Origin of the sequence: Allobosea massiliensis (genome assembly GCF_042655245.1) — a bacterium.
GTDB lineage: Bacteria > Pseudomonadota > Alphaproteobacteria > Rhizobiales > Beijerinckiaceae > Allobosea > Allobosea massiliensis.
On sequence record NZ_JBHSLU010000123.1, the window covers coordinates 1 to 52,834 of the forward strand.

59 protein-coding genes (1 of these 59 cut by a window edge) are annotated in these 52,834 nt (G+C 68.1%); 28 read left to right on the forward strand and 31 right to left on the reverse strand.

Going from position 1 to position 52,834, the window contains the following annotated elements; translation table 11 throughout:
* Window positions 1–658: 658 nt before the first annotated feature.
* Window positions 659–2,368, forward strand: a complete 1,710-nt coding sequence (locus ACFPN9_RS26440) for an AMP-binding protein (RefSeq protein ID WP_066721766.1) — start codon at window positions 659–661, stop codon at window positions 2,366–2,368.
* A 123-nt stretch (window positions 2,369–2,491) separates the two neighbouring features.
* Entirely contained in the window at window positions 2,492–3,604 is a 1,113-nt protein-coding gene (locus ACFPN9_RS26445) for a sulfite oxidase (RefSeq protein ID WP_066721768.1), read from the forward strand.
* Between the two features lie 4 nt (window positions 3,605–3,608).
* Here the strand turns inward: ACFPN9_RS26445 and mtaB are convergent, their stop codons facing one another.
* Window positions 3,609–4,880: a tRNA (N(6)-L-threonylcarbamoyladenosine(37)-C(2))-methylthiotransferase MtaB gene (gene mtaB / locus ACFPN9_RS26450; RefSeq protein WP_066721770.1), complete on the reverse strand. Its 1,272-nt coding sequence runs from the start codon at window positions 4,878–4,880 to the stop codon at window positions 3,609–3,611.
* Window positions 4,880–5,764, reverse strand: a complete 885-nt coding sequence (dapF, locus tag ACFPN9_RS26455) for a diaminopimelate epimerase (protein WP_066721777.1) — start codon at window positions 5,762–5,764, stop codon at window positions 4,880–4,882. The genes mtaB and dapF overlap by 1 nt, the downstream gene beginning before the upstream one ends.
* Window positions 5,765–5,917: 153 nt before the next feature.
* Between dapF and ACFPN9_RS26460 the strand changes: the two genes are divergently transcribed.
* On the forward strand, window positions 5,918–6,829 hold the full coding sequence (locus tag ACFPN9_RS26460; RefSeq protein ID WP_066721779.1) for a GyrI-like domain-containing protein: 912 nt from the start codon (window positions 5,918–5,920) through the stop codon (window positions 6,827–6,829).
* Between the two features lie 28 nt (window positions 6,830–6,857).
* Here the strand turns inward: ACFPN9_RS26460 and ACFPN9_RS26465 are convergent, their stop codons facing one another.
* The 5 genes from ACFPN9_RS26465 to ACFPN9_RS26485 all read right to left on the reverse strand — a co-directional run bounded on the left by ACFPN9_RS26465 (window position 6,858) and on the right by ACFPN9_RS26485 (window position 10,119).
* Window positions 6,858–7,916, reverse strand: a complete 1,059-nt coding sequence (locus ACFPN9_RS26465) for an MBL fold metallo-hydrolase (RefSeq protein WP_066721780.1) — start codon at window positions 7,914–7,916, stop codon at window positions 6,858–6,860.
* A gap of 46 nt (window positions 7,917–7,962) precedes the next feature.
* Complete coding sequence (locus tag ACFPN9_RS26470; protein ID WP_066721781.1) at window positions 7,963–8,592, reverse strand: class I SAM-dependent methyltransferase; 630 nt, start codon at window positions 8,590–8,592, stop codon at window positions 7,963–7,965.
* Window positions 8,593–8,606: 14 nt separating this feature from the next.
* Complete coding sequence (locus ACFPN9_RS26475; RefSeq protein WP_066721783.1) at window positions 8,607–9,233, reverse strand: LysE family translocator; 627 nt, start codon at window positions 9,231–9,233, stop codon at window positions 8,607–8,609.
* 84 nt (window positions 9,234–9,317) lie between these two features.
* A complete protein-coding gene (locus ACFPN9_RS26480) occupies window positions 9,318–9,539 on the reverse strand; it encodes an AbrB/MazE/SpoVT family DNA-binding domain-containing protein (protein WP_245282391.1) in 222 nt (73 codons plus the stop codon).
* 16 nt (window positions 9,540–9,555) lie between these two features.
* On the reverse strand, window positions 9,556–10,119 hold the full coding sequence (locus tag ACFPN9_RS26485) for a CAP domain-containing protein (RefSeq protein WP_197426645.1): 564 nt from the start codon (window positions 10,117–10,119) through the stop codon (window positions 9,556–9,558).
* Between the two features lie 288 nt (window positions 10,120–10,407).
* Here ACFPN9_RS26485 and ffh point away from each other — a divergent pair, with 288 nt between their 5' ends.
* From ffh to trmD, 6 genes are all read left to right on the forward strand, one after another.
* The gene (gene ffh, locus ACFPN9_RS26490; RefSeq protein WP_066721793.1) at window positions 10,408–12,000 is read left to right on the forward strand and encodes a signal recognition particle protein; all 1,593 of its coding nucleotides are present in this window, start codon (window positions 10,408–10,410) and stop codon (window positions 11,998–12,000) included.
* On the forward strand, window positions 11,997–12,260 hold the full coding sequence (locus ACFPN9_RS26495; RefSeq protein WP_066721795.1) for a hypothetical protein: 264 nt from the start codon (window positions 11,997–11,999) through the stop codon (window positions 12,258–12,260). Before ffh ends, ACFPN9_RS26495 begins: the two co-directional genes overlap by 4 nt.
* 48 nt (window positions 12,261–12,308) lie before the next feature.
* Window positions 12,309–12,668 carry a 30S ribosomal protein S16 gene (gene rpsP, locus ACFPN9_RS26500; RefSeq protein ID WP_066721797.1) on the forward strand — a complete coding sequence of 120 codons (360 nt, stop codon included), beginning with the start codon at window positions 12,309–12,311 and terminating at the stop codon, window positions 12,666–12,668.
* A gap of 147 nt (window positions 12,669–12,815) precedes the next feature.
* Complete coding sequence (gene rimM, locus ACFPN9_RS26505) at window positions 12,816–13,343, forward strand: ribosome maturation factor RimM (RefSeq protein ID WP_066721799.1); 528 nt, start codon at window positions 12,816–12,818, stop codon at window positions 13,341–13,343.
* Window positions 13,333–14,034, forward strand: coding sequence for an HAD family hydrolase (locus ACFPN9_RS26510; RefSeq protein WP_066721801.1), 702 nt, complete (start codon window positions 13,333–13,335; stop codon window positions 14,032–14,034). The genes rimM and ACFPN9_RS26510 overlap by 11 nt, the downstream gene beginning before the upstream one ends.
* Window positions 14,035–14,154: 120 nt before the next feature.
* Window positions 14,155–14,892, forward strand: a complete 738-nt coding sequence (trmD, locus tag ACFPN9_RS26515) for a tRNA (guanosine(37)-N1)-methyltransferase TrmD (RefSeq protein ID WP_066721802.1) — start codon at window positions 14,155–14,157, stop codon at window positions 14,890–14,892.
* Between the two features lie 117 nt (window positions 14,893–15,009).
* On the opposite strand, the gene ACFPN9_RS26520 is transcribed toward trmD, so the two are convergent.
* Both ACFPN9_RS26520 and ACFPN9_RS26525 read right to left on the reverse strand, forming a co-directional pair.
* Entirely contained in the window at window positions 15,010–15,420 is a 411-nt protein-coding gene (locus tag ACFPN9_RS26520) for a rhodanese-like domain-containing protein (protein ID WP_068077848.1), read from the reverse strand.
* A 105-nt stretch (window positions 15,421–15,525) separates the two neighbouring features.
* Window positions 15,526–16,728: a pyridoxal phosphate-dependent aminotransferase gene (locus ACFPN9_RS26525; protein ID WP_066721804.1), complete on the reverse strand. Its 1,203-nt coding sequence runs from the start codon at window positions 16,726–16,728 to the stop codon at window positions 15,526–15,528.
* A gap of 228 nt (window positions 16,729–16,956) precedes the next feature.
* Here ACFPN9_RS26525 and ACFPN9_RS26530 point away from each other — a divergent pair, with 228 nt between their 5' ends.
* Window positions 16,957–17,769, forward strand: coding sequence for a transglutaminase-like domain-containing protein (locus tag ACFPN9_RS26530; protein WP_066721805.1), 813 nt, complete (start codon window positions 16,957–16,959; stop codon window positions 17,767–17,769).
* Between the two features lie 51 nt (window positions 17,770–17,820).
* Here ACFPN9_RS26530 and ACFPN9_RS26535 read toward each other — a convergent pair whose 3' ends face one another.
* The 4 genes from ACFPN9_RS26535 to ACFPN9_RS26550 form a co-directional block, all read right to left on the reverse strand.
* Window positions 17,821–18,051 (reverse strand): hypothetical protein, encoded by a 231-nt coding sequence (locus tag ACFPN9_RS26535; protein WP_066721806.1) that lies wholly within the window; start codon window positions 18,049–18,051, stop codon window positions 17,821–17,823.
* Window positions 18,048–18,179, reverse strand: coding sequence for a hypothetical protein (locus tag ACFPN9_RS26540; protein ID WP_280939902.1), 132 nt, complete (start codon window positions 18,177–18,179; stop codon window positions 18,048–18,050). Before ACFPN9_RS26540 ends, ACFPN9_RS26535 begins: the two co-directional genes overlap by 4 nt.
* A 462-nt stretch (window positions 18,180–18,641) precedes the next feature.
* Window positions 18,642–18,875 carry a hypothetical protein gene (locus ACFPN9_RS26545; protein ID WP_066721807.1) on the reverse strand — a complete coding sequence of 78 codons (234 nt, stop codon included), beginning with the start codon at window positions 18,873–18,875 and terminating at the stop codon, window positions 18,642–18,644.
* An 11-nt stretch (window positions 18,876–18,886) separates the two neighbouring features.
* Window positions 18,887–19,096 carry a hypothetical protein gene (locus ACFPN9_RS26550; RefSeq protein WP_066721809.1) on the reverse strand — a complete coding sequence of 70 codons (210 nt, stop codon included), beginning with the start codon at window positions 19,094–19,096 and terminating at the stop codon, window positions 18,887–18,889.
* 135 nt (window positions 19,097–19,231) lie between these two features.
* On the opposite strand from ACFPN9_RS26550, the gene ACFPN9_RS26555 reads away from it, so the two are divergent.
* The 5 genes from ACFPN9_RS26555 (at window position 19,232) to ACFPN9_RS26575 (ending at window position 23,737) form a co-directional block, all read left to right on the forward strand.
* Complete coding sequence (locus tag ACFPN9_RS26555) at window positions 19,232–19,744, forward strand: YaiI/YqxD family protein (RefSeq protein WP_066721811.1); 513 nt, start codon at window positions 19,232–19,234, stop codon at window positions 19,742–19,744.
* Between the two features lie 103 nt (window positions 19,745–19,847).
* A complete protein-coding gene (locus ACFPN9_RS26560) occupies window positions 19,848–20,822 on the forward strand; it encodes a Bug family tripartite tricarboxylate transporter substrate binding protein (RefSeq protein ID WP_067253419.1) in 975 nt (324 codons plus the stop codon).
* Window positions 20,823–20,842: 20 nt separating this feature from the next.
* The gene (locus ACFPN9_RS26565) at window positions 20,843–21,439 is read left to right on the forward strand and encodes a histidine phosphatase family protein (protein ID WP_066721815.1); all 597 of its coding nucleotides are present in this window, start codon (window positions 20,843–20,845) and stop codon (window positions 21,437–21,439) included.
* 68 nt (window positions 21,440–21,507) lie between these two features.
* On the forward strand, window positions 21,508–22,641 hold the full coding sequence (locus tag ACFPN9_RS26570) for a PQQ-dependent sugar dehydrogenase (RefSeq protein WP_377817920.1): 1,134 nt from the start codon (window positions 21,508–21,510) through the stop codon (window positions 22,639–22,641).
* Between the two features lie 103 nt (window positions 22,642–22,744).
* Entirely contained in the window at window positions 22,745–23,737 is a 993-nt protein-coding gene (locus tag ACFPN9_RS26575) for a Gfo/Idh/MocA family protein (RefSeq protein ID WP_066721817.1), read from the forward strand.
* Between the two features lie 10 nt (window positions 23,738–23,747).
* Here ACFPN9_RS26575 and ACFPN9_RS26580 read toward each other — a convergent pair whose 3' ends face one another.
* From ACFPN9_RS26580 to ACFPN9_RS26590, 3 genes are all read right to left on the reverse strand, one after another.
* Window positions 23,748–24,524, reverse strand: a complete 777-nt coding sequence (locus ACFPN9_RS26580) for a class I SAM-dependent methyltransferase (protein WP_066721819.1) — start codon at window positions 24,522–24,524, stop codon at window positions 23,748–23,750.
* 55 nt (window positions 24,525–24,579) lie between these two features.
* Window positions 24,580–24,936 carry a DMT family protein gene (locus ACFPN9_RS26585; RefSeq protein WP_066721821.1) on the reverse strand — a complete coding sequence of 119 codons (357 nt, stop codon included), beginning with the start codon at window positions 24,934–24,936 and terminating at the stop codon, window positions 24,580–24,582.
* Window positions 24,937–25,003: 67 nt separating this feature from the next.
* Entirely contained in the window at window positions 25,004–25,264 is a 261-nt protein-coding gene (locus ACFPN9_RS26590) for a SemiSWEET family sugar transporter (RefSeq protein WP_066721823.1), read from the reverse strand.
* A 127-nt stretch (window positions 25,265–25,391) separates the two neighbouring features.
* On the opposite strand from ACFPN9_RS26590, the gene ACFPN9_RS26595 reads away from it, so the two are divergent.
* From ACFPN9_RS26595 to ACFPN9_RS26620, 6 genes are all read left to right on the forward strand, one after another.
* Window positions 25,392–26,576, forward strand: coding sequence for a lytic murein transglycosylase (locus tag ACFPN9_RS26595; protein WP_066721825.1), 1,185 nt, complete (start codon window positions 25,392–25,394; stop codon window positions 26,574–26,576).
* A 93-nt stretch (window positions 26,577–26,669) separates the two neighbouring features.
* Window positions 26,670–27,059 (forward strand): RidA family protein, encoded by a 390-nt coding sequence (locus ACFPN9_RS26600; RefSeq protein WP_066721827.1) that lies wholly within the window; start codon window positions 26,670–26,672, stop codon window positions 27,057–27,059.
* An 85-nt stretch (window positions 27,060–27,144) separates the two neighbouring features.
* Window positions 27,145–28,254, forward strand: a complete 1,110-nt coding sequence (gene leuB, locus ACFPN9_RS26605) for a 3-isopropylmalate dehydrogenase (protein WP_066721829.1) — start codon at window positions 27,145–27,147, stop codon at window positions 28,252–28,254.
* A 199-nt stretch (window positions 28,255–28,453) separates the two neighbouring features.
* Window positions 28,454–29,410 carry a protein-methionine-sulfoxide reductase catalytic subunit MsrP gene (msrP, locus tag ACFPN9_RS26610; RefSeq protein WP_066721831.1) on the forward strand — a complete coding sequence of 319 codons (957 nt, stop codon included), beginning with the start codon at window positions 28,454–28,456 and terminating at the stop codon, window positions 29,408–29,410.
* An 82-nt stretch (window positions 29,411–29,492) separates the two neighbouring features.
* On the forward strand, window positions 29,493–30,068 hold the full coding sequence (locus ACFPN9_RS26615; RefSeq protein WP_066721833.1) for a methylated-DNA--[protein]-cysteine S-methyltransferase: 576 nt from the start codon (window positions 29,493–29,495) through the stop codon (window positions 30,066–30,068).
* A gap of 63 nt (window positions 30,069–30,131) precedes the next feature.
* On the forward strand, window positions 30,132–30,686 hold the full coding sequence (locus tag ACFPN9_RS26620) for an NADPH-dependent FMN reductase (RefSeq protein WP_067253414.1): 555 nt from the start codon (window positions 30,132–30,134) through the stop codon (window positions 30,684–30,686).
* Between the two features lie 451 nt (window positions 30,687–31,137).
* Here ACFPN9_RS26620 and ACFPN9_RS26625 read toward each other — a convergent pair whose 3' ends face one another.
* The 3 genes from ACFPN9_RS26625 to ACFPN9_RS26635 form a co-directional block, all read right to left on the reverse strand.
* Entirely contained in the window at window positions 31,138–32,028 is an 891-nt protein-coding gene (locus tag ACFPN9_RS26625) for a LysR family transcriptional regulator (RefSeq protein ID WP_066715912.1), read from the reverse strand.
* Window positions 32,029–32,171: 143 nt separating this feature from the next.
* Window positions 32,172–33,137 (reverse strand): thioredoxin-disulfide reductase, encoded by a 966-nt coding sequence (gene trxB / locus ACFPN9_RS26630; RefSeq protein WP_066715910.1) that lies wholly within the window; start codon window positions 33,135–33,137, stop codon window positions 32,172–32,174.
* 72 nt (window positions 33,138–33,209) lie between these two features.
* Window positions 33,210–34,193 (reverse strand): mitochondrial fission ELM1 family protein, encoded by a 984-nt coding sequence (locus ACFPN9_RS26635; RefSeq protein WP_066715905.1) that lies wholly within the window; start codon window positions 34,191–34,193, stop codon window positions 33,210–33,212.
* A gap of 99 nt (window positions 34,194–34,292) precedes the next feature.
* Between ACFPN9_RS26635 and ACFPN9_RS26640 the strand changes: the two genes are divergently transcribed.
* Window positions 34,293–34,757: an Lrp/AsnC family transcriptional regulator gene (locus tag ACFPN9_RS26640; protein WP_066715903.1), complete on the forward strand. Its 465-nt coding sequence runs from the start codon at window positions 34,293–34,295 to the stop codon at window positions 34,755–34,757.
* 21 nt (window positions 34,758–34,778) lie between these two features.
* On the opposite strand, the gene ACFPN9_RS26645 is transcribed toward ACFPN9_RS26640, so the two are convergent.
* The 3 genes from ACFPN9_RS26645 to carB form a co-directional block, all read right to left on the reverse strand.
* On the reverse strand, window positions 34,779–35,273 hold the full coding sequence (locus ACFPN9_RS26645) for a hypothetical protein (RefSeq protein ID WP_066715901.1): 495 nt from the start codon (window positions 35,271–35,273) through the stop codon (window positions 34,779–34,781).
* A gap of 72 nt (window positions 35,274–35,345) precedes the next feature.
* Window positions 35,346–35,822 (reverse strand): transcription elongation factor GreA, encoded by a 477-nt coding sequence (gene greA / locus ACFPN9_RS26650; protein WP_066715899.1) that lies wholly within the window; start codon window positions 35,820–35,822, stop codon window positions 35,346–35,348.
* Between the two features lie 100 nt (window positions 35,823–35,922).
* Window positions 35,923–39,285: a carbamoyl-phosphate synthase large subunit gene (gene carB, locus ACFPN9_RS26655; RefSeq protein WP_377817922.1), complete on the reverse strand. Its 3,363-nt coding sequence runs from the start codon at window positions 39,283–39,285 to the stop codon at window positions 35,923–35,925.
* Between the two features lie 219 nt (window positions 39,286–39,504).
* Here carB and ACFPN9_RS26660 point away from each other — a divergent pair, with 219 nt between their 5' ends.
* On the forward strand, window positions 39,505–39,909 hold the full coding sequence (locus ACFPN9_RS26660) for a GtrA family protein (RefSeq protein WP_066715896.1): 405 nt from the start codon (window positions 39,505–39,507) through the stop codon (window positions 39,907–39,909).
* Between the two features lie 12 nt (window positions 39,910–39,921).
* On the opposite strand, the gene ACFPN9_RS26665 is transcribed toward ACFPN9_RS26660, so the two are convergent.
* The 4 genes from ACFPN9_RS26665 to ACFPN9_RS26680 form a co-directional block, all read right to left on the reverse strand.
* Entirely contained in the window at window positions 39,922–40,617 is a 696-nt protein-coding gene (locus ACFPN9_RS26665) for an aspartate/glutamate racemase family protein (RefSeq protein WP_066715895.1), read from the reverse strand.
* A gap of 39 nt (window positions 40,618–40,656) precedes the next feature.
* Window positions 40,657–41,349: a class I SAM-dependent methyltransferase gene (locus ACFPN9_RS26670; RefSeq protein ID WP_377817923.1), complete on the reverse strand. Its 693-nt coding sequence runs from the start codon at window positions 41,347–41,349 to the stop codon at window positions 40,657–40,659.
* A 91-nt stretch (window positions 41,350–41,440) separates the two neighbouring features.
* Complete coding sequence (locus tag ACFPN9_RS26675) at window positions 41,441–41,692, reverse strand: hypothetical protein (protein ID WP_068075403.1); 252 nt, start codon at window positions 41,690–41,692, stop codon at window positions 41,441–41,443.
* A gap of 74 nt (window positions 41,693–41,766) precedes the next feature.
* Window positions 41,767–42,030: a PilZ domain-containing protein gene (locus ACFPN9_RS26680; RefSeq protein WP_066715890.1), complete on the reverse strand. Its 264-nt coding sequence runs from the start codon at window positions 42,028–42,030 to the stop codon at window positions 41,767–41,769.
* Window positions 42,031–42,169: 139 nt separating this feature from the next.
* Between ACFPN9_RS26680 and ACFPN9_RS26685 the strand changes: the two genes are divergently transcribed.
* The gene (locus ACFPN9_RS26685) at window positions 42,170–43,423 is read left to right on the forward strand and encodes an SAM-dependent methyltransferase (RefSeq protein WP_066715888.1); all 1,254 of its coding nucleotides are present in this window, start codon (window positions 42,170–42,172) and stop codon (window positions 43,421–43,423) included.
* Window positions 43,424–43,430: 7 nt separating this feature from the next.
* Here the strand turns inward: ACFPN9_RS26685 and ACFPN9_RS26690 are convergent, their stop codons facing one another.
* The 5 genes from ACFPN9_RS26690 to carA all read right to left on the reverse strand — a co-directional run bounded on the left by ACFPN9_RS26690 (window position 43,431) and on the right by carA (window position 48,604).
* Window positions 43,431–43,952 (reverse strand): GNAT family N-acetyltransferase, encoded by a 522-nt coding sequence (locus ACFPN9_RS26690; RefSeq protein ID WP_066715885.1) that lies wholly within the window; start codon window positions 43,950–43,952, stop codon window positions 43,431–43,433.
* 47 nt (window positions 43,953–43,999) lie between these two features.
* Complete coding sequence (locus tag ACFPN9_RS26695) at window positions 44,000–44,428, reverse strand: group III truncated hemoglobin (RefSeq protein WP_066715884.1); 429 nt, start codon at window positions 44,426–44,428, stop codon at window positions 44,000–44,002.
* Window positions 44,429–44,666: 238 nt separating this feature from the next.
* On the reverse strand, window positions 44,667–46,289 hold the full coding sequence (locus tag ACFPN9_RS26700; protein WP_066715883.1) for an ABC-F family ATP-binding cassette domain-containing protein: 1,623 nt from the start codon (window positions 46,287–46,289) through the stop codon (window positions 44,667–44,669).
* On the reverse strand, window positions 46,286–47,155 hold the full coding sequence (locus ACFPN9_RS26705; RefSeq protein ID WP_082734926.1) for a prephenate dehydrogenase: 870 nt from the start codon (window positions 47,153–47,155) through the stop codon (window positions 46,286–46,288). Before ACFPN9_RS26705 ends, ACFPN9_RS26700 begins: the two co-directional genes overlap by 4 nt.
* 240 nt (window positions 47,156–47,395) lie before the next feature.
* The gene (gene carA, locus ACFPN9_RS26710) at window positions 47,396–48,604 is read right to left on the reverse strand and encodes a glutamine-hydrolyzing carbamoyl-phosphate synthase small subunit (RefSeq protein ID WP_066715882.1); all 1,209 of its coding nucleotides are present in this window, start codon (window positions 48,602–48,604) and stop codon (window positions 47,396–47,398) included.
* A gap of 153 nt (window positions 48,605–48,757) precedes the next feature.
* Here carA and ACFPN9_RS26715 point away from each other — a divergent pair, with 153 nt between their 5' ends.
* The 4 genes from ACFPN9_RS26715 to rpoD form a co-directional block, all read left to right on the forward strand.
* Window positions 48,758–49,219 carry a GatB/YqeY domain-containing protein gene (locus ACFPN9_RS26715; protein ID WP_066715877.1) on the forward strand — a complete coding sequence of 154 codons (462 nt, stop codon included), beginning with the start codon at window positions 48,758–48,760 and terminating at the stop codon, window positions 49,217–49,219.
* A 61-nt stretch (window positions 49,220–49,280) separates the two neighbouring features.
* Window positions 49,281–49,778, forward strand: coding sequence for a hypothetical protein (locus tag ACFPN9_RS26720; RefSeq protein ID WP_068077840.1), 498 nt, complete (start codon window positions 49,281–49,283; stop codon window positions 49,776–49,778).
* A gap of 86 nt (window positions 49,779–49,864) precedes the next feature.
* On the forward strand, window positions 49,865–51,769 hold the full coding sequence (gene dnaG / locus ACFPN9_RS26725; RefSeq protein ID WP_066715863.1) for a DNA primase: 1,905 nt from the start codon (window positions 49,865–49,867) through the stop codon (window positions 51,767–51,769).
* Between the two features lie 196 nt (window positions 51,770–51,965).
* A protein-coding gene (rpoD, locus tag ACFPN9_RS26730; RefSeq protein ID WP_066715861.1) for an RNA polymerase sigma factor RpoD crosses the window boundary here: on the forward strand, window positions 51,966–52,834 show its beginning. It continues 1,159 nt past the right edge of the window; 869 of the gene's 2,028 nt are visible here — the first part of the coding sequence; the start codon lies at window positions 51,966–51,968; its stop codon lies off the right edge, out of view.

Sequence of the window (52,834 nt, forward strand, 5' to 3'; positions counted from 1 at the left end):
CGGGGATCTCTCGGTTCAGGGTTGGCGTTCACAACCCAAACCTAACCGGCAATCGCCGGTGACCACCGTCAGCTACACCACGCTATGGGACACGACCGTGGGGGCGGCGCCTGCGGCCGGTCTCACAAGCCGGACTCGGGAGGCTTCGGGGCACCGCCCTGGGGGTACTACGGCCCCTGTGCGAGGAGCTCGCTGGAACGGTCATTGGCATCACGCCTTCGTCCCATGCCGGACGGCGCGACAACCCGATGAGGGGAACTGGCGCTTGAGGGCTCGCGGCGAAGGCTGGCTTTCGACCCGATAAGCGCGGCCCGGAGCCCAAAATCGCCGACAAGCGGAACGCCACGGGGCGTGCGGATGGTGGCTCAATCCATCCGCGCCGCATCCTGGCTCAACGGATGCGGATTTCTACCCCCGCGCCTCGCGGCGCTCCGCTGCCTCTCGTCACCAACCGACGCCGGAAGGCGGCGGAGATTTCGGCTGTCCGATTTCAAAGAAGGATGAGCCGCCCGCAATTCAGTTTACATATGAACCTTTCTGCGGATAAGCATTGTGTCGGGCCTTGCGCCCGTCCACGCTGTTCCGCAGTGTAAGGGCTTGAAAAACGGCATCGGCTGCCCGCCTCGCGGGTGAAAGCCGGGCGATGGGGAGGACGACGATGAACGCGACTGCCGCCACCCAGGCGAAGCCCGAGCCGCGCCCGTGGCTCGCCCACTACCCCCCGGCCGTGCCGCCCGAGATCGGCGATCCCGGTACGCTGGCGGATCTGATCGCCCGCGCCTGCCAGACCTATGGGACACGTCCCGCTTTCGAGAGCTTCGGCAAGGCGATCAGCTTCGCCGAGACCGGCCGCGCCGCGCGGGCCTTCGCCGCCTGGCTGCAGGCGCAGGGCTATCGCAAGGGCGACCGCATCGCCCTGATGATGCCGAACATCCTGGCCTATCCGGCGACGATCTTCGGCGCGCTGCTCGGGGGCTACACCGTCGTCAACGTCAACCCGCTCTATACGGCGCGCGAGCTGGCGCATCAGCTCAACGATTCCGGCGCACGCGTGCTCGTCGTGATCGAGAACTTCGCCCATGTCGTCGAGGAGGCGAAGCCGCAGCTCAAGATCGAACGCGTCGTCGTCGCGACGGCGGGCGATTTGATGGGCTTCAAGGGCCACATCGTCAATTTCGTCGCGCGGCGAATCAAGAAGGTCGTGAAACCCTTCAACCTGCCGGGCTTCGTGCCGCTGGCGACCGTGCTGGCGGGCTCGGACGCGATGACGCCTGTGACGGTGACGCCGGACGACATCGCCTTCCTGCAATACACCGGCGGGACGACCGGCGTCGCCAAGGGCGCGACGCTGTCGCACCGCAACGTCGCCTCCAATGTCGAGCAATGCGGGCTGTGGCTCGGCTGGGCGCTGGAGCCGCCGCTCGGCCGCAGCGACTACCAGCACGTCATGGTGACGGCGCTGCCGCTCTACCACATCTTCGCGCTGACCTGCTGCTGCCTGTTCATGCTGCGCATCGGCGCCAAAGGGTTGTTGATCGCCAATCCGCGCGACATCGCCGGCTTCGTCAAGACGCTGAAGGCCAGCCGATTCACGCTGATCTCCGGCGTCAACACGCTCTACAACGCGCTCGCCAACCATCCCGAATTCGCCCAGGTGAATTTCGACGAGCTGCGCTTCGCCGTGTCGGGCGGTATGGCGACGCAGGCCGCCGTGGCCAAGCACTGGAAGGCGGTGACGGGCCGGCCGATCATCGAAGGCTATGGCCTCTCGGAGACCTCGCCGGTCGCCACGATCAACCGGCCCGACATCTCCGAGTTCTCCGGCACGGTCGGCTATCCGCTGTCCTCGACCGAGGTTGCGATCCGCGATGCGGAGGGGCACGACCTGCCCATCGGCGAATCCGGCGAGATCTGCATCCGCGGTCCGCAGGTGATGGTCGGCTACTGGAACCGCCCCGACGAGACCGCCAAGGTGATGTCGCCGGACGGCTATTTCCGCAGCGGCGACATCGGGGTGATGCAGCCGGACGGGCAGGTCCGCATCGTCGACCGGATGAAGGACATGGTCCTGGTCTCGGGCTTCAACGTCTACCCCAACGAGGTCGAGGACGTGATCGCCACCCATCCGGGCGTGCTCGAATCCGCGGTTGTCGGCCTGCCGGACGAGCATTCCGGCGAGGCCGTCACCGCCTTCGTCGTGCGCCGCGATCCGGCTTTGACGGCCGACGAGCTGCGCGCCTTCTGCAAGGAGAGCCTGACCGGCTACAAGGTGCCCAAGCAGATCTTCTTCCGCGAAGCGTTGCCCAAGACCAATGTCGGCAAGGTGCTGCGGCGGGCGCTGCGCGAGGAGGTCGCGAGCAAGGGCTGAACGCTTGGGCTGGAAGAGGGTGGCTGCCCGTTGCCACAGTGCTGCCCCGCGATCATGCTCCCGATCGGATTGTCACAGGCGACCCTGCCGGTTCGCCTTCAGTCCCGAACGGAGATCGGCCGCTTGACCCCTCTCTCGACCGAACTGGCCCAACTGCGCGCGTCCAAGCCGGGGCTGCATGTCCATGAAGACCCCGCGCTGAATGCCGAGCCGCCGATCGCGCTGCTCGCCGATCTCATCACGCCGGCCGACGCGTTCTTCGTCCGCAACAATGGCGATGTGCCGGCCCTGCCACCGGACGACGACTGGACGCTGACGATCGATGGCGAGGTCGAGCGGCCCGCGCGCTGGACGCTGGATGCGCTGCGCGCGCGCTTCGAGACGGTGACGCTGACGGCGGTGCTGGAATGCGCCGGCAATGGCCGCTCGCAGTTTTTTCCCGCGACAGACGGTTTGCCCTGGCGGCTCGGCGCCGTCGGCTGCGCGCGCTGGACCGGGGTGCGCCTCGCGGATGTGCTGTCGGAAGCCGGCGTGCGGGAGACGGCGGTCTATACCGGCCATCATGCGCCGGACCGGATGATCGCCGATCCGTCGCGGCCGGCTTTGTCGCGCGGGCTGCCCATCGCCAAGGCGATGGCGCCGGAGACGCTGATCGCCTTTGCGATGAACGGCGAGCCGCTGCCGCGTCTGCATGGCGGGCCGCTGCGGATCGTCGCGCCGGGCTTTCCCGGCTCCGCCTGGCAGAAATGGCTCGACCGGATCGAGTTATGCGCCAAGGAGCATGACGGCGAGAAGATGGGCGGGACGAATTACCGCCTGCCGACGGCTCCGGTCGCACCCGGCGAGCCGCTCGATCCGAGCCGTTTCGCCGTGATCACCGACATGCCCGTGAAATCGCTGATCACCGCGCCGCTGGAGGGCTTTACCGTCACCTGCGGCGAAACCCTGACGGTGACCGGCTTCGGCTGGAGCGGCGCGATCCCGCTCGCGGGTGTCCGCGTCTCCAGTAATGGTGGCGTGAGTTGGCATGAAGCGGCGCTGGAGGAGAGCGAGGGGCCCTTCGCCTGGAGGCGCTTTCGTGCGGAGTTCGTCGTCGAGCGGGAAGGGGCGCTGTCGGTGCTCGCCCAGGCCCGCGATGCGCAGGGACATGTCCAGCCGCCCGAGATCGTCTGGAATCCGCGCGGCTACTGCAACAATCAGGTCCACCGCGTCGGCGGGACGGCGCGCGCGGGCTGAGGTCTCAGGCCGCGATCAGGGCGCGCCCGTCGGCCGCCGCGGCGGACACGGCAAGGATTTCACCGGGCGCGGTCTCCCGCCGGAAGCGCACCAGCGTGAAGTCCGGGGCGCGGCCGGTATTGCCGCGCTCGGTCAGCACCGTCAGTGGCCGGCCGAGGCGGGCGGCGAGATGCGCGGCATGGGCTGCGCCCGCGGCTTCCCGCAGCCGCGCCGCGCGTTCCGCCACGACCGGCCCCGGAAGCTGCGGCATCCGCGCGGCCGGCGTGCCAGGGCGAGCGGAATAGGGAAAGACATGGACATAGCTCAGTCCGCATTCGCCGATCAGATCGAGCGAGCGGGCAAACATCGCCTCGTCCTCGGTCGGGAAGCCGGCGATGAGGTCGGCCCCGAAGGCGATGTCGGGCCGCAAGGAGCGGATCTCCGCGCAGAAGCGGATCGCGTCGTCGCGGCCGTGACGGCGCTTCATGCGCTTCAGGATCAGGTCGTCGCCCGCCTGGAGCGAGAGATGCAGATGCGGCATCAGCCGCGGCTCGCTGGCGAGCGCCTCGCGCAGATCGTCGTCGGCCTCGACGGCGTCGATCGAGGACAGGCGAAGGCGCGGCAGCTCCGGCAGTTCGCGCAGGATCAGGCGCACCAGCCTTCCGAGCAGCGGGGTCTGGTCTAGGTCGCGGCCATAGCTGGTCAGGTCGACGCCGGTGAGGACGATCTCGCGCGCGCCGCCCTCCAGCAGCGCGCGGCACTGCGCCAGGACGGCCTCCGGCGCGAGCGAGCGCGAATTGCCGCGGCCGAAGGGGATGACGCAGAAGGTGCAGCGATGGTCGCAGCCATTCTGGACCTGGACGAAGCCGCGCGTCTGCCGGGCGGCGCGGCCGGCTTCGACCGGCGCGAGCCGCGTGCGGGCCATGATGTCGCCGACCGCGATCTTGTCGCGCGGGTCGGTGTCGGTGGCGCCGAGGCTGTTCGAGCGGGCAAGCGCCGCCCAGGTCGTCGGCTCCAGCTTCTCGGCATTGCCGATCACGCGGGCGGCTTCCGGCATCTGCGCGAAACGCTCGGGCTCGATCTGCGCGGCGCAGCCGGTGACGATGACCGGTCGGCCGGGCTGCTCGCGGTGGAGCCGGCGCACCGCCTGGCGGGCCTGCCGGGTGGCTTCTGCGGTGACGGCGCAGGCGTTGACGACGGCGAGGTCGGTGAGGCCCGCGGCTTCCGCCTGGCGGCGGAGCGCCTCCCCCTCGACGATGTTGAGGCGGCAGCCGAAGGTGACGACCTCGAGGGTCATCAGGCGGCGGTCTCGAACAGTTCGGGGGCGAGCGTGCCCTCCCATTCGAATTCGACGGGGCCGGTCATCAGGACATGGCCGTCGCTCTCGCGCCATTCGATGGTGAGGTCGCCGCCGGGCAGGCTGACCACGGCCTTGCGCGCGCTGAGCTCGCGGCGCACCGCCGCGACGAGGGCCGCGCAGGCGCCCGAGCCGCAGGCGCGGGTGATGCCGGCGCCGCGTTCCCAGACGCGCAGCACGATATGGTCCGGCGCGGTGACGGCGGCGAGCTCGATATTGGCGCGATCGGGAAAGATCGGGTGGTTTTCGAGCAGCGGGCCGATCTGCTCGAGATTGAAGCGATAGGGGTCGTCGACGAAGAAGACGGCGTGGGGGTTGCCCATGTTGACCGCGCAGGGCGTGTGCAGGATCGGATCGTCGATCGGGCCGATCTGAAGCTCGAAATGCGCGGTGTCGTGGAACGGCTCCGCCAGCGGGATGTCCTCCCAGCCGAGCTTCGGCGCACCCATGTCGACGGTGAAGACGAGGTCGCTGTCGCGCTTGGCCGGCAGCAGCCCGGCCTTGGTCTGCAGGGTCAGTGCGGTCTTGGCGGCATCGCCCATCATGGGGTCGGCCAGCATCGCCCAGGCGACGCAGCGCGTGCCGTTGCCGCAGGCGCCGGCCTCGGAGCCATCGGTATTGTAGATCCGGACATAGGCGTCGGTGCCGGGCGTGATGGAATCGTGCAGGACCATGAGCTGGTCGAAATGCGCGCGCGGCTCAGCCGCGATGGCGCGGGCATCGCTCTCGGCGACGCGCAGCTTCGTCCCGCGAAGGTCGAGCACGGTGATCTCGTTGCCGAGACCGTTCATCTTCAGGAACCGGCGATGGGCGAGAGCGTTCATTCCGTCACATATCCCATGACTGGCTGGTCTATGAGGGAGGCGACGTGAAAAAGCCATCCCCGCGATGATTTCCTGTCGTAAGTGGATGCTCCATATTGCGCTGCAAGAGCGCGAATCGAAACTGGCGCCCTATTCCATGGCAGGACGTTGACGATGCAGCATTTCTGGATCGCTGTCGGGGCGTTCGCCGCCCTCCTGAGCGTCGGCGGCGTCGCCGTCGCCCAGACGCGGGTCGCGCCGCCCGGCGCCGTCGAATCGGCGCCGCTCGCGCCGCCACCCGGTGCCGCTGTGCCCGCCCAGCCCGTGCCTGCCCAGGTGCAGCCCGCTCCCGTGCCGACGCCCCCGACAGCCGTTCCCGAGCCCGTTCCCGGCCCGCAGCCGGTCCAGCCGGCGCCGGCCCCGACGCTTCCGGTGACGCCGGAGCCTGTCCGGCCTGCCCCGACGCCGCAGGTTCCGCTGGAGCCGCAGCCCGTGCAGCCGCCGCCGACCCTGCCCGCGCCCGGTCCCGTCCAGCCCGTGCAGCCGCCGACGCTTCAGCAGCAGACCGGGACCATCGACCCGAACGCAACGCTCGCCGGCAAGCGCGGCGACCAGAGCGATGTCGATGAGGTGCTGCTGGTGGCCAAGCCTGTGCTCAAGCTTTCGGGGGCTGCGAGCTGGGACGAGGGTTTCAAGCGGCTGGCCGAGAGCTTCCGCGTGCTGCGCCAGGAGGCCGAGCGTGCGCGCCTGCCGGTCGCCGGACGGCCGCTGACGCTGTTCCTGGAGACCGACGACAATGGCTTCCGCTACGAGGCGATGCTGCCGGTCGGTCCTGCGCCCGAGGGCGAGCGCAACGCCACCTTCGGCAATGGCGTGCGCCCGGGGCTGACGCCGGCCGGGCCCTCGCTGCGCTTCGTCCATGTCGCGCCCTATGACGACATCGACTCGACCTATGAGACGATCACGGCCTATCTCGAGGCCAAGAGCATCACGGTGAAGGACGCGTTCCTCGAGGAATATGTCGGGGATCTCACCGATCCGGCCGACCCCAATCTCGAAATCAACGTCTACGTCCAGCCGCGCTGATCAGGAGCGTCATCTCAGGCCTGCCAGTTCAGGCCTGCCAGCTCAGTCCCGGCCGCATCGCGCGGAAGCGCTCCTCGGGAAGGCCGGCGGCCGCCAGCGCCGCGGCCAGCGCGGCCGGCGGTCGCTCGATGCCCTCGTCGGTGAGCTGGAAGGTGCCCCAGTGGTGGCCCAGCGCCGCTTCTGCGCGCAGTGCCAGCATGACCTGGACCGCCTCCTCCGGGTTCATGTGGTTGTCGCGCATGAACCAGCGCGGCTCATAGGCGCCGATCGGCAGGACCGCGAGGCGGAAGGGGCCGAGTTCGGAACCGAGGCGACGGTAGAGCGAGCCGTCATGGTAGCCTGTGTCGCCGATGTGGAAGATGCGGGCGCCGCCGCCCTCCAGCACGAAGGAGCACCAGAGCGCCATGCGCCGGTCGAAGGCGCCGCGCGCCGACCAGTGGTAGCTTGGAACCAGGGTGGTGCTCACGCGGTCGGACAGGGACAAGCGAGCCGACCAGTCATGCGCCTCTGCGCGGGCTTCCGGAATGCGGGCCCTGACGATGGTGTCGTTGCCGAGCGGCATGATCATGCGCGGCCGGTCGCGCTCGTGCAGCCGCGCCAGCGTCTCGATGTCGAGATGGTCGTAATGGTTGTGCGTGATCAGCACCGCGTCGATGCGCGGCAGGTCGTCGAAGGCGACACCCGGCTCGTTGACGCGGCGCGGGCCGATGAAGCTGAGCGGGCTGGCGCGCAGCGAATAGACCGGGTCGATCAGCAGGTTGAGACCCCCGATCTGGTAGAGGAAGGAGGCGTGGCCGAGATGGACGATGCGGACGCCCTCGACGCGGGCGGGCGGCCTGTCCTTGGGCGGTGCGGGGTAGCTCTCGGGAAACGTCTCGCGATCGCGCTTCGAGGTCTGCCATTTCAGCACGTCGGCGAGCCCCTTGGTCACGGGGCGGCCGTCGGTGAAGACGGTTCCGTTGAAGTTCTCGGTCACGGGGCCTTGGTAATAGGGATTGCGCGAGCGCGAGATCGAGGCCCAGGCGGCGCTGCCGGTGCCGAGCACGGCAGGGATTCCGAGGAGGGTGAGGAGCTTGCGGCGGTTCATGCCGCAGAAGGTGGGTTCGCGCCGCCGCGGGTCAAGCCGGCCTCGTTCACGGTCGCTTGACCGCCGTGCTCGTGACCGCAGTGCCCTTGATTGCCGTGACATGGAGCCAGGGCGTCGGCTCGCCGTCATAGCCGCCGCCGGTGTCCTCGCCGATGACGAGGCTCTGCCAGCGCTCGGGGCCGTAGGCGGACCGCAGCCAGTCCGGCGAGGGGTAGTTGAAGTAGCGGCCGAAGCGGTCGCGCCCCTCGGCCGTGCCCGCCTTGAAGCTCGCATAGAACAGCCCGCCGGGCTTCAGCGCCCTGTGGATGCGCGCGAGGATGCCGGGCAGTGCCGCGCGGGGCACGTGCAGCAGGCAGGCATTGGCCCAGACACTGTCAAAGGCTTCGGTCGCGTCGATGTCCTCGAAGAGCAGCACCCCGACCGGCCGCCCGAGACGCCGGCTGGCCTGCTCGGCCAGTTCCGGCGAGCCGTCGGTGGCGACGAGATCGAGGCCGCGGTCGAGCAGCGCGACGCTGTCGTGACCGCCGCCGCAGCCCAGTTCCAGCACGCGGGCGCCGGGCGGCAGCGCCGCGGCGAAGGCGGCGATGCGGGCATGCTCGGCTTCGCGGGAGCGCCCCGCATAGGCCTGGGCCTCGGCGGCGTAGAAGTCGAGCGTGGCGGTGTCGCGGGCGGTCATGATCGGTCTCGCCGTCAGCGCGTGCCGGTCCGCATCGCCACCGTCGCGATGCCGGCCCCGATCAGCAGGGTCCCGCCGGTCCGGTTGATGGCGCGGATGGCGCGCGGGCTGCTGACGACGGCGCGGGCGCGGGAGGCGATGAGCGCGTAGCCGAAGGCGTTGGCGGCGGCGAGCGTCACGAAGGTCACCTCGAAGATCAGCATCTGCGTCCAGAAATCCCCCTTCGGATCGAGGAACTGCGGCAGGAAGGCGACGAAGAAGGTGAGGCTCTTGGGGTTCAGCGCCGTGACCAACCAGGCATGACCGAGCATCTTCAGCGACGAGACGGCGTCCTCTCGCGGGCTGGCGTCGAGCGTGCCGCCGGCGCGGAAGAGCTTGATGCCGAGCCAGACGAGATAGGCCGCGCCCGCCCATTTCAGCACGGTGAAGACGGTGGCCGAGGTTGCCAGCAGGGCGCCGACGCCGAGCATGGAGAGCGTCATCGCCGTGAAGTCGCCGAGCGCGACGCCGGCCGCCGTCGGCAGCGCCGTGCGCCAGCCCTGGCCGAGCGCATAGGAGACGACGAGGAGGATCGTCGGGCCGGGAATGACGAGCAGGACGGCGGTGGCGGCGGCGAAGGCAGCCCAGGTTTCGAAGGTCATGAGGCTGTTTCCAGTGGCGCCGGGCGAGCCATCCCCAACCGCAGCGGTTTGTAAAGGGAGCCAGTTCAGACGACGTCTATCTGCTCACAAACCTCGATAGGCCTTGCAGTCTGCTGCGCTGCCCCATTCGTCAAAGGTCGCTAGAGGCGATTCGGTCTGCATCTCGCATGCCTTGGTGATGACGACGCGATCTCTCTCGACCGCATAGGCGATTTGATCACCGTTCCGAAGACCCAACGCCTCGCGGACCTCGTGTGGAATCGTCGTCCGTGCCTTGCTGGTGAGCTTGCTAACGATCATGGCCATCGCTCCGGTGTCATAGTCAGCGCGTCGGCCGGTTCGAGCCGAACCAGCCGACGGGCCCGGCCGACATCTCGACGCGCTTCTCCGGTTCGCCCGCCACGACAAGCGCCCACCAGGCGCGGTAGCGCGTCTGCGGGTCCTTCGCCAGCGCGATGCCGAAGCGGGTGGCTTCCTTCATGCGCAGATTGGCGTCATGGCCCGACGAGGCGCGCCAGCCGGAGAAGGCTTCCTCGGTCGAATAGTAGCCACCGCCGAGATTTTCCGCCGCCCGCGCCGCATCGAGGCCGGCGGCATGGACGCGGGACGCGAAGCTGCCGGCGGCGTCATGCGAGAGCGTGTTGGCGCGCGCCATGGCGTCGGCCTGGCGCTGGGCCATGGCCATCAGTGTGGGGTCGAGCCTGACAGGCCCAAGGCCCTGGCTGGCGCGGTAGGCGTTGAAGATGCGGCCGGCCTCCGCGGGATCGAGCGTGACGGCTTCCAGGCGTGCGGCGGCGCGGGGATCGAGCGGCGTCTCGCGGCGCGGCTCGGAGGCACAGCCGGCGGCGAGGAGGGCGAGGGCGGCAATCAAGAGAAGAGGGCGCATGAGCGAGGATGGGTCCGGCATCGCTGGGGTGTCCGCGCCGCTAGCGTCCCATCATGGCGAGATTGCTGCCGGCAGGGCGCCAACCTTGACTTTCGCCACAATCTGCCGCTTTAACCGCGCCATCCGTTTCGCCGACATCGTCGAGACCGCATCAGCCGACCGGGCCGCCTCGCGGCTTCACGAGCCCGGAGGTCAACGCCCGACAGCGCGTCCGCGCCCTCGGGCGCGAAACCGTTTGGCGATGAGGCTTCGCGATGCCGGTCCCTGAAGGCAAGCAAGCAGGTCCGCATGTTCGGCACTCTGAGCGACAGGCTATCAGGCATCCTCTCCGGGCTGACCCGCAGGGGTTCGCTGACCGAGGAGGACGTCAACGCCGCGTTGCGCGAGGTGCGCAAGGCCCTGCTAGAGGCCGACGTCGCGCTCGAGGTCGTGCGCTCCTTCACCGACAAGGTCCGCGAGCGGGCCGTCGGCGCCGAGGTGCTGAAGTCGGTCACGCCCGGCCAGCAGGTCATCAAGATCGTCAACGACGCGCTGATCGACATGCTCGGCGGCGACGGCGAGGGCATCACCTTCGACGCCGTGCCGCCGGTGCCGGTGTTGATGGTCGGTCTTCAGGGTTCAGGTAAGACCACCTCCACGGCGAAGATCGCCAAACGCCTGACCGACCGTGCCAAGAAGCGCGTCCTGATGGCCTCGCTCGACACGCGCCGCCCGGCCGCGATGGAGCAGCTCGCCGTCCTCGGCAAGCAGGTCGGCGTCGAGACGCTGCCGATCGTCGCCGGCCAGTCGGCCGTGCAGATCGCGCGGCGCGCGATCGAGGCCGCCCGTCTCGGCGGCTACGATGTCGTGATGCTGGACACCGCCGGCCGCGTCACGCTCGACGACACGCTGATGGCCGAGGTCGCCGAGGTGAAGGCGGCGACGAACCCGCACGAGGTGCTACTCGTCGCCGACGCGCTGACCGGCCAGGATGCCGTCAACACGGCGCGCGCCTTCGATGCCCGCGTCGGTCTCACGGGCATCGTGCTGACCCGCATGGACGGCGACTCCCGCGGCGGCGCGGCGCTCTCGATGCGCGCAGTCACCGGCAAGCCGATCAAGCTCGTCGGCACGGGCGAGAAGATCGATGCGCTGGAGGATTTTCACCCGTCCCGCGTCGCCAATCGCATCCTCGGCATGGGCGACATCGTCAGCCTGGTCGAGCGCGCGGCCGAGACGGTCGATGCCGACAAGGCCCAGGCGCTGGCGCAGCGCCTCGCCAAGGGCAATTTCGACCTCGCCGACATGCGCATGCAGCTCCAGCAGATGGAGAAGATGGGCGGGCTCGGCGGCGTCATGGGCATGCTGCCCGGCATGAAACAGATGCAGGGCCAGCTCGCCAATTCCGGCGTCAACGACAAGATGATCCGCCGCCAGATCGCGATCATCGACTCGATGACCCCGGCCGAGCGCAAGAACCCCGACCTGCTCAAGAACAGCCGCAAGAAGCGCATCGCCGCCGGCTCCGGGACCTCGCCGGAGGCGATCAACAAGCTGCTCAAGATGCATCGCGGCATGGCCGACATGATGAAGGCGATGAGCAAGCAGAAGGGCGGCATGCTCGGCAAGCTCGGTGCCATGTTCGGTATCGGCGGTGGCGGCCTGCCGCCCGGCATGCCCGACCCCTCGAAGATGGATCCGGCCCAGCTCGCCGAACTGCAGAAGCAGCTCGGCGCGGGCGGCGGCATGCCGGGGCTGCCTCCGGGCGGCTTCCCGGGCCTGCCCAAGGGCGTGACGCCGCCGGCTGGGATGATGCCGAAGCTGCCGGGTCTCGGCGGCCAGCCGGGCCGCGGCCTGCCGGGGCTGGGGGGCTCCAACCCCTTCGGAGGCAAGAAGAAGTGACCAAGCCCACCGAAATGCGCGTCGGCATGTTCGACGTGTTCAAGCAGGTCAAGGCCCGTCTCGACGAGGCCAACCTGTCGTATGAGACGTCGTCCTATCGCGACGACGCCTTCTCCTTCCTCGTGCATGCGCCGGGTGAATATTGGGAGATCGACGTGCTGGAAGACGGCTCGATCGATCTCGAGATCTTCACCTCGACGGGCATGAAGGACGATCCCTGGGCCGCGATCGACCAGCTGGTCGAAGACAACAAGCCCTGATTTCCCACCGCAACGCCCAAAACGTTCAAAAACCAAGGAAGAACGCGCATGTCCCTCAAGATCCGCCTGACCCGTGGCGGCGCCAAGAAGCGCCCGTACTACCGCATCGTCGTCGCCGATGCCCGCTCGCCGCGCGATGGCCGCTTCATCGAGAAGATCGGCTCCTATGATCCGATGAAGGCGAAGGATTCGCCGGAGCGCGTCGTGCTCGACGTCGAGAAGGCCAAGGAGTGGCTCGCCAAGGGCGCCCAGCCGACCGACCGCGTGCTGCGCTTCCTGGACGCCGCCGGCCTCGCCAAGCGCCCGGCCCGCAACAACCCGAAGAAGGCCGAGCCCGGCGAGAAGGCCAAGGAGCGCGCCGCCGCCAAGGCCGAGAAGAGCGCCGCTCCGGCCGAAGCCGAGGCGTGATGCGGCCTCAGGCTCGCGATGCCGTTCGTCATGGTCGGGCTTGTCCCGACCATCCACGTCTTCGCTGGTCGCGACCTGAGTTCAAGTCGTGGATGCTCGCCACAGGGGCGAGCATGACGGCCGCACCTCTTCTCGAGGAGGGGGCGCATGGCCGCTGACGACGATCTCATCCTGCTCGGCGTCATCGGCGCCGCGCATGGCATCAAGGGCGAGGTCCGGATCAAGGCCTTCACCGGCGATCCGCTGGCGATCGCCGATTACGGGCCGCTGACCGACGAGAAGGGCCGACGCTTCGAGATCGCCGAGATCCGCCCGGCCAAGGAGGTCGTGGTCGCTCGCCTCAAGGGTATCACCAGCCGCGAGGCGGCCGAGAGCCTCAACGGCGTCAACCTCTACGTCGCGCGCGACCGGATTCCGGCCCCCGAGGACGAGGACGAATTCCTGCAGGCCGATCTGATCGGCTGCGCGGTCGTCGGCCCGGACGGCGTGGTCCTGGGTACGGTCACCACCGTCGCCAATTATGGCGCGGGCGATCTGCTCGACATTCTGCTGCCCGATGGCCGCTCCGTGCTGATGCCGTTCACCAAGGCCTTCGCGCCCCGCATCGACATCGCCGCCCGGCGGATCGAGGCGGTTCCGCCCGAGGGGCTGTTCGAGGCCGACGATGACGACTGAGCCGAATCCCTCCAGCACGAAGGCCTGGGACCAGCCGGCCGGCGCACTGATCTTCGACATGGACGGCACCATCGTCGACAATATGCGCTTCCATGACGACGCCTGGGAGAACTGGCACCGCGCGCACGGCCTGCCCTTCGACCGGCCGGCCTTCTTCCGGACCACGGCCGGGATGGCGGTCGGCGAGATCGTCGGGCCCTATTTTCCCGGAGCCAGCCCGGACGAGATCGCGCGGCTCGGCGAGGCCAAGGAGGCCCTCTACCGCGAGACCTACCGGCCCCATGTCACGCCGCTGCCGGGGCTGCTGCCGCTGATGGCGCGCGCCCGCAGTTGCGGCGTGCCGATGGCGGTGGCCTCCGCCGCGCCGCCGGAGAACATTGCGCTGGTGCTCGATACGCTCGGTTTGCGCGCCGAATTCGCCACCATCATCTCGCCCTCGCAGGGTTTTCGCGGCAAGCCGCATCCGGACATGTTCGTCGAGGCGGCGCGCCGGATGGGCGTGGCGCCGGAGACCTGCCTCGTCTTCGAGGATGCGCCCAATGGCGTCGAGGCGGCGCGGCGGGCCGGCATGCGGGCGGTGGCCATGCTGACCATGCTCGGCGCCGAGGGCTTCGCGGCTTATGACAACGTCGTCGCCTCGGCGACGGACTTCAACGCGCTGGACCGGTTGCCGGCGTTGCGCTTCGGTTAGTGTTCGCCCCTCATCAAGCCGTCATCCTGGACAAGCCGCGAAGCGGCGCAGCTCCGGGATCCATTATAGAGATCGACATCGCTTTATGATGGATCCCGGGACGCCCTTCGGGCGCCCAGGATGACGAAGAGGTTCCAGCGCGAGCTCACTAAGGTTTTCTCCATGCCGTTCCGCGCCTCCGTCCTCACCCTCTATCCGGAGATGTTCCCGGGGCCGCTCGGCGTCTCGCTCGCGGGCGAGGGGCTGCGGCGCGGGCTATGGTCGCTGGAGACGCACCAGATCCGCGACCATGGCATTGGCCGGCACCGCAATGTCGACGACAACCCAGCGGGCGGCGGGGCGGGGATGGTGCTGCGCTGCGATGTGCTGGGCGCGGCGATCGATGCCGCCGTTCCAGCCGGTGATATGCGCCCGCGGCTGCTGATGTCGCCGCGCGGGCGGCCGCTGGCGCAGCGCCAGGTGCGCGACTGGGTGGCGGGCGAGGGCGTCGTCATCGTCTGCGGGCGTTTCGAGGGCGTCGACGAGCGGGTGATCGAGGGGCGCGGGCTGGCCGAGGTCTCGATCGGCGACTACATCCTCTCGGGCGGCGAGATGGCGGCGCTCGTCCTGCTCGATGCCTGCGTGCGGCTGATCCCCGGCGTGATGGGTAAGGAGCTCTCGGGCGAGGACGAGAGCTTCGAGAATGGCCTGCTCGAATATCCGCACTACACCCGCCCGCGCGAATGGGAGGGCCGGGGCCTGCCCGAGGCGCTGCTCTCGGGCGACCATGCCCGCATCGCGAAATGGCGGCGGGCCGAGGCGGAGCGGATCACGCGGGAACGGCGGCCGGATTTGCTGAAGGACCAGAGCGGAGGCTGAGCCCACGCGTCATTCTCGGGCGCAGCGCAGCGAAGATCCCAAGATCTCAGGGCGGAAAAACACGCTCGTTCACGGGCGCCCTGAGATGCTCGGGTCAAGCCCGAGCATGACGGCGCCTCAGGGATAGGCCGCCACCGGCAGTTTCTCGGCCAGCCAGCCGCCGGGGCCGAGCATGCCGCCGCGCACCGCCAGGATGTCGCGGAAGCCGCGTCCGGCGAGCTTGTCGCGTGTCGAGGCGCTGAGCGCGCCGCTGCGGTCGATCAGGGCGATGCGCTTGCCGCGATGGTCCAGCCGCAGGCCGGCCAGCCTGACCTCGAAGGCCGGCGTCTCGACATCGAGCGCGATCGCGCCCTGGGCCAGGCCGGTGTCGCGCCATTCGGCGGGCGTGCGGATATCGATGAGAAGAAGGGTGCCTGCGCGCGCCGCATCGAGCGCTTCCCGGGGCGCCAGGGTGGTCGGCACCTGCGCCTGCGCCCGGCACGGCAATAGAAGAACCGCCGCTCCCGCGATGAGGATACGGCGGTTCAAGATGGCATCGACGTCATTGCGAGGAGCGTCAGCGACGAAGCAATCCAGGAGCCGTCGCGCGAGACTTTCTGGATTGCTTCGCTGCGCTCGCAATGACGGTTCCGCTCAGCGCAGCTCGGCGCAGAAGCGCTGGATGCGGCGGCAGGCCTCTTCCAGCTTCTCGTCCGAGGTGGCGTAGGAGATGCGAAAGTTCGGGCCGAGTCCGAAGGAGGAGCCGTGCACCGCGGCGACGGCTTCCGCCTCCAGGATGCCCATGACCAGATCCTCGTCGGTCTCGATGACCTTGCCGTTGGGCATGGTCTTGCCGATCAGGGCCGAGCAGTCGGGATAGACGTAGAAGGCGCCCTCGGGCTTCGGGCAGACGAGGCCGCGGGTCTGGTTCAGCATCGAGACGACGAGGTCGCGGCGCCGCTCGAACGCCTTCTTGAAGACGGGGAGGTGGTCCTGCGGACCATCCAGCGCCTCGACGGCGGCCCATTGCGAGATCGCCGAGGTGCCCGAGGTCTGCTGGCCCTGGACGAGGTCCATGGCGTTCATCAGATGCTGCGGGCCGGCCGCGTAGCCGATGCGCCAGCCGGTCATGGCGTAGGACTTCGAGACGCCGTTCATGGTCAGCGTGCGGTCGTAGAGGCCGGGCTCGACCTGCGCCGGGGTGACGAACTCGAACTCGCCATAGACGAGGTGCTCGTACATGTCGTCGGTGAGCACCCAGACATGGGGGTGGCGCATCAGCACATCGGTGAGCTTCTTCATCTCGGCGCGGCTATAGGCGGCGCCCGAAGGGTTCGACGGCGAGTTCAGGATCACCCACTTGGTCTTGGGCGTGATCGCGCGCTCGAGCTCTTCCGGCTGGAGCTTGAACTCGTTCTCGATCTTGGTCTCGGCAAAGGTCGGGGTGCCGCCGCAGAGCGCGACCATCTCGGGATAGGAGACCCAGTAGGGCGAGACGCAGATGACCTCGTCGCCCGGGTTCAGCGTGGCGAGCAGGGCGTTGTAGATGACATGCTTGCCGCCGGTGGAGACGATGGTCTGGCTCGGCTTGTAATCGAGGCCATTCTCGCGCTTGAACTTGCGGGCCACGGCCTCGCGCAGCTGCGGGATGCCGGAGACGGGGGTGTACTTGGTCTCGCCGCGACGGATGGCGGCGATGGCCGCCTCCTTGATGTTGTCGGGCGTGTCGAAATCGGGCTCGCCGACGGAGAGCGAGATCACGTCCTTGCCCTGCGCTTTCAGGTCGCGTGCCTTCTGCGTGATGGTGATGGTCGCAGACGGCTTCACGCGCTTGAGGGCGTCGGCAAGGAAGGCCATGGGAGTGATCTCCGGATCTCGGACGAGGGCACGCCGCGGCGGGCGCGCGCGTGGTTTAGGACTCATAAGCGCCCATCGCAAGCGAGACTGCGTGATCATTGCCAGCAGCGGCGCGAATTGGAGCTACCGTTCAGCCGTATCGGTAAGGGCGCGAAAGGTGCATGCTGATGGAAGGCGGCCGGGGGCCACTCATCACCAGCGTGCCAGCGGCGCGCGGAAGGCGGTTCCGTGAAACTCAGGATCGGCTACGAGCTCGACTACGATTTTCCCCAGCCGACCCCGCTGATCCTGATGCTGAACGTGCATTTCAGCCGGTTCTCGGATCTCGAAACGCCTGATTACATGCGCATCAGGCCGTCCGTGCCGGTCAGGGCCTATCGGGACGGCTTCGGCAACTGGTGCACGCGGCTGGTCGCTCCGCAGGGCAGGATGCGGATCACGGCGGATGCTGTCATTTCCGACAGCGGTCTGCCCGAGGCGCATGATCGCAGCGCCGGGCAGGTGCCGGTCGAGGATCTGCCGGAAGAGGCGATCGTCTTCCTGCTGGCGAGCCGCTTCTGCGGTTCAGACCGGCTGCTCGATCTCGCCTGGGAGCTGTTCGGCACGACGCCGCCGGGGGCGCCGCGCGTCCAGGCGATCTGCGACTTCGTCAACCAGCGCATCGCCTTCAACTACAACGACGCGAGCGTGACGCGCTCGGCTTCGGACGCCTATGCGGAAGGGCGGGGCGTCTGCCGCGACTACGCCCATCTCGCCATCGCGTTCTGCCGGGCGATGAACATCCCGGCGCGCTACTGCACCTGTTATCTCGGCGATGTCGGCACGCCGCCGCCCTGGCCGCCGGGTGATTTCGCAGCATCCTTCGAAGCCTATCTCGAGGGCGGCTGGCAGATGTTCGACCCGCGCAACAATGTCCCGCGGATCGGGCGCGTGCTGATCGCGCGCGGCCGCGATGCGGCCGATGTCGCCATCGCCACCACCTTCGGGCCGAACACGCTGACCGGCTTCAAAGTCTGGACCGACGAGGTGGTCGAGGTGTGAGCCAATGGCGGCGCGCCCGCTCGGGCCGCGCCGTCTCGGTCTGCCGTGCTCTCAGTCCCGGAACAGCCCGGAGGTGTCCGGCTTCCTGGCGCGCAGCGGCGTCTTGCGGGCGAGGCCCTTGGCCTTGGGGGCCGCGGGGTCGGTCGCCTCATCTTCCGGCGATTGCTGCCCGTCTTCGACCGGCTCGGTCTGTGCGGGGGCGGCAATGGCCGGCTTGGCCGCAGCGGCCTTTTCGTCCGCCCTGGCCTGCTCGGCCGGGTCGATGGTCCGGAAGCGGATCATTTCTTCTTCGGCCCCGCAGCGCGCGCGACGGCTGCCGCGAAGGTCGAGGGCGCCGCCGCCGTCACCTTCGGCTTGTCCTGCTTCGGCTTCTTGGCTTCGCGGTTTCCGCGCTGTTCGCCTTTTGCCATGGTCGGTCTCCCTTGGGTCTGAGGGCGCGGGATCGCGCCCCCGGTGGATCTCGGGTTCGAGTCAGGCCTGGCCTGGATCGCGATGGACGCTGAAGCGAGGTTCGATCATGCGGGCGGCTTTCGCCTGCCGCGGCCGGCCCGGCAGGGTCCGGGGCTCGTCATGTCGAAGCAGGCCCCGATCCTAGGCCAGACCGCCGTCGGGCGCACGCTGTTTCTGGCGGGCGCGTCATTCGGCAGCGCCGCGGGCACGGCGGCGCTCCAGCGCCCGCACCGCGCCGGCGGTCCAGCGGGGGCGGCCGAAGCAGGGAAAGCCACGCCGGTTCAGCCGCCGCGCGATGTCGGCCGGGTCGGTGATGCCGACCTCGCGGAACTGGTCGAGCAGGGCACCGGCCGCGACGCTGTGGATTTCGGCGAGGTCGCGCGCCAGCCGGCGGGCGCTTTTATCAGCCCCTGCATCACCGCTCAGCGGGTGCCCCGGCCGAAGCTCGGCTCGACCGGGTGGGGCGAGAGCATCACCGCATTGGCATGGCCGCCCTCGAAGAGCGCGAAGCGCATGGCGTCCTTCCTGTCGCGAAAGATGCCTTCCGAGACACCTTCGAGATCGCGGGCGACCCAGAAGCCGGCTCGGGAACGACCGACGAGGAAGAGGTGGCTGGCGTCGCTGTGCGGCGGCTGGAGGGAACGGGACCGGCCCATCGTCACGCTCCTCAGCTCACCGCGGCCCAGGCGCGCAGGGCGATGATGCCGCCCGCCATCAGGGCGAAGAAGGCCAGCGCTGTCCATTCGGCCAGCAGGAAGCGGCGCGCGATGCCGGCACGTTGCGGCGACGCAGGGCGGCGCGGCGTCGCAAGCGCGCCATAGACCGCGCGGATGCGCTGCTGCCGGCGGGTATGCGAAGTGGGAAATGAGATGGTCATGGTCACCTCCTGAGAGGCGACCGGTTTAGGTCCCATCCGCATAAGCGCGCGATGCGGAAGAGCGTGCGCAAGCATAAAGCGCCCGTAAACCGGAAGGGTTGCCCCGGGTGGGCCGGCCTGTCATGGCTCCCGGCGATGGAACTCGTTGCACCCCCGAAGCCCGCGCCGATCGCGATCTATGTCGATGCCGACGCCTGCCCGGTGAAGGACGAGGTCTTCAAGGTCGCCGGCCGGCACCGGCTGCATGTCTATGTCGTGGCCAACAGCTTCATGATGCTGCCGCGCGAGCCCTGGATCGAGCGCATCGTCGTCTCGGGCGGGTTCGATGCGGCCGATGACTGGATCGCCGAGCGCGTCGCCCGCGGCGCGATCGTCATCACCTCGGACATTCCGCTCGCGGATCGCTGCATCAAGGCCGGTGCCGAGGTCATCGGCCCGACGGGCAAGCCCTTTACCGAAGCCTCGATCGGCATGGCGCTGGCGACGCGCGACATGATGGAGGATCTGCGCGCGATGGGCACCGCCACCGGCGGGCCGAAGCCGTTTTCGGCGCGCGACCGCTCCGCCTTCCTGCAGGCGCTCGACCTCGCCATCCAACGGCTGAAGCGGGCGGCATTCGCCGCAGCTGAGCCGCGCTTAGGCCCTTGATTTCGCGGCGGCTTTGGGCCTGCGGGGCCATTTCCCTCCGGCTGCGAATGCTCTAATGCTGCGGCCAAGCCTGTTGCAATCGGGCCGCTCCGGGAGGAAGTTCATGCCGTTGACCCGCCGTTCCACGCTCGGCCTGATGGCCGGCGCCGTCCTCGCTCCGTCCGTCCTGCGGGCACAGAGCTTCCCGACCAAGCCGATCACGCTCGTCGTGCCCTATCCGGCGGGCGGCCCAACGGATGCGATCGCGCGCTTCGTCGCGCAGGACCTGTCGACCTCGATCGGCCAGAACGTGGTCGTCGACAACCGCGCCGGTGCCTCGGGCGCCGTCGGCACGCGGGCCGTGGCCAAGGCCGATCCTGACGGCCATACCATCGTCTTCGGCAACAACCAGACGCATGGCAACAACATGTTCCTGCTGAAAGAGCCGGGCTACGACGCGGTCAAGGATTTCGCGCCGCTGGCCGGCGTCGGCGCCTTCGAGCATGCCTTCGTGGTGCGCAACGACCTCCCGGCCAAGACCATCAAGGAGCTGATCGCGCTCGCCAAGGCCGATCCGGGCAAGCTCAATTACGGCTCGACCGGCGTCGGTTCGGGCTCTCATCTCGCCATGGAGCTGTTCATGGCGCGCACCGGCATCAAGATGACGCATGTGCCTTTCCGGGGAGCGGCGCCGCTGGTTCAGGAAATCGTCGGCGGGCGCATCGACATCGCCAATTCGACGCTGCCGAGTGTGCTCGAGCAGATCAATGCCGGCACGTTGCGGGCGCTGGCGCTGGCCAGCCCGGAGCGCAACCCGCGCGCCAAGGACATTCCGACCCTGCGCGAGCAGGGCGTTACCGATGCCGACGCCGATTCCTGGGCGGCCTTCTTCGCGCCGGCAGCCGTGCCCGCGCCCGTGCTGGAGACGCTCTCCAAGGCGATCCTGGCCTCGCTCGCCAAGCCGGCCGTCAGCGAGGCGATCCTCAAGCTCGGCTTCACGATGAGGTTACGTGACCCCGCGGCTTTCCGGCCGTATCACCAGCAGGAAATCACGACCTGGGAAAACATCATCAAGGCGGCCGGTGTGAAGCCGGAGTAGCCTGAGGCGAAGGAGCCGGCATGGCGGCGGCAGGGTTCGGAAGACGCTTCGTTCTCGCTCTGCTGCTGTTGCCGGCCTTCCGGCCCGGAGCGGCCTCCGCCATCGAGGTCGATCGCGAGCGGGTCTGGGCGCTGCTCGCGAAGCCCGGCCATGTCGCGCTGATGCGCCATGCCGACGCGCCCGGGACCGGCGATCCGGCCGGCTTCCGCATCGGCGACTGCGCGACGCAGCGCAATCTGGGCGAGCGCGGGCGCGAACAGGCGAGGCGCCTCGGGGAGGAATTCCGCCGCCGCGCGATCCCCGTGTCGCTGGTGCTGACCAGCCAGTGGTGCCGCGCGCGCGACACGGCCGCCCTGATGGCGCTCGGTCCGATCGAAGACGAGCCCACCGCGCTGAACTCCTTCTTTGGGCGCCCCGGCGAGCGCGAGGCGGCCACCGCCGCGCTGCGCCAGCGTCTCGCCGCGCTTCCGGCCGATGCCGGGCTGGTGCTGATGGTCACGCATCAGGTCAACATCACGGCCCTGACAGGGGTCTTCCCCGCGTCCGGCGAGATGGTCGTGCTGAAGCGCGACGCGAGCGGCGCGGTCGTGACGGTCGGGCGCCTGCCGGCGCCTTGATGTCGCAGGGGAAACCGCGGCGCAGGCCGAGCGGTTATTCCTGTCCCATGATCAGCAAGGAGACGACGATGCGCAGCGCTGCCTGGATCGCCACCGTGACTCTGACGATCGCCGCCTGGCCCGCGTCGCGGGACGCCGCCGCGCAGCAGCGCTATCCATCGAGCGCGGGCGACCTCGTCGTCGAGACGGTGGCGGGAGGACTGGAGCATCCCTGGGGGCTCGCCTTCCTGCCGGACGGTCGGATGCTGGTGACGGAACGGCCCGGGCGCCTGCGGCTAGTGGGGACGGATGGCAAACTCTCTGCGCCGATTACCGGGGTGCCGAACGTCGCAGGGCGCGGGCAGGGCGGGCTGCTCGACGTGGTTCCCGATCCCGGCTTTGCGCAGAACCGGACGATCTATCTCTCCTTCGCGGAGCCGCGCTCTGGGGGCACCGGGACCAGCGTCGCCCGCGCCCGCCTCAACGAGCGCGGCACGGCGCTGGAAGGCACCAAGGTGATCTTCCAGCAAATGCCGACGATCGCCAGCAACATGCATTTCGGTTCCCGGCTGGTCTTCGACCAGACGGGAGCGCTCTTCGTCACGGTCGGCGACCGCTATGGTCAGCGCGACCAGGCGCAGAATCCGGCCAATCATATCGGCAAGATCATGCGGATCCGGCCCGAGGGTGGTGCACCCGCCGACAACCCGAAGATCGAGGCCTGGCAGCCGGAGATCTGGTCGATCGGCCACCGGAATGTGCAGGCTGCGGCTCTCCATCCGCAGAGCGGCCAGCTCTGGACCGCCGAGCACGGCGCGCGCGGCGGCGACGAGGTGAACACGCCGAAGGCCGGGCGCAATTACGGCTGGCCGGTCGTCACCTTCGGTATCGACTATTCCGGCGCCAAGATCGGCGAGGGCACGAGCAAGGCCGGCATGGAACCGCCGCTGTTCTACTGGGATCCCTCGATCGCGCCCTCGGGGGCCGCCTTCTACACCGGCGCGGTCTGGCCGGCCTGGACGAACTCGCTCTTCGTGGGCGCGCTAGCGGGCCAGATGCTGGTCAGGCTCTCGACGCAAGGCGAAGCGGTGACCGGGCAGGAGCGGCTGCTCGAAGGGCTCGGCGAACGCATTCGCGACGTCCGGCAGGGGCCGGACGGGTTTTTGTACCTGCTGAGCGACGCACCCGACGGCAAGCTGCTGCGGGTCAGGCCGGCGAAATAGGGCTGAGGGTTGGGGCCTGTCGTTCGCCGTCGCCGAAAGGCTCGTGTGACGCTCCGATTCCTGTTACCGCGCTTCCCGGCTCAAGGTTGGGAAAGCTCAGGCGATGCAGGACGGCACTCTCTCGATCGGGATCATTGGCGCGGGCATCATGGGCGAGCGACTGCTCGGCGCCATCCTCGACCAGTCGCCTGCGCTGGTGACGGTCAGCGGCGTCTGGGATCCGGCGCCTTCGGCGATGGCGCGGATGGCGGCGACCTTCCCGCAGGTTCCGCGGCCGGCCGATGCCGCGGCGGTCATCGCCGCCAGCGACTGCGTCTACATCGCCTCGCCGCCGGCGTTCCATCTCGGACACGCCCGCGCCGCCATCGCCGCCGGAAAGAGCGTCTTCTGCGAGAAGCCGCTGGCCGTCGATGTTGAGGATGCGCGCGCCTTCGTGGCAGAGGCGGGAGACAGGGGCGCCGTCAACTTCCCCTTCGCCTCCTCACTGGCCGTCGCAACCTTGATGGACTGGATCGCGCAGGGCGCCGTCGGGACCGCCTCGCGCATCACCATCGAGGTCGCCTTCGCGACCTGGCCGCGCTCCTGGCAGGCCGATGCCGCCGCCTGGCTGGACGGTCGGCAACAGGGCGGTTTCACCCGGGAGGTCGTGTCGCATTTCCTGTTCCTGAGCCGGCGACTCTACGGCCCTCTGCATGGGCTGAGCGCGAGCGCGGCCTTCCCCGAGAAGGGTCGGTCGGAGCGATCGATCGAGGTGAGGCTGATGGCCGGCGAGATCCCGGTCGACCTCAGGGGCAGCGTCGGTACGACGACGAAGGACGACCACAACATCTGGATGCTGGAAGGCGACCGGGGGGCGGTGCGTCTCTGCGACTGGTCGGTCGCCGAACGCCGTCGGCCTGACGGCACCTGGGAGAGGGCGGCCGACGCCCTGTCGCAGCTGGAGGCGCGACCGATCGCGCTCAGGCGCCAGATCGAAGGGGTCGTCAGACTGACGCGGGGCGAAGCGCACCATCTCGCGACGCTGACGGACGCCCTGAACGTGCAGGAGATCGTCGAGGGCATTCTCGCTGATGGTCTGAGAGCCACGCGGTGTTGAAAGCCCGTAGTCATACGATCTCTGCCAGCCGCGTGTCCTGCGACAGCACCAGGCACCAATGCGGCTCGAAATCGGCGCCGAGCGGCCAGACGAAGTCCTTGAAGATATCGAGCAGGCGGGTCTGGTAGCGCTCGAACCATGTGCGCTGGCAGAGCACGAATTTGGTCGCGCCGACGATCGTCTCGCGGTCGATGATGCAGAGCGGGACGATGTCGGGATTGGCCTCGAGATAGGCCTGCACGGCGACCATCAGCGTCGGGTAGCCGGGGTGCAGCATGTCGTCGAGGACGATCAGCCCGCCTTCGGCGAGGCAGGCGGTTGCCAGTGCGAGGTCGCGGCCGAGCGCGACGCGGGAATGCTCGCCGTCGATGTGGATGAAGCGCAAGCGGTCGCCGTCGGCTTGGGCGAGGAGGTCGGCGGGCGCCATTGCGCCGGCATCGCCCTTGATGGTGCGGCGGCGCTCCGGGCCGATTCCGTGCCGGTCACAATTCGCCTCGAAGCGCTGCTCGACGCCAGGGTCGGGCCAGGAGAAGATGTCCAGCGCCAGAGCGATCTCGCCCTCCTCGAGCGCATGGGCGAGCGCGATGAAGAAGCGGCCCTCGAAGGCGCCGATCTCGGCGATCGGGCCCTTCAGGCCTTCCTCCGTCTGCAGGCGCAGCAGCCGCGCGCAGATCGCGGCGGCAAAGCGCGAGGACATGCCGACGACGCGATCATAGCCGTCGGAGAGATAGGCCTCGACCGCGTCGTGGCCGGAGAAGGGGAGGGCGGGTCTGGCGAGCTGATCCATCGTGCCACTGTGACGATGCGGCAGCGGCCTGTCACCCCGCCGAAGCGGGCGCCGCTCAGCCCTTGGCGTGGAAGATGAAGAAGGCGCCGGCTGCGATCAGCGCGAAGCCGATGGCGTGGTTCCAAGTCAGGCTTTCCTTGAGCCAGAACACCGAGAAACCGGCGAAGACGGTCAGGGTAATGACCTCCTGCATGGTCTTGAGCTCGGCGGTCGAATAGACGGCGGAGCCGATGCGGTTGGCCGGCACCGCCAGCATGTATTCCGGCAGCGCGATCATCCAGCTCGCGAGGATGGCGAGCCAGATGGCCGTGCTCTTGTAGCTGAGATGGCCATACCAGGCGAAGGTCATGAAGACGTTGGAGCCGACCAGCATGGCGATCGGCAGGATATGCGCGGCGGTGACGGAGGGCATCGAACTCGATCCTGTGGCGAGGCCGGGAACGCCCGGCGGTCGGGTCTGTTCCGGCGGTCGTGTCAGCTCAGCCGAAGCGAAGCTTCATCGAGAGGATGAGCAGCACGAGGCACAGTGTCAGCGCATTGGCGGCGACGACCGGCCAGGAGCCGATATGCAGACCATAGGTCAGCCAGAGCGCGGTCCCGGCCGCGAAGAGCGACTGCGTCCAGAGCGAGATCGCCCTGGTGTCACGGGTGCGGATGGTGCGCCAGGCCTGGGGCAGCCAGCATAGGCTGGTGAGGGCGGCGGCGGCGAAGCCGAGGAGTTCGATCGATTGGGGCGACATGGCGGGTTCCGGCGGGGGCTCGCGCCCTCATAGCGGGATTCGCCGCCTTGCGCTGCCGGCGCGATGGTTAACCTCTCTTAACCGCATCGCCCTAGTTTCGCGTCATTCCTGCGATTCGGTGGAGACCATGCGCGCAACGATCCTGGCCCTGCCTCTCGTCCTCTTCGCCTCGGCCGCTTCGGCGCAGGGCAGCTTCCAATCCTGTCTGTCCGGCCTGCGCAGCGAGGCCGCCGCCAAGGGCGTTTCGGGCGCAACCTTCGACCGCGCCATGGCCGGCGTCGAGCCGGACATGAAGATCATCGAGGCGATGAACAACCAGCCGGAGTTCAAGACTCCGATCTGGGACTATCTCGGCACGCTGGTCGACGAGGAGAAGGTTGCCGAAGGGCGCGCGATGATGCGCCAGCATGCCTCGGTACTCGCCGCGGCGGAGCAGCGCTTCGGCGTCGACCGCCACACCATCGCCGCGGTCTGGGGTGTCGAGAGCGATTTCGGCAAGGCCAAGGGGCGCTGGCCTCTGGTGCAGGCGCTCTCCACAGGTGCCTGCCTGGCACCGCGGCGCAACGCCTTCTTCAAGGGCGAGCTGATCGCGACGCTGCAGATCATCCAGCGCGGCGACGTCCGGCCCGAGCGGCTCTTCGGCTCCTGGGCCGGCGCCTTCGGCCACACCCAGTTCATCCCGACGACCTATCTGCGGCTCGCGGTGGACGGCGACGGCGACGGCCGGCGCGACCTCGTCGACTCGATTCCCGACGCGCTGCATTCGACCGCCAACTTCATGGACAAGGCGGGCTGGGTCACGGGCGCGAGTTGGGGCTACGAGGTGCGCGTGCCGGACGGCTACTCCGGCCCGACTGGGCGCAACCCGAAGCAGCCCGTCTCGTCCTGGGCGGCGCGCGGCATCGTCAAGTTCGACGGGTCGCCGCTCAACGGCACCGGCAATGCCGGGCTCCTGATGCCGGCGGGGCGCAACGGCCCGGCCTTCCTCGTCTTCAAGAATTACGACGCGGCCTACAGCTACAACGGCGCCGACTCCTATGCCCTGGCCATCTCCCTCCTCTCCGACCGTCTGCGCGGGCGGCCGGGCGTGCAGGGGCAGTGGCCGACCGACGATCTGCCGCTCTCGCGCGAGCAGCGGCGCGAACTACAGCGGCTTTTGATCGCGCGCGGCTACAATGTCGGCGAGCCGGACGGCGCCGTCGGCTCGCTGACTCGGGCCGCGATCCGGGATGTCGAGGCCAAGATCGGCATGCCCCCGACCGGCCGCCCCGGCGAGAAGGTGCTGCGGGCGCTGAAGAGCGGGCGGGTTTAGCCCCGGCGTCATGCTCGGGCTTGACCCGAGCATCGCCTGCACGGGATTCTCGGGTCTGCGCTTCGCTTCGCCCGAGAATGACGGAAAATCGTGATGACCCGCCGTCTGATGTCCACCGGCTCGCCCTTCGAGACCGCCTTCGGCTATTCGCGCGCCGTCATCGACGGCGACCTCGTCTTCGTCTCGGGGACGACCGGCTACGACTACGTCACGATGACCCTGCCGGAGGATGCGGCCGCGCAGGCGCGCAACATCTTTCGCACGATCGAGGCGGTGCTGGAGGAGGCCGGCACCTCGCTCGCGGGCGTGGTGCGGGCGCAGTATTTCGTCACCGACCGGACCTATTGCGAGCCGGTGCTCGCCGTCTGCGGCGAGGTCTTCCGCGAGGTGCGGCCGGCAGCGGGCATCTATGTCGTGGCGGGACTGCTGAAGCCCGAGATGAAGGTCGAGATCGAAGTCACCGCGCGGTTGGCGCGGCCCTGACATGGCGTCCGCGCCGCTTGCATGCCGGGGGCCTGCGCCCTAATCAGCCGCCATTGCAGGTTCAAGAAACGGCGAGGCGACGACCATGGCGACCCACAAGCTCCTGATGCTCCCCGGCGACGGCATCGGCCCCGAGGTGATGGCGCAGGTCGAGCAGATCGTCTCCTGGTTCGGCAAGCAGGGGCTGGCCTCCTTCGAGATCGAGAAGGGCCTCGTCGGCGGCGCCGCCTATGACGCCCACAAGGCGGCGATCTCGGAAGGCGACATGAAGCTCGCCCAGCAGGCGGACGCCGTGTTGTTCGGCGCCGTCGGCGGCCCGAAATGGGCCGATGTGCCCTATCAGCATCGTCCGGAAGCCGGGCTGCTGCGGCTGCGCAAGGACCTCGGCCTGTTCGCGAACCTGCGCCCGGCGATCTGCTATCCGGCGCTGGCCTCGGCCTCCTCGCTGAAGCCCGAGGTCGTCGAAGGGCTCGACATCCTGATCGTGCGCGAGCTCACCGGCGGCGTCTATTTCGGCGAGCCCAAGGAGATCGTCACGCTGGAGGACGGCTCCAAGCGCGGCATCGACACGCAGCTCTACACCACCCCGGAGATCGACCGGATCTGCCGCGTCGCCTTCGAGCTGGCGCGCACCCGCCGCAACAAGGTCTCCTCGGCCGAGAAGCACAACGTCATGAAGACCGGCGTGCTCTGGAAGCAGACGGTGACCGCGCTGCACGCCGCCGAGTACAAGGATGTCGAACTGGAGCATGTGCTGGCCGACAACTGCGCCATGCAGCTGGTGCGCTGGCCCAAGCAGTACGACGTCATCGTCACCGACAACCTCTTCGGCGACATCCTCTCCGACGTCGCGGCGATGCTGACCGGCTCGCTCGGCATGCTGCCCTCGGCCTCGCTCGGGGCCGAGGACCCGGCCACCGGCAAGCGCAAGGCGCTCTACGAGCCCGTCCATGGCTCGGCGCCCGACATCGCCGGCAAGGGGCTGGCCAACCCGATCGCGATGATCGGCTCCTTCGCCATGGCGCTGCGCTACTCCTTCGGCGCGATCGAGGCGGCCGACCGGCTCGAAGGCGCGATCGCTGACGTTCTTGGCTCCGGCACCCGCACCAAGGACATCGCCGCGCCCGGCGCCAACGCCGTCTCGACCAGCGAGATGGGCCAGGCGATCGTCAAGGCGCTGGAGGCGCGCGGCTGAGGGCGCCTCGTCATTGCGAGCGGAGCGAAGCAATCCAGGACAATGCCCTGAACGTCTGGATTGCTTCGTCGCTGTGCTCCTCGCAATGACGAGATCAAGACGTCGCGGCCAGTTGGCACCTCTCCCCCTCGTGAATTGCGTGCTGCGTCCGGCCATGCGCTAGAGTGCCGGCATCCGAAACGGAAGGGACGCCGGTCCGATGCTGATCAAGAACCGTCCGAGCTGGGACATCCCCGAGAGCGAGGCGACGCCGGAGGCGGTGTTCTTCAACCGCCGCGCCTTCATGACCGGTGGAGCCGGGCTGATCGCGGGGGCGGCGCTGCCGGGTACCGCGGCGGCGCAGGGTGCTGATCCGACGCTCGATCTCTACCCCGCCAAGCGCAACGAAACCTACACGCTCGACCGGCCGGTGACCGACGAGGATCTGGCGTCGAGCTACAACAATTTCTACGAATTCGGCACGTCCAAGGACATCGTCGCGGCGTCGAAGCGGCTCGTCACCCGGCCCTGGACGGTTGCGATCGACGGCATGGTCGAAAAGCCCTTCGAGATCGGATTCGACGATCTCGTGCGCAAGCTGCCGCTGGAAGAGCGGCTCTATCGCTTCCGCTGCGTCGAGAGCTGGTCGATGGCGGTGCCGTGGACGGGCATCCCGCTCAAGGCCTTCGTCGACTACGCCAAGCCGCTCTCGGGCGCGAAATACATCCGCTTCGAGACCTTCCTGAACCCGCGCATGGCGCCCGGCCAGTCGGCCCGCTGGTATCCCTGGCCCTATACCGAGGGGCTGACGATCGCCGAGGCGACGAACGAATTGCCGCTGCTGGTAACGGGCATCTATGGGAAGCCGATTCCTACCCAGCACGGCGCGCCGGTGCGGCTGATCGTGCCGTGGAAATACGGGTTCAAATCGGTGAAATCGATCACCAAGATCAGCTTCGTCGCCGAGCGGCCCAAGACCTTCTGGGAGGGGCTGCAATCCTCCGAATACGGCTTCTGGGCAAATGTGAACCCGCAGGTGCCGCACCCGCGCTGGAGCCAGGCGAGCGAGCAGCTCCTGGGATCGCGCGATCGCCGGCCGACCCTGCTCTACAACGGCTATGGCGAGCAGGTCGCGGGGCTCTACAAAGGACTCGAGGGCGAAAAGCTGTTCATGTGAGGGGTGACGCCCGGCCATGGCTTGACCGCGGCGCGCCCGGGCGGAGAGAGTTGGCGCCGGCCGCCGCCCCGGAACCGACCGCATGCCGCAGTTCTGCCTGTTCGACACCGCCATCGGCGCCTGCGCGCTGGTTTGGCAGGGCGATGTCCTCATCGGCGCGCAACTGCCCGAAGCCGAGGCAGAGGGCGCGCGCCGGCGCCTGCTGCGGCGCTTCCCCGGTGCCGAAGACGCGCCGGCGCCGCCCTTCGTGGCGGCGGCGATCGCCGATATCCGGGGGCTTCTCGCCGGCGAGAACCGGGATCTGAGCCATCTGCCGATCGCACTCGACGATGCGAGCCCCTTCGAGCGCCGGGTCTATGAGGTGGCGCTCTCGATCCCGCCCGGCGAGACGCTGACCTATGGCGACGTCGCCAGGCGCCTCGGCGAGCCCGGCGCGGCGCGCGCGGTGGGCGTCGCGCTCGGTCGCAACCCGGTTCCGATCATCGTGCCCTGTCACCGTGTGCTGGCGGCCGGGGGGCGCACCGGCGGCTTCTCGGCCGAGGGCGGCGTCGAGACCAAGCTGCGCCTGCTGACGATCGAGCGGGCGCGCACGGACGCGGTCCCCGGCCTGTTCGATGCGCTGCCGCTCGCGGCGCGCCCGCGCCGGGCGAGCGCCTGAACCGGACGGGCCGCCAAGGCGTTTCCTCTCCATCGCCCCCGTAACTTCATGAGGTCTCGTTCCATGGCTCCGTTCAAGCTCGTCGTGATCGTCGGCAGCAACCGCAAGGCGTCGATCAACCGCAAACTCGCGGGAGCGCTGGCGAAGCTGGGCGAGGGGGCCTTCACCGCGAGCTTCGCGTCCATCGACGATCTGCCGATGTATAATCAGGACCTCGAGGTCGGGGCGTGGCCGGAGACCGCGACACGACTGAAAGACGCCATCGCCGCTGCCGATGCCGTGCTGGTGGTAACGCCGGAGCATAACCGCTCCATCCCCGCCGTGCTGAAGAACGCGATCGACTGGGCCTCGCGACCGCCCGGGAAGGGCGTCTGGGGCGGCAAACCCGCCGCCATCATCGGCACGAGCCCGGGCGGCGTCGGCACCGCCTGCGCCCAACAGCATCTGCGCGATATCCTCGGCAATCAGGGCGCGCTGGTGATGGGCGGCCAGATGTTCATCACCTGGAAGGAGGGGTTGGTCGATGAGGCCGGCGTCGTCACGGTCGAAGCGACGCGAGACTTCCTCCGGACATTCATGGAGCGCTTCGCGGCCCTGGTCGGCAAGCTCACCGGCTGAGCCTCGTTGGCGCCACCTGTCACGAGCCAAAAAAAGGGCCGGCGTCCCGCGAGGGAGCCGGCCTTTAAAGTTTGAAACATCCGGCTCAAACGCCAAACATCTCAGAGGGGAACGGCTGAAACGAACTCGATGCCGGGAGGAGATAGCAGAGCCCGTTCCGAACAACCGTGTCTGCTATATCGGTCGGCATCTGCCTTTTCGCAATGCAGCATCAGGGGGTCCGCCATGCGCAAATTGCATGAACCGCGGTCAGATGCCGCAAATTAAGTCTAAATCATTGATAAATATGCGCAGAACGCAGTCGCTCTGTCGCGGCGCGTCATGGTTTCGCAAGTGACTTGTTGCGGTGCAGCACGGCCATGCGCCAGTGGCGCGCTCTGATGGCGCAACAAAACGGCCGACCCTGCCGTTCAGCAGAGTCGGCCGATGCGAATCGGATCAGGTGGCGATCTCAGTAGGTCCAGCGCTGGGCCTTCTGGATCAGGAAGTCGCGGAAGACCTGGACGCGGGCGACGGACTTCATCTCTTCGGGATAGACCAGATAGCTCTCGAGCTGCGGCATCTCGGTCTCGCGCATCAGCTGCACCAGCGGCGAGCCGGTCTCGATCAGGTAGTCCGGCAGGACGGCGATGCCGGCGCCGGAATCGACCGCACGCTTCATCGCCGTGATGTTGTTGACGGTGAGGTGGATCGGACGCGGATTGCGCTGGTCGCGGCCGAGCGAGCCGAGCCAGTGCACTGCCGTCAGATAGGAGGGAGAGGTGCCGCCGAAGGAGAGGATGCGGTGGTTGTCCAGATCCTCATGCGTCTTGGGCTCGCCGAAGCGCTTCACATAGGCCGGCGAGCCATAGACGTGGAAATGGACCGTGAAGAGCTTGCGCTGGATCAGGTCGGGCTGCTGAGGCTGGCGCAGGCGGATGGCGATGTCGGCCTCGCGCATTGACAGGTCGAGCTCCTCGTCGGTGAGGATGAGATCCACCTTGATGTCGGGGTAGAGGTCCATGAACTCGGCCAGGCGTGGCGTGAGCCAGTGTCCCCCGAGGCCGCGCGTCGCTGTGACCTTCAGTTCGCCTGAGGGGTGTTCGCGCGTCTCCGAAAGCTGGGAGCGTGTGCGTTCGAGCCGCTGCGTCATCTCGCGGGCGGCGCGCCACAGCAGTTCGCCCTGCTCGGTGAGGATCAGGCCTCGGGTGTGGCGGTGGAACAGCGGCGCGCGCAATTCCCGCTCCAGCGCCCCGATCTGGCGGCTGACGGCCGACTGGCTGAGCCCGAGAACATCCCCTGCCTTGGTGAAGCTGCCCGACTCGGCGACGGTATAAAAGATCCTGATGCGGTCCCAATCCACCGCGGTTCCCCCGTTATGCGTTTGGCGCATGTTGGGGGCTAAAATCCTTGAAGGTCAATGCCTGCGTTGCGGTGCCAAGCTGTTTTCACACTGAATTTGGTTACAGAAGTGATCAAATTCCGTGATGTATCCGAGGGATCCTTCTATTCCGCCGCCTCGCGGTGCTGAAGGTCCATTGCCTGCAACCAGCGCTCGGCATCGAGGGCCGCCATGCAGCCCATGCCGGCAGCGGTCACGGCCTGGCGGTAATGCTCGTCAGTGACGTCACCAGCGGCGAAGACGCCCTCGACATTGGTGCGGCTCGTGCCGGGTTCGACGTCGAGATAGCCGGTTTCGTTCATGGCGAGCTGGCCGGCGAAGAGTTCCGTCGCCGGCTTGTGGCCGATCGCGATGAAGACGCCGTCCGCCTTGAGCTCCGATGCCGCGCCGGTCTTGAGGTTGCGCAGAGCGACATGGGTGACGTTGGGCGGCTGCGTGCCGCCGCAGATCTCGGCGATCTCGCTGTCCCAGACGACCTCGACCTTCGGGTGCTTGAACAGCCGGTCCTGCATCACCTTTTCCGCGCGCAGCGAGTCGCGGCGGTGCACCAGCGTGACCTTGCTGGCGAGGTTGGCGAGATAGAGCGCCTCCTCCACGGCGGTGTTGCCGCCGCCGACCACCACGACCTCCTTGTTGCGGAAGAAGAAGCCGTCGCAGGTCGCGCAGGCCGAGACGCCAAAGCCCTGGAAGGCCTGTTCGGACGGCAGGCCGAGCCATTTCGCCTGGGCGCCGGTCGCGATGATCAGAGCATCGCAGGAATAGGTCTCGCCGCCGTCGCCCCAGAGGCGGAAGGGGCGCTGCGAGAGGTCGACCCTGGCGATGTGATCGGAGACCATGCGCGTGCCCATATGCTCGGCCTGGGCGCGCATCTGCTCCATCAGCCAGGGGCCCTGGATGACGTCGGCGAAGCCGGGATAGTTCTCGACGTCGGTGGTGATCATCAACTGGCCGCCGGCCTGCATACCCGAGACCAGCACCGGTTCCAGCATGGCGCGGGCGGCATAGATCGCGGCGGTATAGCCGGCCGGGCCTGAGCCGACGATCATCACGCGGGCATGGGTGTGGGCCATGATGGGGTCCTCTCGCTTGCCCATTCGACATACGCCGCCGGACGGGCGATGCAAGCGCACGGGCTTTCAAGATCAGGCGAGGCCAAGCTGCTGCCTGTGCATAAGCCAGCGCCGTCGGATGTCGTCGGCGATGATCTGCGTCGAATCGACCGGCGCGTAGCGCTCGCCCTCCAGACGGCCCTCGAAATGATGGACCATCCCCTGGCGCTTCAGCGCCTCCAGGAACTTCGCCAGCTTGCCATGGCCGCCATGCGGCTCGAAGACGAGGATCGGGGCGCCCGTCGCCGTCGCCTCGCCGATCATGTTGGTCGAATCCGCCGTGGTGACGATGGCGTCGGCGTGGGCGAGCAGCGCGACATAAGGGTTCTCGCCGCTGCCGTCCCACCACCAGCCGCCATGGCGGGCGAACACCGCCGCGACGGCGGCGTCGAGCGCCGGCGGCGTGCGGCGCGAGCGCGAGCCCATCAGCGCGACACCGGAGCTTGCGAGCGCATCGAGCCCCTCGGCGAAGCGGGTAATGTCCTCGGGCGTGAAGCGGTGATGGCGGCTATCGCCGCCAACGAGGACCGTGGCACGGGGCGCTGGGAGGGCGACGATGGCGGCGGGTGGGTTGCGGCGTGCCGCTGCGAGCCGCTGCGGCGCCAGCCCGTGGGGGGAGGTCGTCGTGACCAGGACGTTCTCGTCACGCAGGCGGTCATGCTCGGCGACCCACATAAAGTCGGCCGAGCCCGCGCCCGTGCGCGGGTCCTTGAGGATAACGGTGAAGGTGGCGCCGTTCGAGGCCTTCTTCACCGCCCGGACATAGGCGATCGCCCGGCGCCCCGAGGCGATGACGATGTCCGGGAAGGGCGGGCGGATCGGGCTGCCAGGGCGGTCCGGCGCCTCGCGCGGGTCGATCGGGCCGCGCGGCATCAGCCAGGCAAAGGGCCTGCGCGGCGCCACCCTGCGGATCTCCGGGACGACGCCCAGCCGCTCGGCGACGCCTCGGCATTGCACCTCGTCGCCGGCCTTGCCGTCGGTCAGGACCCAGACGGTCGGGATGGGTTCGGCGGTCACGTCGGCTCCTCGGTCGGGCGGTGCGGCTCGTTGCGGCACGCGCCTTGTATCGCCAAGACGCTGCGTCTACACCAGCGCAACCTTCTTCCGGGACCCCTCGTGCGCTCCAGACTCGACGATATCGACCTCGCGATCCTGCGCGAATTGCAGGCGAACGGGCGGATGACCAATGTCGAGCTGGCGAGCCGCGTCGGCATCTCCCCACCGCCCTGCCTGCGGCGCGTGCGGGCGCTCGAGGAGGCGGGGCTGATCACCGGCTACCGGGCCCAGCTCGACGAGCGCAAGCTCGGGCTGGAGGTGGTGTGCTTCGCCTTCGTGCATCTGGCGAGCCAGGCCGAGGCCGATCTCGCCGCGTTCCAGGACCACATCCGTGTCTGGCCGGCGGTGCGCGAATGCTGGAAGCTCTCCGGCGACATCGACTTCATGCTGAAATGCGTCGCGCCGGACCTGAAGGCCTTTCAGGATTTCGTCGGCGAGCTGACCGCGCTGCCGAACGTCCGCAACGTCCGCACGGCGCTGGCCTTCGACCGGGTCAAAGACGAGCCGATCGTTCCGTTCGGGTGAGGCGCGTCTGCGGCGAATCGGTCAGCCGCCGAGATAGCGCCTGATCCAGAGCGCGTTGTTCTCGATCAGCGCGGCGACGCGGCGCTGGTCGACATCGGGCCGGTACCAGGCGCCGCCGGAATCGGAACCGAGATTCGACAGGATGCTCCACTGCCCGAGAACCTCGCCGCGCGGGCCGGTCAGCACATAGTCGGCATCGAAATTGTCGAGGCTCGCGCCGCCGTCGCTCGGCTTGCCGCCGCCACCGCCTCCGGCCCAGCTCGCCAGCCAGACGCCCTTGACGGCGACCGACAGGGTCGGCCCGCCGCGGCGGATCATCGGGGCGAGCGTCGTCGCGAGTTGCCGTTCGAGCGCGCGCCGGATCTCCTCGGCGCGCGGGCCCCAGCCTTGCGCCGCGAGGCGGGAGGTGTCGACGCGGATGGCGCCGATGGTGCGGGCCTGAGCCAGTGCCGGAACGGACAGGGTCAGTGCCGCGCCGGCCGCAGCCTGCAGGAGGAATGAGCGGCGTGTCGTCATGTCGGAAGCTCCCTCGGGACCAGCCTCCGATGTGGCGTCGCGACGTCGCGATGCCAAGTCCGGAAGGCGCGCCTAGCGAAAGTCGACGCTGACGACTTCGTAGGACTTGCCGCCGCCGGGCGTGTTGACCTGCACCGAGTCGCCGACCTTCTTGCCGATCAGCGCGCGCGCGATCGGCGAGCCGATCGAGACCTTGCCGGACTTCACATCCGATTCCGGCTCGCCGACGATCTGGTAGCTCTTCTCTTCCTCGGTATCGTCGTCGATCAGCTTGACGGTGGCGCCGAACTTGATCGTGTCGCTGCCGGCGAGCTTGGAAACATCGATGATGTCGGCCCGGCCGATCAGCGATTCCAGCTCCTGGATGCGGCCCTCGTTGAGGGACTGCGCTTCCTTGGCGGCGTGATACTCGGCGTTCTCGGAGAGGTCACCGAGCGCGCGCGCCTCGGAAATCGCCTCGATGATGCGCTGGCGCTGGACCTGCTGCCGATCCTTGAGCTCGGCCTCCAGAGCGGCGAAGCCGCCGGGGGTCATCGGAACCTTTTCCATCGTCTCGTCCCATCATCCGAAAGCGGGTGCCCGCCGGCGGCATCCCGGCCGCCTGCGCCCCGCTTCCTGTCGTTTGTAAAACTTCGTCGGCGCCCCGCCCTCAGGCAGCGTTCACGAAGTAGGATTGCAGCGACCTGACTTCGAGATCGCCGCTGCAGTAGGCCTTGATGCCTTCCGCCGCCGCGATCGCTCCGGCCAAGGTGGTATAATAGGGAACCTTGTGCAAGAGGGCCGTTCGGCGGAGCGAACGGGAATCCGCCAGGGCCTGCGGGCCGTCGGTGGTGTTGAAGACGAGCTGGATTTCGCCGTTCTTGATCGCGTCGACGACGTGCGGCCGGCCTTCCAGCACCTTGTTGATCTTGGCGGCCGGGATGCCCTCCTCCTGGAGCAGGCGCAGGGTGCCGCCGGTCGCCAGCACGCGGAAGCCGAGATCGGCCAGCATGCGGACGCTCTCGACGATGCGCGGCTTGTCCTCGTCGCGCACCGAGACGAAGACCGTGCCCTTGACCGGCACCTTGGAGCCGGCGCCGAGCTGGCTCTTGGCGAAGGCGATGTCGAAGGAGCGGTCGAGGCCGATGACCTCGCCGGTCGAGCGCATTTCCGGCCCGAGCAGCACGTCGACCCCCGGGAAGCGCGCGAAGGGGAAGACGGCCTCCTTGACGCCGACATGCTTCAGCGTCTGCGGCTTCAGGCCGAAGCCGGCGAGGCTCTCGCCGGCCATGATGCGCGCGGCGACCTTGGCGACCGGCACGCCGATGACCTTGGCGACGAACGGCACCGTGCGCGAGGCGCGCGGATTGACCTCGAGCACATAGATCTCGCCGTCCTTGATCGCGTACTGGACGTTCATCAGCCCGCCGACATCGAGCGCCAGCGCCATGGCGCGGGTCTGCCGCTCCAGCTCGGCGACGGTCGCAGGCGAGAGCGAGCGCGGCGGCAGCGAGCAGGCGGAATCGCCGGAATGGATGCCGGCTTCCTCGATATGCTCCATGATGCCGGCGATGAACGCATCCTTGCCGTCGGCGAGGCAGTCGACGTCGACCTCGATCGCATCGGACAGATAGCGGTCGAACAGCAGCGGGTTCTTGCCCAGCACCGTGTTAATCTGGCCGGTCTTGTCGTTCGGGTACTTGGCCTTGACCTCGGAGGGGATCAGCGAGGGCAGGGTGCCGAGCAGATAGTCCTCGAACATCGCCTCGTCGCGGATGATCGCCATGGCGCGGCCGCCGAGCACATAGGACGGGCGCACGACGAAGGGCAGGCCGAGCTCGGCGCCGATCATGCGGGCCTGTTCTACCGAATAGGCGATGCCGTTCTTGGGCTGCTTGAGCTGGAGCTTGTCGAGCAGGCGCTTGAAGCGGTCGCGGTCTTCGGCGAGGTCGATCGCGTCGGGCGAGGTGCCGAGGATCGGGATGCCGGCCTCCTCCAGGGCGTTGGCCAGCTTCAGCGGGGTCTGCCCGCCGAACTGGACGATGACGCCGTGCAGCGTGCCCTTCTGCTTCTCGGTCTCGAGGATCTCGAGCACATCCTCGGCGGTCAGGGGCTCGAAATAGAGCCGGTCCGAGGTGTCGTAGTCGGTCGAGACCGTCTCCGGATTGCAGTTGACCATGATGGTCTCATAGCCCGCATCCTTCAGCGCGTAGCAGGCATGGCAGCAGCAATAGTCGAACTCGATGCCCTGGCCGATGCGGTTGGGGCCGCCGCCGAGAATGACGACCTTCTTGCGGTCGGAGGGCTTGGCCTCGTCGGCCGCCTGCCCGGCGAAGGGCATGGCATAGGTCGAGTACATATAGGCCGTCGGCGAGGCGAACTCGGCCGCGCAGGTGTCGATGCGCTTGTAGACCGGGCGCACGGCGAGCGAACGCCGCAGGGCCTTGACCTCGGCCTCGGTCTTGCCGGCGACGGCGGCGAGCCGCTTGTCGGAGAAGCCCATCGCCTTGACCTGCCGGAAGGCACCCGGCGTCTGCGGCAGGCCGAACTGGCGGATCTTCTCCTCGGTGTCGACGATGCCGCGCATCTGCTCGAGGAACCAGGGGTCGATCTTGCAGCTCTCATGGATCTGCGCGTCGGTGAAGCCGAGCCGCATCGCCTGGGCGACCTGGAGGATGCGGTCGGGCGTCGGCGTCGAGAGCGCGGCCTTGATCGCGTTCTTGTCGTCGCCCTTGCCGAGCCCCTCGACCTCGATCTCGTCGAGGCCGTCGAGCCCGGTCTCCAGCGAGCGCAGCGCCTTCTGCAGGCTTTCCTGGAAGGTGCGGCCGATCGCCATCGCCTCGCCGACGGACTTCATCGCGGTCGTCAGCGTCGGCTCGGCGCCGGGGAACTTCTCGAAGGCGAAGCGCGGGATCTTGGTGACGACGTAGTCGATCGTCGGCTCGAAGGAGGCCGGCGTCGCGCCGCCAGTGATGTCGTTCTCGATCTCGTCCAGCGTGTAGCCGACCGCCAGACGCGCCGCGACCTTGGCGATCGGGAAACCGGTCGCCTTGGAGGCGAGCGCCGAGGAGCGCGAGACGCGCGGGTTCATCTCGATGACGATCATGCGGCCGGTCTCGGGATCGACCGCGAACTGCACGTTCGAGCCGCCGGTCTCGACGCCGATCTCGCGCAGCACCGCCAGTGAGGCGTCGCGCATGATCTGGTATTCCTTGTCGGTCAGCGTCAGCGCCGGCGCCACCGTGATCGAATCGCCGGTGTGGACGCCCATCGGGTCGAGGTTCTCGATCGAGCAGACGATGATGCAGTTGTCCTTTTTGTCGCGGACCACCTCCATCTCGTATTCCTTCCAGCCGAGCACGCTCTCCTCGATGAGGATCTCGCTGGTCGGGGAGGCGTCGAAGCCGCGCTCGCAGATCTCGATGAACTCGCCCTTGTTATAGGCGATGCCGCCGCCGGTGCCGCCCATGGTGAAGGAGGGGCGGATGATCGCCGGCAGGCCGATGTCGTCCAGCGCTTCGAGCGCCTGGCCGAGATTCTTGACGTGGTGCGAGCGCGGCGTGGAGAGACCGATCTTGGTCATCGCCTCGCGAAAGAGCTCGCGGTCCTCGGCCTTGTCGATCGCCTCGGCAGTGGCGCCGATCATCTCGACGTCGAACTGCTCCAGCACGCTGATCTTGCTGCCGTCGGGCTGAGGAATCGTCTTCTTGTTGAGCGAGAGGGCGCAGTTCAGCGCGGTCTGGCCACCCATGGTCGGCAGCAGAGCGAAGCCGCCGGGGAGCACGTTGCGCTCCTTCTCGATGATCTTGGCGACGATCTCGGGCGTGATCGGCTCGACATAGGTCGCATCCGCCAGCTCGGGATCGGTCATGATCGTGGCCGGGTTCGAATTGACCAGGACGATGCGGTAGCCCTCGGCCTTCAGCGTCTTCACCGCCTGGGTGCCGGAATAGTCGAACTCGCAGGCTTGCCCGATGATGATGGGGCCGGCGCCGATGATCAGGATGGTCTTGATGTCTGTGCGCTTGGGCATGGGGCTCGACTTCGTCTTGAGGCAGGCGCGCGCACTCGCTGCCGTCCGATCGCGAGAGCGGGCCGGTGCGAGCGCCTGAGATGAATGCTAGGCGCTCGCTATAGAGGGGAGGAGCGGCGCAGGGAAGCGGAAAGCGTCAGGCGCGGCTCGCGGCGCACAGGCCGTGATGGGCGAGTGGCCGTTCAGGCTTCGTTGGGGCAAAGCCTGTAAGGAGGCGCCATGCCGCTGCGCCGCTATCCCCGTCAGACCCGCCAGCTCCTGGCCTATGTGTTCGCCGGAGGCCTCACCGCCGTGGCGCATTACGGCGTGCTGGTCGGGCTGGTCGAACTCGCGCGGGTCGATCCGGTGCCGGCGACGCTGGCCGGGTTCGTGGTCGGGGCGGTCGTCTCGTATGCCCTCAACCGCTGGATGACCTTCGAGGCGACCCGCAGCCATGCGCAGGCGAGCTGGCGCTTCGGGCTGATCGCCGTCGGCGGGTTCGGGCTGACGTGGATGCTGATGCATCTCTTCGTGACGCGGCTCGGCCTGCCCTATCTGCCGATGCAGTTCGTCACCACGGGCTTCGTGATGGTGTTCTCGTTCCTGGGGCACAAATTCTTCAGTTTCGCCGATCGGGCGGGGTGATGGATCGCGGCATCATCGCGACAGGTCGTGCAGGGACCGACGTCCGGCAGCGAGATCAGCCAGCAGCGCGACATGGAAGTCGAGGGCGTCGATGACGGGATAACCGGTATCCTGCCCGTCGAACGCCAGGTTGAGGTCGGTTCCCGCCAGAACGATCGCGTCGGCGCCCGCCGCGATCATGCGTTTCCCGGCCTCGAGGAACAATGCCCGTTGCTCCGGAGTGCAGGCACCGGCGACAGCCATGTCCTGGTAGCTTTGCCCGAGGCGATCGATCTCGTCGTCCAGCACGATCGCCCCGGTGTCGACGAGCTGGCCGTAAAGCCGCGTCCGCATGACCACCCGCGTTCCCAGTAGCCCGATCCGTTTGATGTTCCTCTCGGCAAAAAACGCATCGAGCGGCGCAACGGCGGAGACGATCGGCAGGGGCGAGAGCGCCACCAGTTCATCCAGGCAGAAATGCGCACCCAGCGAGGATAGGGCCACGCAATCGCATCCCGCATGGTCCAGGCGTTCGACCAGGGGAAGGAAGGCTTTTGCCTGCTCGGCCCTCCGATCAGCGAGATTGTTGCGGATCAGCTCCTGGATCTCACCGTGAACGATGGTGAGATCGAGCTTTGATACGCCGCGTTCGGCCGCCGCCGCTACGAGGCGCTGGTAGTAGACCACCGTCGCCGCGACACCGATGCCGCCGATCAAGCCGATATGCATGGGACGTCTCCTCGGGACTGTTCCGGCGGTACTCCGGCCTCAACCCGGCTTGCGCCCCACCAGCGTCAGCCGATGCGGGTTATGGCCGAAGTTCTTCGCTGGGCTCACATCCGCGAAGCCGGCGGCCGCGATCAGGCCCGTGATCTCGTCGATGCGATAAGTCGAGAGACCGTATTGCGCCCGCAGTTTGCGGTAGTCCGACAAGGCGGTGCGGACAAGGCCGGCCAGAGCGGCGGTCAGGAAGCCGCCACGCCAGGCGAAGGCGAGAAGCTGCGAGGCGTCGGTCAGCGGGCTGACATCGGGCGGGATGATGTCGGCGACGACGAGTTTGCCGCCCGGCCTCAGCTTGCCGTGCCAGATGGCGAGCAGGGCGACGAGTTCGTCGCGCGAGAGGTACTGGATCAGCGAATTGGCGACGACGAGATCCAGCGTCTCGGCAGGCAGAGCCTCGACCTCCTCGGGGGCGACCACCGCGACATTCGCCTTGCCGCCCAGCATGGCGCGCAGCTTGTCACGCACGCTGGGTGCCGCCTCGCAGAGATAGAGCTTGCCGCAATGGCCGGCGACGCGGCCGGCGTCGAGCGCCTCGCCGCAGCCATGGTCTAGCACGACGGCGTCGGGCGTGGGGATATGGCCGATCAGGTCGGTCGCGATCTGGCGGTAATGCAGGGCCTTGTGGCGGGGCGAGACATAGATCGCGTGGTCGCCGTTCCAGAAATCGCGCCAGGACATGCTTCGCCGTTCCGTCAGGATGCGCGGCTGCCTCCGCGCGAACGGCGAGCACTATGCCGCCGGTGACCGGCTTAGCAAGCGCAGGGAGATCTCACAGCGGCGCGACGACGCGCTCCTCATGGGCCTCGATGAAGGTCAGCGCGGCGCCACGGAACATCGTCCAGGCCGGAACCGCCTGTTCGGCAACATGACCGCGGACGTCGTGGCGCAGAATCTCAGGATCGGCGACGTCCCGCGACAGGATGTCGTCGGGATCGATTCGTGCCGAGCGACACAGCGCACGTGCGATCCGGGTGATGCGGTCGTCGTCCATCAGGGTTCCATCGGGCGGCAGAGGCGTCATCGAGCCCTCTAACGCGGGAGGTGATCGTCGGTTCCCTGACGGGTCGCGATGCTGACGGCGCGTTGCGAGGCTGCTCATGTCGCGTCGCTCTCGGCCGCGAAGCGAATGCCGATCTCGCCCTGCCGGATCCAGACGATGGTGGCGCGCTTCGAGACCTCCATCACCTCGTCCTGCAGATGCAGTTCGAGCGGCAGCGGGCGGTCGCTTTGCGGCTTCAGCCGCGCGCCCGTCGCCGAGAGGTCGAGGATGCGACAATCCACCAGGAAACGCTGCGAGCGGTCGAAGAGCTTCGCCATGCGCAGATGCGAACGCCAGCGCTTCGCACATCGCTTGTCCATTCCGTTTCATCTGCTCCCTGCCTCGGCGGGAGCATCATGCGGGGCCAGGATGGAGCGGGGCTGACGCTGCTGTCGTGTTGCCGGGTGTTTCCCGAAAAGCTTCGACATGCTCTAAATCGCGGCGGGGTGAGGGCTGCGAATGTTGCTGCTACCGCGTTTGCTGAAGAATTTCGTCAGGATGGGGCGCCTGACGGTGATCACGCCGGATGGACGAAACCATGTCTTCGGGCCGGGGCCGGGCGAGATGCGCTTTGCCGGTGTGGTGAAGACGGCGCCCGCCGTGACGGTGCGTTTCCATGACGACCGGATCGAGCGCGAGCTCTTTCTCAATCCCGAACTCGCTCTGGCCGAAGGCTACATGGACGGGCGGATCGACTTCGAGGAGGGCTCGATCCACGACCTGCTGACGTTGTTCTGGCTGCAGCGCAAGGAGCTGCGCAAGCACCCGATCCAGAAGCTGATCCGCTCGGTGCGCTTCAGGATCCGGCGGTTCCGGATGCACAACCCGCTCGGCGTCGCCGGCAAGAAGGTCAAGCACCACTACGATATCCCGACCGATTTCTATCGGCTCTGGCTCGATGAGACGATGACCTATTCCTGCGCCTACTGGCATTCGCCGGAGGTCGGGCTGGAGAACGCGCAGAAGGCGAAGCTCCGCCACATTGCCGCCAAGCTGAAGATCGAACCGGGGATGACGGTCCTCGATATCGGCTCGGGCTGGGGGGAGCTGGCGATCTATCTGGCGAAGGCCTGCGGCGCGACGGTCACCGGCCTCAACGTCTCGCCCGACCAGATGGCGGCTGCCCAGAAGCGGGCCGAGGCGGCCGGCGTCGGCGACACTGTCACCTTCGTCAACAAGGACTATCGCGAGCTTGGCGGGACCTTCGACCGCGTCGTCTCGGTCGGCATGATGGAGCATGTCGGCGTCGCGCATTATCTCGAATACTTCGAAAAGATCCGCGACCTGCTGACGCCGGACGGGATCGCGCTGGTCCATTGCATCGGCCGCGTCGGCCCGCCGGGCTTCACGGGTCCGTTCTTCGACAAGTACATCTTCCCCGGCGGCTATGCGCCGGCGCTGTCGGAGGTGTTCGCGGCGGTGGAGCAGACCGGGCTCTGGCATTCCGACTGCGAGTTCTGGCGGCGCCACTATCACTGGACGCTGGAGGCCTGGCGCGAGCGCTTCATGGCCCAGCGGCCGCAGGTGGTCGCGATGATGGGCGAACGCTTCGCGCGGATGTGGGAGTTCTATCTCTGCGCCTGCTCGATCTCCTTCGACATTGGCGGCGACATGGTGTTCCAGCTCCTGCTCGGGCCTCACAAAAGCGCCGTGCCGGTGATCCGGGACTATATCCAGGACGACGAGAAGGCGCTGGCGGCGCGCGGATTCTGAACGGCGCTCACGCGTCGGCCGCAAAATCCAGCACGATCAGCGCCTCGTCGACGAAGACGCCATCGACGAGCAGTGCCTTGTCCTCCCGCCCGTAGTGCCGGAATCCGAGACTCGCATAGAGCCGCAGCGCCGGCGCATTGGCGACGCCCACGGCGGCCTGCAGCAGCACGACATGGGCGCGCGCATGGTCGATGACGGCCTTGACCAGTGCGCGGCCAAGGCCATGGCCGCGATGGGCCGGCGCGACATGGACGCCGACGAGCAGGCCCTTGTGACGGGATTTGATCGAGCCGTCGGGAATGATGAAGCCGGCCGTTCCGACGAGATCGTCTCCAACAAAGGCGCCGAAGACGCAGTTCAATGGCCCGCCATCGAGGCGCTTCGCTGTCATCTCGAGGCTGCGCGCGGCCTCGTCCTCATGGCTCGCCCCGAAGGCCTCGGGGTGCTCGCGCAGGGCCTGGAGGCGGAGCGGGCGATAGGCGGCGGCGTCGGCTGCGGTGAGGGGGCGCATAAGGGGCGGCGCATCCATGCCGTTATCCCATCACGGTGAGCGTCGTCGCGGCAAGGCTCTGTGTCTCAGACCCCGCTGTGGCGCGGGCGGGCGATCGCTCCCGTGACCGTCGCCCGGCCTATCTCGAAGGAGTCGGCGATGCGCCGGGCGCGGATGATGAACGCGTCGGCGACGTCCGGCTCGCCGCAGATGTCCGCCGCCGTCTCCTCGAACAGGCTGAGCCAGCGGTCGAAATGCTCAGGCTCCAGTGGCAGGATCAGATGCGGGCGCATCGGCCGGCCATGATAGCGCCCGGTGCGCAGCATCACCGAACTCCAGAAATCGGCGATGTTGGCGATGTGCTCGTCCCAGTCCGCGACGGCGCCCATGAAGATCGGCCCGATCAGCGCGTCTTCGCGGGCCTTCGCGTAGAAGCGCGCGACGAGCGCCGCGATCATCGCCTCGGTGATGGCGGGGTGGGCGGCGCCGGGCCGGGTGAGGGGATTGTCGGTCATGGGGGCTCGCGGCTGACGGTCAGGCCGGGTGTCTATCGCATCGGGACAACCCGCCCCTTGATCTGGATCGCGTCGTCATACGCGACGCTTCTGCTCCAAGGCAGACCGTCATTGCGAGCGAAGCGAAGCAATCCAGAGGACGTCGAGCGCTGCCGCTCCTGGATTGCTTCGTCGCTGACGCTCCTCGCAATGACGGAGGGCAAGAGCATCCAAAGCACAGCCTTGCCCGCCGACGTCGTTAGCTCCGAAGTCCCGGCGCCTCCTGGCCGGTGCGGGCGACGTATTCGGTGTAGCCGCCGCCATAGGCATGGACGCCGTCGGGCGTCAGCTCCAGCGTGCGGTTGGAAAGCGCGGCGAGGAAATGCCGGTCGTGGCTGACGAAGAGCATGGTGCCCTCGTACTGCGCGAGTGCATTGATCAGCATTTCCTTGGTCGCGATGTCCAGATGGTTGGTCGGCTCGTCGAGGACGAGGAAGTTCGGCGGGTCGTAGAGCATCAGCGCCATGACGAGGCGGGCCTTCTCGCCGCCGGAGAGGACGCGGCAGCGCTTCTCGACATCGTCACCCGAGAAGCCGAAGCAGCCGGCGAGCGCGCGCAGCGAGCCCTGGCCGGCCTGGGGGAAGCGGTCTTCCAGCGACTGGAAGATGGTGCGGTCGCCGTCGAGCACCTCCATCGCATGCTGGGCGAAATAGCCGAGCTTGATCGAGCCACCGAGCGCGACGCTGCCGGAATCGGGCTCGGTCGAGCCGGTGACCAGCTTCAGTAGGGTCGACTTTCCGGCGCCGTTGACGCCCATCACACACCAGCGCTCCTTGCGGCGGATCTGGAAGTCGAGCGCCTCGTAGATGGTGTGGCTGCCATAGCGCTTGTCGACGCCCTTGAGCGTGACGACGTCCTCGCCCGAGCGCGGGGCGGGCGGGAAATCGAAGGCGATGCTCTGGCGGCGCTTGGGCGGCTCGACCTTCTCGATCTTGTCGAGCTTCTTGACGCGGCTCTGGACCTGGGCGGCGTGGGAGGCGCGCGCCTTGAAGCGCTCGATGAAGGCGACCTCCTTGGCGAGCATGGCCTGCTGGCGCTCGAACTGCGCCTGCTGCTGCTTCTCGGCGAGGGCGCGCTGCTGCTGGTAGAACTCGTAATTGCCGGAATAGGTGGTCAGCGCGCCAGCATCGATCTCGACGATCTTGCCGACGATGCGGTTCATGAACTCGCGGTCATGCGAGGTCATCAGCAGCGCGCCGTCATAGCCCTTGAGGAAGGATTCCAGCCAGATCAGGCTTTCCAGGTCGAGATGGTTGGAGGGCTCGTCGAGCAGCATCGCGTCGGGGCGCATCAAGAGGATGCGGGCGAGCGCGACGCGCATCTTCCAGCCGCCGGACAGCGCGCCGACATCGCCGTCCATCATCTCCTGGCTGAAGCCGAGGCCGGCGAGGACCTCGCGGGCGCGGCCGTCCAGCGCATAGCCGTCGAGCTCCTCGAAGCGCCCCTGCACCTCGCCATAGCGGGCGATGATCTCGTCCATCTCGTCGGCGCGGTCGGGATCGCCCATCGCCGTTTCGAGCTCGCGCAGTTCGGCCGCCACGGCGCTGACGGGGCCTGCGCCCTCCATCACGGAGGCGACCGCGCTCATGCCCTGCATCTCGCCGACATCCTGGCTGAAATAGCCGATGGTGATGCCGCGATCGACTTGGACCATGCCCTCGTCGGGCTGCTCCTGACCGGTGATCATCCGGAACAGCGTGGTCTTGCCGGCGCCGTTGGGGCCGACGAGGCCGACCTTCTCGCCCTTCAGGAGCGAGGCGGAGGCCTCGATGAAGATGATCTGCTGGCCGTTCTGCTTGCCGATGTTTTCGAGGCGGATCATGGTTTCGCGTGAAGCTGAGGGATGATGTTGCGCTGCAATAGGGCAGGATGGCCCGGTGCGGAAGGGCCGCATTCCGGTTCATCGCTGCCGGCGGATGCGGGATCGGGGTGATCGTGCCGTTCCAGCGCCTGGGTCAGCGCCTGGGCATGGGCGAAGAAGCGCTCCCGCACGGCTCGCGCATGCGGATTGGCGCGCTCGATCGCGAGAAAGACGCCGGGCGCGTCGTGGCGCACCATCTCGGTCGCCTGCATCAGAAGCTCGAAGCTGCGCGTCGTCATCCGGCGCGGCACGGGCTCCATCCGGACGAGGATCTTGGCGACGAGATGGGTCAGGCCCTGGACCAGCGCCATGTCGCGGTCATGCGCGTCCGGCGTGGTCAGGATCACGTCGAGCGCGAAGGTCCGGCGCAGGAAGGCGGCGATGCGCCCGGTGCCGCCGCCGCGGATCGGGCAGAGCGCGATCTTCAGGCCGGCCAGCCCGTCGCGTGCGCTCTGCGGGCCGAAGAGCGGATGCGTGCCGATGATCTCGACAGGCTCCGGCAGGCCTTCCAGCAGCAGGCGGGCGGGTTCAATCTTCACCGAGCCGACATCGAGCACGACGGTGCCGGCGCGCAGATGCGGGCGCAGGCTGGCGATCGCCTGCGCCATCGCGTCGACCGGGACGGCGAGCACGACGATGTCACAGGCCGCCACGGCCGCGACGTCGCCCGGCACGAGCCCCTGGCCCGCCGGGTCAGGCTGCGGCGAGCGGGCGGGATCGCAGACGACGAGGCGCAGATGCGGCTGGAGGTGGCGCGCCATCAGCTGCCCGAAGGCGCCGAAGCCGAGCAGGCCGAGAGAGGAGAAGGATTTGCGCTGACGTGGCATGGTCGGGTTCCCTGGAGGGGCCGCGATGCCGGGTGACTGCCTGAGTTCAACCGCCAGCGCGGCGGTTGAAGCATAAGAATGCGACCCGCCTTATGAGGACGGGGCGTAATAGGTCCGGGCGAGGCAGGTCGCTGGGGTCATGAGCCGCTTCAAGCGCAGGAGTCGGAGGCTGTCAACCCGGACGCGGCAGTGGCAGGTCCGGGTTGATGGCGGAGGTTGAGGAGATTGACGATCGCCGGCTCAGGCCGCCGTCTTGGCCTTCTCGGCGTCCATCATCTCGACGAAGCGCTTGAACAGATAGTGGCTGTCCTGCGGGCCGGGCGAGGCTTCCGGGTGGTGCTGGACGCTGAAGGCAGGGCGGTCGGTCAGGGCGAAGCCGCTGTTCGAGCCGTCGAAGAGCGAGACATGGGTCTCGACCGCATGGGCCGGCAGCGAGGCGGGGTCGACCGCGAAGCCGTGATTCATCGAGACGATCTCGACCTTGCCGGTCGTCTTGTCCTGCACCGGGTGGTTGGCGCCGTGATGGCCCTGCTTCATCTTCATCGTCTGGCCGCCGACGGCGAGCGCCAGCATCTGGTGGCCGAGGCAGATGCCGAAGGTCGGGACCTTCTTCTCCAGCAGCTCGCGGATCACCGGGACCGCGTATTCGCCGGTCGCGGCCGGGTCGCCCGGGCCGTTGGAGAGGAAGATGCCGTCCGGCTTCAGCGCCAAGATCTCGTCCGCCGAGGCGGTCGAGGGCACGACGGTGACGTCGCAGCCGGCCTTGGAGAGCAGGCGCAGGATGTTGCGCTTCACGCCGTAGTCGATGGCGACGACCTTGTGGGCTGCGCCCTCGCGCTTGCCGTAGCCGGCGGGCCACTGCCAGGGCGTCTCGTCCCATTCGTAGCGCTGGGCCGAGGTGACCATTGGCACGAGGTCGAGACCCGCCATGTCCGGCAGTTCGGCGGCCAGTTTCTGAAGGCGCGGAATGTCGAAGACGCCTTCGGGCGCGTGGGCGAGGATCGCGTTCGGCATCCCGTTGTCGCGGATCAGGGCGGTCAGCGCGCGGGTGTCGACGCCGCAGATGCCGACGATGTTGCGGGCCTTGAGCCAGGCGTCGAAATGGCGGCTGGCGCGCCAGTTCGAGGGCTCGGTGATGGTGGCGTGGAGCACGATTCCGCGCACGCCGGAGGCGGCGGCGGCATTGACCGTTTCGATGTCCTCGTCGTTGACGCCGACATTGCCGATATGGGGGAAGGTGAAGGTGACGATCTGCCCGGCATAGGAGGGATCGGTCAGGATTTCCTGATAGCCCGTCATTGCCGTGTTGAAGCAGACCTCGCCGGGTGCCTCGCCGGTGGCGCCGAGGCCGAAGCCCTCCAGCACCGTGCCGTCGGCGAGGACCAGCAGGGCGGTCGCGCGCGGTTCGCTCCAGCCGCCCGTGGCGGGGTTTCCTTCATGTGCGGTCATGTCTATGTCTCGGTCCAGGCCGCGAGGGCGCGGCAATGCATGGGCGGCAGCGGTCTCGCTGGCCGTCGTCTGGAGCGCGAGCCTTAAAGACGCGCTTCCATGCCGTCAATCGACGCGGGCGCGAAGCCCGACGAACAACGAGGGAATACCCACATGACCAGCCTGCGCGAGCGCTTCATGCCCGATATGAAGGAGGCGATGAAGGCCGGTGAGAAGGAGAAGGTCGCCGCGATCCGCCTGATCATCGCCGCGCTGAAGGAGAAGGACATCGAGGCGCGCGGCGCCGGCAAGGGCGAGGCCACCGATGAGGAGGTGCTCGGACTGCTGCAGAAGATGATCAAGCAGCGCCAGGAATCGATTTCGATCTACGAGGCCAATGGCCGCCCGGAACTCGCCGCCGGCGAGAAGGCCGAGGTCGCGGTGATCTCCGGCTATCTGCCCAAGCAGATGTCTGAGGACGAGGTGAAGGCTGCGATCGCCGCGGCGGTGACCGAAAGCGGCGCGGCCTCCGTCAAGGACATGGGCAAGGTCATCGCGATCCTGCGCGCGAACTACGCCGGCCAGATGGATTTCGGCAAGGCGAGCGGGCTCGTGAAGGCCGCGCTGGCGGGGTGAGGCCCGGCCGGCGCGTTTCTGCCATATCGGCGGGTCAGATTCGCGGCAGAGGAGACATCCGATGCCGTCATCACGAACCTGTCTCGCCGCGGCCTTGCTGCTGCTCTGCGGCGGCGCCGTGCAGGCGCAGCCTGAGCAAACCGGTTGGGGCAGCGGCTACCAGATGGGGACGTCCTATGCCGGGGTCTCCAGCGGCGGCGTCCGCCTGACTTTCTATTGCGGCGACGCGGCTGCCGCGAAGGCCAATGCCGCGATCAAGGCCGGCCCCTATCTCATGGCGAGCCTGCCTCGCCGCGATGCGGCGGATGGGCTCCGGTCGCTGGAGATCCTGATCGACGGCAAGGCAACGCGCATCCCGGTCACAGCCCAAAGCGCCGGCAACATGGTGGAGCTCACATGGGAGCCGGATCGCCGCTTCGGCGTGGACGCGATGAGGCCGGTCGTGCAGGGGCTGCGAAGGGCCCGTACCCTCTCGCTGCGCGCGGGTGTCGAGGCCAGGGCGCTGCCGACGGCCGGTGCCGCCGAGGCGCTGGCGGAGGACCCGCTGGGCTGCCGCTAGAGGCGGCTTGTGGATAGCCGGGGCAAGCGAGCCGGGATCACGATCTGTTCTTGGCTTGTGCTGCGGCAGGGTCCACATAGAACGCGATGAAGTTCCCGCCCTCCCTTCTGGAAGAGATCAAGGCGCGGCTGCCGGTCTCGGCGGTGGTCGGCAAGCGCGTTCGCCTGGCCAAGGCGGGGCGCGAATGGAAGGGGCTGTCGCCCTTCAACGCCGAGAAGACGCCGTCCTTCTTCGTCAACGATCAGAAGGCCTCGTTCTTCGATTTCTCGTCGGGCAAGAACGGCGACATCTTCAAATTCGTGATGGAAACGGAAGGGCTGTCCTTTCCCGAGGCCGTCGAGAAGCTGGCGGCCGAAGCCGGCGTGACGCTGCCGAAAATCACGCAGGAAGCGCAGGTCCAGGAGGAGCGGCGCAAGGGCCTGCACGAGGTCGTGGAACTGGCGGCGCGCTTCTTCGAGGCCGAGCTGATGGGCGATCGCGGCGGTCAGGCGCGGCGCTATCTCGCCTCGCGCGGGCTCGACGGCGAGGCACGGACGCGCTTTCGCCTCGGCTACGGGCCGGCGGAGCGTTTCGCGCTGCGCGACCATCTCGCTTCCAAGGGTGTCTCGGCCGAGCTGATGATGGAGGCCGGGCTGCTGGTGCATGGCGAGGAGATCGCCGTCCCTTACGACCGCTTCCGTGACCGCATCATGTTTCCGATCCATGATTCGCGAGGCCGCGTCGTCGCCTTCGGCGGGCGGGCGATGAGCGCGGAGGTCTCGGCGAAGTATCTGAACTCGCCGGAGACGCCGCTCTTCCACAAGGGCTCCCTGCTGTTCAACCACCACAACGCCCGCAAGGCCGCCCATGACACGGGGCAGGCGATCGTGGTCGAGGGCTATGTCGACGTCATCGCCATGGCGCTCGCCGGCTTCCCGCAGACGGTCGCGCCGCTCGGCACCGCGCTGACCGAGGACCAGTTGACGCTGCTCTGGCGCATGGCCGACGAGCCGGTGATCTGCCTCGACGGCGACAAGGCCGGTCGCAAGGCGGCGAGCCGCGCCATCGACCTCGCCTTGCCGCTGCTGGAGCCCGGCAAGTCGCTCTCCTTCGCGCTGCTGCCCGAGGGGCAGGACCCCGACGATCTCGCCCGCTCCGGCGGCAAGGCCGCGATCGCGGAGGTGCTGGGCGCGGCGCGCCCGCTGGTCGACATGCTGTGGACGCGGGAGGTCGAGGCCGGGCCGCTCGACACGCCCGAGCGACGTGCCGCCTTCGAGCGCCGGCTGAAGGAGCCGCTCGGGCAGATCCGCGACGAGACGACGCGCAAGCATTACCGGCGCGAGATGGACGAGCGGCTGGCGCAGCTCTTCGCCAGCGCGGCTCCGGCGCGGGCCGAGCGACGCGAGGGCGGCAGCTATCCGCGCGGGCGGGGCCAGGCCGGCGGCGGGCGTGGCCGCGGCGGATTCCCGCAAGCCGCCCCTTGGGCGAACGGGCCGCTCAAGGCGTCGAGCCAGCTGACGCGCACCAAGATCATGGCGCGGGGCCGCGGCGAGGACACCCGCGAAGCCTTCATCCTGCTGGCGCTGGCGAGCCATCCGGCACTGATCCTGCGCTGTGCCGACGAGATCGCGGATCTCGCGCTGGAGGGGCCGGCGGCCGAGCGCTTCCGGCAGGCCCTGCTCGACGCGACCATGGAGGGCGTTCTCGACGAGGCGGCGCTGGCGATCCGGCTGGAGCAGCCGCGCGTTCAGGAGGCGCAGGCGCAGCTGATGGCCGTGACGGGCCCGGCCGAACGCCTGAAACTGGCGCAAGCCGCTGATCCGGAATCGGTTTTCGACTCGATTCGTCAGGCTATCGTCTTGCATCATCGCGCGCGGACGCTACATAGCGAGTTGAAGGCAGCCGAGCGCGCATTGGCTGACGAAGCGACCGAAGCCAATTTCGCCTGGATCAAGGACGTCAAGGCTCGCCTCGAGAGCATCGAGGGGACGGAGGCGATGTCCGAAGACTGAGCGGGACGCGGGGGTCGTCCGTCGATCCGCGTGTCGGCCGAGCGTGGTTTACGGTTCATCAAGGATGGGCGGTGCCATCTCGCCTGCGTGATTTGGTTGGGGTGAGCGCGCCGGACCTGCGGCCGCGCCGCCCCTTTATGCGTCCGCATATGGCTTTTTCCGAGCCGTGGCGGCCTGAGAGTGCGGAGCGCTATTGATGGCGACGAAAGTGAGCGAACGGGACAAGGCCGATCAGGCCACGCCGGAAGCCCCCCCGACCTCCGACGGTCCGTTGCTCGATCTGACGGATCAGGCCGTCAGGCGTATGATCAAGCTCGCGAAGAAGCGCGGCTATGTCACCTATGACGAACTGAACGAGGTTCTGCCGTCGGAGGAGTTCACCTCCGAGCAGATCGAGGACGTGCTCGGCCAGCTCAGCGAGCAGGGCATCAACGTCGTCGACAACGAGGATCCCGAAGCCTCCGGCGAGGAGCGCGCCGCGGCCCGCACCGGTACCAACGGCGCCGACGAGGAGGAGGTCGAGGGCGGCGATCTGGTCGACGCCTCGCGCTCGGCCCTGCCGGTCGAGACCAAGCGCAATCTGGAGCCGACCGAGCGCACCGACGATCCGGTGCGGATGTATCTGCGCGAGATGGGCTCTGTCGAGCTGCTCTCCCGCGAGGGCGAGATCGCGATCGCCAAGCGCATCGAGGCCGGCCGCGAGGCGATGATCGCGGGGCTCTGCGAGAGCCCGCTGACCTTCCAGGCGATCATCATCTGGCGCGACGAGCTGAACGAAGCGAAGGTCCTGCTGCGCGACATCATCGACCTCGAGGCGACCTATGCCGGCCCGGACGGCAAGAACCCGACGCAGATCGCGGGCGAGGGTGGCGAGGGCGAGGCCGCCCCGGCCGGTGAGGGCGAGGCGCCCGAGGGCGATTTGCCGCCCGATCTCGACGAAGACGACATGGAGAACAACGTGTCGCTCTCGGCCATGGAGGCCGAGCTGAAGCCGCGCGTGCTCGAGACCTTCGATTCGATCGCCGACAACTACAAGAAGCTGCGCCGCCTGCAGGACCAGGACAT

Bases quoted from the DNA above. Each gene is read 5' to 3' on its own strand.
- ACFPN9_RS26545 (WP_066721807.1), bottom strand. From the start codon at position 18,875: ATGGGCCGGTCCCGTTCCCTCCAGCCGCCGCACAGCGACGCCAGCCAC.
- ACFPN9_RS26560 (WP_067253419.1), top strand. From the start codon at position 19,848: ATGCCGTTGACCCGCCGTTCCACGCTCGGCCTGATGGCCGGCGCCGTC.
- dnaG (WP_066715863.1), top strand. From the start codon at position 49,865: ATGAAGTTCCCGCCCTCCCTTCTGGAAGAGATCAAGGCGCGGCTGCCG.
- ACFPN9_RS26720 (WP_068077840.1), top strand. From the start codon at position 49,281: ATGCCGTCATCACGAACCTGTCTCGCCGCGGCCTTGCTGCTGCTCTGC.
- ACFPN9_RS26670 (WP_377817923.1), bottom strand. From the start codon at position 41,349: ATGTCCTGGCGCGATTTCTGGAACGGCGACCACGCGATCTATGTCTCG.
- ACFPN9_RS26700 (WP_066715883.1), bottom strand. From the start codon at position 46,289: ATGATCCGCCTCGAAAACATCGGCAAGCAGAACGGCCAGCAGATCATC.
- ACFPN9_RS26600 (WP_066721827.1), top strand. From the start codon at position 26,670: ATGACCCGCCGTCTGATGTCCACCGGCTCGCCCTTCGAGACCGCCTTC.
- ACFPN9_RS26465 (WP_066721780.1), bottom strand. From the start codon at position 7,916: ATGAACCGCCGCAAGCTCCTCACCCTCCTCGGAATCCCTGCCGTGCTC.
- ACFPN9_RS26595 (WP_066721825.1), top strand. From the start codon at position 25,392: ATGCGCGCAACGATCCTGGCCCTGCCTCTCGTCCTCTTCGCCTCGGCC.
- ACFPN9_RS26705 (WP_082734926.1), bottom strand. From the start codon at position 47,155: ATGCCACGTCAGCGCAAATCCTTCTCCTCTCTCGGCCTGCTCGGCTTC.
- ACFPN9_RS26440 (WP_066721766.1), top strand. From the start codon at position 659: ATGAACGCGACTGCCGCCACCCAGGCGAAGCCCGAGCCGCGCCCGTGG.
- ACFPN9_RS26620 (WP_067253414.1), top strand. From the start codon at position 30,132: ATGGCTCCGTTCAAGCTCGTCGTGATCGTCGGCAGCAACCGCAAGGCG.
- rpsP (WP_066721797.1), top strand. From the start codon at position 12,309: ATGTCCCTCAAGATCCGCCTGACCCGTGGCGGCGCCAAGAAGCGCCCG.
- ACFPN9_RS26580 (WP_066721819.1), bottom strand. From the start codon at position 24,524: ATGGATCAGCTCGCCAGACCCGCCCTCCCCTTCTCCGGCCACGACGCG.
- rimM (WP_066721799.1), top strand. From the start codon at position 12,816: ATGGCCGCTGACGACGATCTCATCCTGCTCGGCGTCATCGGCGCCGCG.
- ACFPN9_RS26535 (WP_066721806.1), bottom strand. From the start codon at position 18,051: ATGATCCGCTTCCGGACCATCGACCCGGCCGAGCAGGCCAGGGCGGAC.
- ACFPN9_RS26485 (WP_197426645.1), bottom strand. From the start codon at position 10,119: ATGCGCCCTCTTCTCTTGATTGCCGCCCTCGCCCTCCTCGCCGCCGGC.
- ACFPN9_RS26680 (WP_066715890.1), bottom strand. From the start codon at position 42,030: ATGGACAAGCGATGTGCGAAGCGCTGGCGTTCGCATCTGCGCATGGCG.
- ACFPN9_RS26645 (WP_066715901.1), bottom strand. From the start codon at position 35,273: ATGACGACACGCCGCTCATTCCTCCTGCAGGCTGCGGCCGGCGCGGCA.
- ACFPN9_RS26585 (WP_066721821.1), bottom strand. From the start codon at position 24,936: ATGCCCTCCGTCACCGCCGCGCATATCCTGCCGATCGCCATGCTGGTC.
- carB (WP_377817922.1), bottom strand. From the start codon at position 39,285: ATGCCCAAGCGCACAGACATCAAGACCATCCTGATCATCGGCGCCGGC.
- dapF (WP_066721777.1), bottom strand. From the start codon at position 5,764: ATGAACGCTCTCGCCCATCGCCGGTTCCTGAAGATGAACGGTCTCGGC.
- ACFPN9_RS26480 (WP_245282391.1), bottom strand. From the start codon at position 9,539: ATGGCCATGATCGTTAGCAAGCTCACCAGCAAGGCACGGACGACGATT.
- leuB (WP_066721829.1), top strand. From the start codon at position 27,145: ATGGCGACCCACAAGCTCCTGATGCTCCCCGGCGACGGCATCGGCCCC.
- ACFPN9_RS26695 (WP_066715884.1), bottom strand. From the start codon at position 44,428: ATGACCGACAATCCCCTCACCCGGCCCGGCGCCGCCCACCCCGCCATC.
- mtaB (WP_066721770.1), bottom strand. From the start codon at position 4,880: ATGACCCTCGAGGTCGTCACCTTCGGCTGCCGCCTCAACATCGTCGAG.
- ACFPN9_RS26590 (WP_066721823.1), bottom strand. From the start codon at position 25,264: ATGTCGCCCCAATCGATCGAACTCCTCGGCTTCGCCGCCGCCGCCCTC.
- trmD (WP_066721802.1), top strand. From the start codon at position 14,155: ATGACGAAGAGGTTCCAGCGCGAGCTCACTAAGGTTTTCTCCATGCCG.
- ACFPN9_RS26570 (WP_377817920.1), top strand. From the start codon at position 21,508: ATGCGCAGCGCTGCCTGGATCGCCACCGTGACTCTGACGATCGCCGCC.
- trxB (WP_066715910.1), bottom strand. From the start codon at position 33,137: ATGGCCCACACCCATGCCCGCGTGATGATCGTCGGCTCAGGCCCGGCC.
- ACFPN9_RS26575 (WP_066721817.1), top strand. From the start codon at position 22,745: ATGCAGGACGGCACTCTCTCGATCGGGATCATTGGCGCGGGCATCATG.
- ACFPN9_RS26555 (WP_066721811.1), top strand. From the start codon at position 19,232: ATGGAACTCGTTGCACCCCCGAAGCCCGCGCCGATCGCGATCTATGTC.
- ACFPN9_RS26460 (WP_066721779.1), top strand. From the start codon at position 5,918: ATGCAGCATTTCTGGATCGCTGTCGGGGCGTTCGCCGCCCTCCTGAGC.
- ACFPN9_RS26540 (WP_280939902.1), bottom strand. From the start codon at position 18,179: ATGGCAAAAGGCGAACAGCGCGGAAACCGCGAAGCCAAGAAGCCGAAG.
- ACFPN9_RS26675 (WP_068075403.1), bottom strand. From the start codon at position 41,692: ATGACGCCTCTGCCGCCCGATGGAACCCTGATGGACGACGACCGCATC.
- ACFPN9_RS26525 (WP_066721804.1), bottom strand. From the start codon at position 16,728: ATGGCCTTCCTTGCCGACGCCCTCAAGCGCGTGAAGCCGTCTGCGACC.
- msrP (WP_066721831.1), top strand. From the start codon at position 28,454: ATGCTGATCAAGAACCGTCCGAGCTGGGACATCCCCGAGAGCGAGGCG.
- ACFPN9_RS26715 (WP_066715877.1), top strand. From the start codon at position 48,758: ATGACCAGCCTGCGCGAGCGCTTCATGCCCGATATGAAGGAGGCGATG.
- carA (WP_066715882.1), bottom strand. From the start codon at position 48,604: ATGACCGCACATGAAGGAAACCCCGCCACGGGCGGCTGGAGCGAACCG.
- ACFPN9_RS26660 (WP_066715896.1), top strand. From the start codon at position 39,505: ATGCCGCTGCGCCGCTATCCCCGTCAGACCCGCCAGCTCCTGGCCTAT.
- ACFPN9_RS26475 (WP_066721783.1), bottom strand. From the start codon at position 9,233: ATGACCTTCGAAACCTGGGCTGCCTTCGCCGCCGCCACCGCCGTCCTG.
- ACFPN9_RS26470 (WP_066721781.1), bottom strand. From the start codon at position 8,592: ATGACCGCCCGCGACACCGCCACGCTCGACTTCTACGCCGCCGAGGCC.
- ffh (WP_066721793.1), top strand. From the start codon at position 10,408: ATGTTCGGCACTCTGAGCGACAGGCTATCAGGCATCCTCTCCGGGCTG.
- ACFPN9_RS26665 (WP_066715895.1), bottom strand. From the start codon at position 40,617: ATGCATATCGGCTTGATCGGCGGCATCGGTGTCGCGGCGACGGTGGTC.
- ACFPN9_RS26690 (WP_066715885.1), bottom strand. From the start codon at position 43,952: ATGGATGCGCCGCCCCTTATGCGCCCCCTCACCGCAGCCGACGCCGCC.
- ACFPN9_RS26615 (WP_066721833.1), top strand. From the start codon at position 29,493: ATGCCGCAGTTCTGCCTGTTCGACACCGCCATCGGCGCCTGCGCGCTG.
- ACFPN9_RS26565 (WP_066721815.1), top strand. From the start codon at position 20,843: ATGGCGGCGGCAGGGTTCGGAAGACGCTTCGTTCTCGCTCTGCTGCTG.
- greA (WP_066715899.1), bottom strand. From the start codon at position 35,822: ATGGAAAAGGTTCCGATGACCCCCGGCGGCTTCGCCGCTCTGGAGGCC.
- ACFPN9_RS26550 (WP_066721809.1), bottom strand. From the start codon at position 19,096: ATGACCATCTCATTTCCCACTTCGCATACCCGCCGGCAGCAGCGCATC.
- ACFPN9_RS26510 (WP_066721801.1), top strand. From the start codon at position 13,333: ATGACGACTGAGCCGAATCCCTCCAGCACGAAGGCCTGGGACCAGCCG.
- ACFPN9_RS26685 (WP_066715888.1), top strand. From the start codon at position 42,170: ATGTTGCTGCTACCGCGTTTGCTGAAGAATTTCGTCAGGATGGGGCGC.